The organism is Novosphingobium sp. 18050 (genome assembly GCF_902706195.1).
Classification (GTDB): Bacteria; Pseudomonadota; Alphaproteobacteria; order Sphingomonadales; family Sphingomonadaceae; genus Novosphingobium.
Genome location: NZ_CACSJO010000016.1, coordinates 1 through 56,666, shown reverse-complemented (window position 1 = coordinate 56,666; position 56,666 = coordinate 1). Strand labels below are relative to the sequence as shown.

Here is a 56,666-nt window from a genome sequence, read left to right as displayed (position 1 = left end):
ACCGCGACACATTGTTGTCGCGCAGCGGCATGAACTGCAAGCTTACCCGCATCCGCGAGCTGATCGAACAGGATCGCTGAGCGCGGGGCAGCACGGCATTCTAACCGGTAGACCCGGAATTCCTTGACTTTCGGGGCGTTTCCCGCAAAGGGCCCACTGTCGCGCTACAGGTGTCTTGGCGAGCGTTTGCTCATCCTGACCGCATGTCGCCCCATTGACCAAGTTTTTCCGGAAAAACCATACGCCTATGAGCTTTGCCGATCTCGGCCTGTCGAACGAATTGCTCCAAGCGGTCGAGACCGCGGGTTATACCGAGCCGACTCCGATCCAGGCGCAGACGATCCCGCCCGTGCTGATGATGAAGGACATCATCGGCATTGCGCAGACGGGAACCGGTAAGACCGCCGCTTTCGTGCTGCCGATGATCGACATCCTGGGTCATGGTCGCCGCCGCGCGCTGATGCCGCGCTCGCTGATTCTCGAACCGACGCGCGAACTCGCCGCGCAGGTGGCGGAGAACTTCGAGAAGTACGGCAAGAACCACGATCTCAAGATGGCACTGCTGATCGGTGGCGTGCAAATGGGTGATCAGCTGAAGGCGCTGTCCGCCGGTGTCGACGTGCTGATTGCCACGCCGGGCCGCCTGATGGACCTGTTCGAGCGCGGCAAGATCATGCTCACCGGCTGCGAACTGCTCGTCATCGACGAAGCCGACCGCATGCTCGACATGGGCTTCATCCCCGACATCGAGACGATCTGTTCGAAGCTGCCGGCCAATCGCCAGACGCTGCTGTTCTCGGCGACGATGCCGCCGGTCATCAAGAAACTGGCCGACCGTTTCCTGACGAACCCCAAGTACATCGAAGTCGCCCGTCCGGCGTCGAACAACACCAGCATCGTCCAGCACAAGGTGGCCGTGCCTTCGCGCAAGAAGCGTGAAGTCCTGCGTGAACTGCTGAAGACGGACAACGTCACCACCGCGATCATCTTCGCCAACCGTAAGACCACCGTACGCGAACTGGCCAAAAGCCTGAAGAGCTACGGTTTCTCGGCAGGCGAGATCCACGGCGACATGGACCAGGCTTCGCGCAATGCAGAGCTGGAACGGTTCAAGGCGGGTGAGATCAGCATCCTCTGCGCCTCCGACGTCGCCGCTCGCGGCCTCGACGTGAAGGGCGTGAGCCACGTCTTCAACTTCGACACGCCCTGGCACCCGGACGACTACGTCCACCGCATCGGCCGCACCGGACGCGGCGGAGCCACGGGCCGCGCTTTCACTTTCGTCGCTCCCGAGGACGCCGAGGCGATCGCCAATGTCGAAAAGCTGACCGGCGGTCCGATCCCGATCTATCAACTCGGCTCCAGCGAAGATGTCGATGTTCATGAGGACAAGGCTGTTCGCGAAGAAAAGCCGGCCCGCGAAGAGAAGCCTAAGCGTGCACCGCGCGGCAAGCGTCCGGCTCAGGCCGAAACCGAAGCGCCCGAGCCGCGCGCGGCCGCCGAAAAGCGCGAGGATCGTCCCGCCCGTGCGCCTCGCCGCGAGACCCGTAGCGAGGAACCCAAGCGCGAAGTGCGGGCGGAAACGCCGGCTCCCGCTCCCAGTGCTCCGGCCCGCGGCCCTGCTCGTGGCGGACGCCGCCGCGATGCCGAGCCCGTGACCCGCGACGACGGCAGCTGGAACGGCCCGGTGCCGAACTTCCTTCACGTCTCGGCGCTCTGATAGACTGTCGGCCGGGCGAAATGCCCGGCAACGGATGCGGGAAGGGCATGGGTTTGGAGAGGCCGGAGACGAACGCCAAGACGCCGAAACGGCGCCGGCGCTCGTCGGAGGAAGTGGCCGACCGCATTCTCGAAGCGGCGGCTGAGGAATTTGAGCTTTCCGGTTACGCCGGTGCTACCACGGCGGCTATCGCCCGGCGCGCGGATGTAACCGAGGCGCAGATATTCCGCTTCCATGCCTCCAAGCAGGACCTGTTCCACGCGGCGATCTTCACGCCGCTCAACCGTCATTTCGCGCAATTTCAGGCGCGCAGCGCCGCAGAACCGCCTTCGGTCCGCGACGGTAAGGATTTGGCGCGCAGCTATATCGCCGAATTGCAGGACTTCATGGCGAGCCATTCGCGCATGTTCCTCTCGCTCGTGGTCGCCAATGCCTATTCGCCGGAGGCCACCAAGGGTATCGATGCACTCGAAGGGCTACAGGCCTATTTCGAGCGCGGCGAGGCGATGATGGCCGCGCGGGTGGGCTCCGAAAGCCGCGTTGCGCCGGAACTCATGGTACGTGTGTCCTTCGCGGCGGTGCTGGCGAACCTGATGTTTCGCGACTGGCTATTCCCGGTCGGCATGGCGGATGAGGACGAGATCCGCCATGCCATCGCCGCCTTCGTGATCGAAGGTATCGAGGCGAATGGGCGCATCTAGCCGCCTCGGCAGCACCCCTTCCGCATTCGCTGCCACGATGGTCAAGCGCTTTGGCCGGGGAAGGGCTATCGCTGCCTTGAAGGCCTGCGCGCCTTCGCATAGCCCGGTTGCATGGCTTGGCCGGGTAAACGGCGGGCGCGTCTTCAGGGAGTTTACATAGCCATGGCATTCAAGACCCGTGTCACCGAGATGCTCGGCATCGAACATCCGATCGTCCAGGGCGGTATGCAGGGCGTGGGCTACGCCGAACTGGCGAGTGCGGTGTCGAACGCAGGCGGCCTCGGCACTCTGACCGCGCTAACCCAGCCAAGCCCCGAGGCCCTACGCGAGGAAATCGAACGCTGCCGCTCCATGACGGACAAGCCGTTCGCGGTGAACATCACCGTGTTTCCGACGATTTTGCCGCCCGACTACAAGGCTTATGCCCAGGCGGTAATCGACGGCGGCGTCAAGATCGTCGAGACGGCCGGCACCCAGCAGGTGCGCGAGATATGGGAGATGGTGAAGCCCCACGGAATCACCGTGCTGCACAAGTGCACCGCCGTGCGTCACGCGCTTTCGGCCGAGAAGCACGGCTGTGACATCATCTCCATCGACGGATTCGAATGTGCCGGCCATCCGGGCGAGGATGACATTCCCGGGCTGATCCTGATCCCCTCGGCGGCGGACAAGGTCAAGATCCCGATGCTCGCATCCGGCGGCATCGGCGACGGTCGCGGCCTTGTCGCGGCGCTGGCACTGGGGGCGGAAGGCATCAACATGGGCACGAGGTTCTGCGCGACCAGGGAAGCGCCGATCCACGACAACGTGAAGGCGAAATACGTCGAGAACGACGAGCGCGGCACCAACCTGATCTTCCGCAAGTTCAAGAACACCGCGCGCGTGGGCAAGAACTCCGTCTCTGACGAAGTGGTCGAGATTTCGGCGCGCCCGGATGCGCAGTTCGAGGACATCCGCCATCTGGTGGCCGGGGCCGTGGGACGCGAACTGCTTGCGAGCGGCGATCTCGACAAGGGCATCTTCTGGGCGGGAATGGTGCAGGGCTTGATCCATGACGTGCCCACCTGCAAGGAACTGATCGAAAGGATCGTTGGCGAAGCCGAGGAGATCGTGAAAACACGCTTCGGCAGAATGCTCGCCTGAACCCCGGCGATCACTGGAGAGGAGTTTCAATGACTTACGAGCACATCCTCTATTCCCTGGAGGACGGCGTCGCGCGCATTTCTCTGAATGACCCCAAGACCATGAACGGCGTGACCGAGGCGATGGGCCACGAAATGGTCCACGCGCTGGACGAAGCCGCGCGAGAGGCCCGCGCGGTGCTCCTGACGGGTGAGGGCAAGGCGTTTTGCTCGGGGGCCAATCTTTCGGCCGCGCAGGACATGCTTGCCGATCCGCTGCGCGACATCGGCGGCCAGCTCGACCGGGCGTTCAACCCCGTCATCATGGCGATCAAGACCATGGAGCAGCCGGTGGTGACCGCGATTCGCGGAGCGGCGGCGGGCTTCGGGGCGGGACTTGCCGCTGCGGGCGACGTGGTGCTGATGGCCGAGGGTTCGTACTTCTTCTGCGCGTTCTGCCATGTCGGCCTCGTGCCCGATGGCGGCGCCACGTATCTGCTCGCGCAGGCGGTTGGCCGGGTACGGGCGATGCAGATGATGCTGCTGGGCGAGAAGGTCGATGCGAAGACCGCGCTCGACTGGGGGCTGGCCACCAAGGTCGTGCCGGAAGCGGACCTCGACGGTGAGGCGATGAAGCTGGCGAAGGCTTTGGCGCGCGGGCCGCGTTCGCTGGGGCTTATCAAGCGGATGGCCTGGGACGCGCTCGATTCGAGCCTGGAGACGGCGCTTCAGGCGGAACGCCGAGGCCAGCGCGAGGCCGGGCGCACCGAGGATTTCCTTGAAGGCGTTAACTCGTTCCTCGAAAAGCGCAGACCGGTGTTCAAGGGGCAGTAACGCCCCTCCTGCATTACCCCCGTCCGTTCATCCTGAGCCTTTCGACGGATGAACGGACGGGGGCTTTATTTCAGCAGCACTTCCCTCCGCCAGCGCCGCTGAAGCGGGCGTTCTCGCGGTTCCGGAAGAATTCCACGCGGTTCAGCGGCGTAGCATCGGGGTGGTGCTTCGCCATGTGCGCGAGATACACCTCGTAAGGCGGCTGGCCGACCATGAGCCGGGCGGTTTCGCGCCCGATGGTGAGGATGCGGCGGACGAGGCTCATTCCGCCGGGACCATTTGCGCGGGCATCTCGTTCACCGTCGGCCGATCCTCACGCAAGGCGGCGAGGCAGGTTCGCACGGTGAAGCCCATCAGCGAGATCACCACGAACAGGAACAAGGCGCAAAGCCCCGCATCGACGCGGTCGTTGAAGACGATCGCCTCCATCTGCTCCATCGACTTGGCGGGGGCCAGCACCTGCCCCGCCGAAACCGCATCCGAAAACTTGCGGGCGTGGGCGAGGAAGCCGACCGTGGGGTCGCTGGACAGTAGTTTCAGGGTGCCTGCGCTCAGGGTGCAGATCAGCAGCCAGACCGTGGGCACTACCGTCACCCAGGCAAAACGCTGCTGCTTCATGCGGAACAGCACGACGGTGGAGAGCATCAGCGCCACGGCGGCCAGCATCTGGTTGGAAATGCCGAACACCGGCCAGAGCGTGTTCACCCCGCCCAGCGGATCGGTGACGCCCTGATAGAGGAAGAATCCCCAGCTCGCCACGCAAAGTCCGGTCGCCACGACGCCTGGCAGGAACGAGGTGCCCGCCCGGAACGAGGGCACGGCCAGCCCGATCAGGTCCTGCAGCATGAAGCGCCCGGCGCGGGTGCCGGCGTCGACAGCGGTGAGGATGAACAGCGCCTCGAACAGGATCGCGAAGTGATACCAGAAGGCTTTCATCGCCGAGCCGCCGGCGACGTGGCTGAAGATTTCGGCCATGGCGACCGCCAGCGTGGGCGCGCCGCCGGTGCGTGAGACGATGGTATGTTCGCCCACGTCGCGCGCGGTCTCGACCAGCAGGTCGGCGGAAACAGGGAAGCCCATCGCGGTCACAGCGTGGGCGGCGCTTACCGGGTCGGTGCCCAGTACGGCGGCGGGGCTGTTCATGGCGAAGTAGATGCCCGGATCGAGGATCGAGGCGCCCACCAGCGCCATGATCGCCACGAACGCCTCCATCAGCATCGCGCCGTAGCCGATGAAAGGCGCGTCGGTTTCGGTGGCGATCAGCTTGGGCGTGGTGCCGCTGGCGATTAGGGCGTGGAAGCCGGAGACCGCGCCGCAGGCGATGGTGATGAACAGGAACGGGAACAGCCCGCCCGACCACGCAGGCCCGCCGCCGCCGATGAACTGGGTGAGCGGCGGCATCCGCAGCGGCGGCGCCATGACGACGATGCCCACGGCCAGCGCGCTGATCGCGCCGATCTTGAGGAAGGTCGAAAGATAGTCACGCGGGGCCAGCAGCAGCCATACCGGCAGCAAAGAGGCGAGGGCGCCGTAGCCGATCAGGATCCAGCACAGCTGCTCGGGCGTGAAGGTGAACAGCGGTCCCCAGAATGGCGATGCGGCCACGGCCTGCCCGTAGACGATGGCCGCGATCAGTCCGACGAAGCCGAGGATCGACACTTCGCCCACCCGGCCCGGCCTGATCCAGCGCGTGTATGCGCCCATCATCAGCGCCAGCGGGATCGTGGCCGCCACCGTGAACATGCCCCAGGGGCTTTCCGCCAGTGCGCGCACGACGATCAGCGCCAGCACCGCCAGGATGATGACCATGATGAGGAAGGCGCCCGCCAGAGCGATGGTGCCGGCCACCGCGCCCATTTCCATGCGCACCAGTTCGCCCAGCGACTTGCCGTCGCGGCGCATCGAGATGAACAGGACCATGAAGTCCTGCACCGCGCCCGCCACAACGACGCCTGCGATGATCCAGAGCGTGCCCGGCAGATAGCCCATCTGTGCCGCCAGCACCGGGCCGACCAGCGGGCCAGCCCCGGCAATGGCGGCGAAGTGGTGGCCGAACAGGACGCGCCTGTCTGTGGGCACATAGTCCATGCCGTCTGCGCGGTAATGGGCCGGAGTGGCGCGCCTGCCGTCCAGTTTCATGACGTATCGGGCAATGAACAGGGCGTAATAGCGATAGGCGACAAGGAACGTGCTCACCGCCGCGACGACGATCCACAGCGCGTTGATCTGCTCGCCGCGCACCGTTGCCAGAACGGCAAGACACGCCGCGCCGATCAGGGCGAGGATGATCCACGGGATATGCTTCAAGTCACGCTCTCCTGTTAAGAGCCCTTGGGCCTAATGCGGGCCTTGGCACCTGCCTATGCCTTTAGAATCGGTTCTGCCCTGAGTGAACCGAAAAGGTCCGGTGTCTCACAGCAGCCACGCGATCGGCAGCCGTGAGGCGATGCCGATCAACACGCGGTCGAGCAGACCCATCCCGGGCTCGTCGGTCCGGGGTGCGGAGGCCGTGTCGTCGCTCCAGCGTAGTTCCCCGTCGGTGCCAAGAGTGACGGCATAAGAGGCTTGGGGGATGATGCTGTCGAAGGCGTCGGCGACGTGGGCCGCGAACAGCGGGCTGTGAATGACGAAGCCGAGTTCGGTGTTCAGCCGGTACGAGCGGGGGTCGAAGTTGAACGAGCCGATGAACAGCCGCGTCCGGTCGACGGTGATGGTCTTGGCGTGGACCGTCGATGCGCCTGAGCGCAAGGCCGCGAAGGAACCGCTGCCGGTGGCGCGCAGGCGGCTGCCGACGCCGAGCCGGTTGCCCTTGCGGCGTTCCTTCTTGGCGGCCTTTTTCGTGGGGGCGCTACGTGTCTGCCGCCCGGTTTCGAACAGCCGCACGCCTGCCTTGAGCAGTTGCTTGCGCCAGGGCGCATAGCCCGCGTGGACCAGAGCCACGTCGGTGGAGGCATAGCCGTTGGTCAGCACCGAAACCGCGATCCCCGATCTGGCGAGCGCGCTTAGTTGGTCGGTGGCCTGCTGGCCGGGGACGAAATACCCCGACACGATGGACAGTTCGTGCAGCGGCGCGCCGATCGTTTCGTCCAGTTTGCCGGCGAGCAGTTCCTTGTGATCGATGTCGCCCAGCGCCTTGGCGGGATCGTCGCTGATGACCTCTACCTTCGCCCATTCGAAATCGAGCTCGCCCTGGGCAAGCTCCCTGACCAGCGGCAGGCTGCGCAGGCGTTCGACATAGCGCCGCGCCGAGGCGTCGCTTTCCACGACCGATGCCCGCGATGCGAGCTTCGCGCGCTGGCGCTTGCCGACACGGGTCAGGATCTGCGCGGCGGGATAGGCTGATGGGCTGTTCCAGTAACGCTCGAAATCCTGTTCGACGTCGCGCACCACCGGCCCGATCGCCATGACGTCGAGGTCTGCGAACAGCGCGCCGTCGCCGGCGCCGAAATACTCGTCGCCCACGTTGCGCCCGCCAACGATTGTCACGGCGCCGTCGACCGTGAAGCTCTTGTTGTGCATCCGCCGGTTGAGGCGGCCGAATTCGGTGAGGAAACCGATGGTCTTGGGGAAGCGGATGCGGAACGGGTTGAACAGGCGGACCTCGATGTCCGGGTGATCGTTCAGCGCGGACAGCACATGGTCGAGTCCGGTGATGCCGTTGTCGTCCAGCAGCAGGCGCACCCGTACGCCGCGCCGCGCCGCTTCGTGTACGGCTTCGAGGAGAAGGGTGCCGGTGCGGTCGCCGTGCCAGATGTAATATTGCAGGTCGAGCGTGCGTTCAGACCTGCGGGCCAGCAGTAGCCGTGCCGCGAAAGCGTCGATGCCGTCGCTTAGCAAGTGGACGCCGGACAGGCCGGGATGCTCGGATGCCTGTGCCGCCACGGAACGGGATAGCGAACTGTCGCCGGGCAGGGGGAGCCGGGCGGGATCGGGCGCCGTTCTACGAGGCAGGCGGCTGGCGAGGCAAAGCGCCAGACCGGCGACGGCAATGCCGCCGAGACCCATCGCCCAGCTACGCCCGGTGCCGCGCCCAACGCCGCTCGGGGCCGTTTTTAACGGGCTCGCCCGTACCATTGCTACTCCTGGTGTTCGTTGCAGTCAGGCGTTCCTGAGACGGAATGCGAGCGGTGCAAGGCGTTGCCTGTGCCAGCGCTCGGAGATGTGTGGAACGGTTGAATAAGCCAACTTGATCCCCGTAAATTTCAAGCCATCTAAGGCACATGAACGATGCCCGTGCAATTGGGCAAAAACATGAAACCCGGCAGCAGCGCCAAATTGAAAGAGCGACGGGACGAGGCGCTGAACTTCCGGCGCTGCGAACTGACGCCGCAGGATTGATCGAGGGTGGTGCCCGCGTACGCATCGCTGCGCTTCAGGCGGGGGCGTCCTGCGGTTGAGGCACCCGGATGCGCACGATCAGCCCGCCTTCGGGCGAGGACGCGAAAGTAAGCTTGCCGTCGAAGCGCATCATCAGGCGGTGGGCAGTCGGAATGCCCAGCCCGAAACCCTTGGTGTCGCGCGCGCGGGCGGCATCGAGGCGGAAGAATGGGTCAAGGATCGCATCGAAGTAGCATGATGGGATGCCGGGGCCTGAATCCGCGATCTCGATGCACCAATGGCCATCGGCGCGGAGGATGGTGATGCGGGCTTCTCCGCCGAACTGGATCGCGTTTTCGATCAGGGCCTCAAGCGCCAGCGACAAAGGCTCGCGAAAGGTCTGGACGCTGGCAGTCCCCTCGACGGCGAACCGGGCCTTGCCACGATAGGGGAACAGCACAGCCCGCACCAGCTGGCCCAGTTCCACAGTCTCGGGCTCGGCATTGAGATGCTGCGCGCGCAGGAAGCGCTGGAGCGAAGCGAGCAGTGCTTCCATTTCGTCGACGCTGGTCAGGATCACGCCGCCAAGTTCGGCGTCGTCGATCAGTTCGGCGGCCACCTTCTGGCGCGAGAGAGGGGTGCGCAGGTCATGGCTGATCGCCTCGAACGACCTGGCCTGGTCCTGCAGGAGGCGTGCGATGCGTTCCTGCATGACGTTTATCGAATGGGCCAGCTTGCGCAGATCCGGCGATCCGGTTTCGCGCACGGTGACCTGACGGCCCTGGCCAATGGCATCGGCGGCGTCGCTCATGCGGCGCAGGGGGCGGGTCAGGACGTGCAGCGCGGCAAGGCCGATGGCGAGGCAGGCCAGCGTCGTCGCCAGCGTCAGCACGGTGGCGCGCAAGGCAACTGGCCACGCCGCGTTCATGTCGCGCGAGCGGAAGTTCAGCCAGTGCCCGTCGGTCAGCCGGATCGAACCGACAAGGTCGCGCTTGCCATGGCCGACATCGCGCACGGCAAGGCGCAGCGAACGACCGCTCAGCGAAGGTTCCCATTCGACGATGCGGGTGGCAATCGCCAGCAGCGCTTCAGTGTCCGCAGGCGCGGCAACGGTCGGCGCACCGGCCACGGCGGCGGCGAGATGGCGGGTGCTCATGGTGGGAGCAGTGAGCTGAGGGTCGAGCGCGTGGATGCGGTCGCTCACCACCAGCATCTCGGAGACGCGGCGAGCGTGATCCTCGCGCAGGGTCTGGCGGTCTATCGACTGGTAGAACACGAGGCTGGCCGCCAGCTGCATCACGCCCAGAAGCAGGAACACAAGCGCGACGTAGACCGCGAAGCGCGGGGCAAAGGATCGGGCCACCACTTATCCTCTCTCGCGTTGTATTTCCCACGTTCGGCGGCACGATACGGTGGGGATTTGATTTTGCGGTTCCACTCCGGCCCACCTGCGTCAACACAAGCGTCGCCTCCAGCAATCATTTGATACGTAATCAAGGGCTGGCGCAATGGTTCGCGAGCTTTCGCGCCCGTTTCGGCCGCTTGACAAGAAGACACCCCTTCTGGAAGCCCCGACCGGCAGTTTCGTGTAAAAGGCGGGGAGGGCCAAACGATGCCGATCATCGTCGACAAGCAGGAACGCCGCTCGCTGGTCCTGTCGGTCGCGTTCGACCTTGTCGCGGACCGCGGGATCGATGCGCTGACCTTCCGCGAGATCGCGGCGGCGACGGCGTGCAGCACCTCGATCGTGTCGCATTATTTCCGCAACAAGAACGAGCTGCTCTTCGGCGTCTACCAGCTTGCCAACGACCGCGCCCGCGAGCGGCTGGAGTCGGCCTTCGATGCGGGCCTGCCGCTGCTCGACTGTCTGGGCGAGATCATGCCGCTGAGCCCGGGCGCGCGGGCTAACTGGCGCGTCTGGATCGCGTTCTGGGGCAGGGCGCATCTTGAGCCGGAATACCTTGCGGAACGCCGCCGCGCTGCCGAGCAGAGCTTGGAACTCTACCGGATGATGCTGGTGCGGCGCAGTGCCCCCGCGGTCGGCGAGGGCGGCCTGCTGTTCGAGGCGCGGCGGCTGATCGCGTCCGTAGCGGGGATTTCGCTCGAAGCCTGCTTCGCACCCGATGACTGGACCGCCGAGCGCATGCAGGAGGTTCTGGCAGCGCAGCTGGCCGATATCGGATTTGCCCCTGACGCCTGAGGGCACCTGTTTAATCTGACAGGCACCAGATAAAAAATATCGGGTTAGTCTTCCTCCATAATCGGCGCTGAAAACGCAGGCGCTCGCTTGGGAGAGAACGATGATCCGCCACGTGGTGATGCTCAAGTTCAAGAAAGATGCCGATCCGGCCAAGATCGACCTCTTCATCGAGGAAGTGAAAAAGTTGTCCCACCTCAACCGCGAGGTGCGCGATTACAGCCACGGCAAGGTGGTTCACACCCGCTTCCATTCCGGCGATTTCGACTTCGCCAACTGCTGCGACATCGACACCTACGAGGCAATGGAGCGCTACATGTCGCACTGGTCGCACTTGCGCATGACGCCGTTCCTCCCCGATATTCTGGAGAACATGATGTCGTTCGACTGGGAGATCGACTACCACGGCCCCGCCTTCGACGAGGGCCTCGCCGCCGAGGAAGCCGAGCGCGAGAAAGCCCGCGTGCTCAGGCTCCACGAGGACCCCGCCAAGGCCTATGTCCCCGAAGTGCGCGGCCAGACCCGCGAGCGTGCGCTGGAAATGTGCGCGGCAGCCGGCGTCGAACTCGCTGCCGACGAGGAGGAGATCATCGGCTCGGTCTGGGCGCCGAACCGGATCATGTTCGTCACCCCCGATGCCGGGACCGAAGTGGCGAGGGGGTCTGAGATCAGGATCGGCATCACCGGCGACTGGCTGACCGGCCCGGCCGTGCCCGGAGGCGATGCGCCCGCCTGGTGAGCGAGCAGTGTGCCAGGCATGACCTGTCACAACGGACAGTGCCCGCGCGCCGTTCACGCGCCGATGAAACGGCGGGACAAGATAAAGAGGATTGCCACACCATGATCGTGCTCGCCGGACACCTGAAGACCGCGCCCGAACTCGTCGAAGAACTTGCCGATGCCTTGCGTTCGCTGGTCGCGGCGACGCTGAAGGAGGATGGCTGCCTGGGCTATCACTTCGCCGTCGACAGCCGTGAGCAAGGCACCGTGCTAGCCTATGAGCGCTGGCGCGACGAAGACGCGTTGGCGGTACATCTGGGCCAGCCTGCGGTGCAGGCCCTGCTGGGCGGCTGGGCCGACCGGATCGACACGGCCGGCGTTCGCAAGTTCGACGCCCTCAACGAACGCAGCTTTGCAGACTGAACCGTCGCGTAGTGCTGGGTTCGCGTCCCGCTGGCGTGCCTTCACCCGATAATTTCCGCATCGAGGAAGCCCGGCTGGCCGAGATGCGAGAGGGGCAGGTCCTGCCATTGGCTGGGAACGCATTCGGTGATCTCGCCCGGCAGCGTCGGGTTCGAGAACGTGCAGGTGGCCGATTACCTGCCGCTGACCGCCTACATGGGCGCCTGCGGCTGGTCGGGCATCGGGGCGGCCCGATGAACCTTTGGCGATGGCCTGTCCCCGGCGCATCCGCTGGTTGCCGGGCGGTAGCATTACCGCGGGCCGAAGAGAGGAAAAAAGCCGAGCGGGAACGGAGGAGTTTTCCGTTCCCGCTCACCCTGAGCCTGTCGAAAGGCTTTCGGCCGGCGCTATCCCCGCGTATCCCCCGGCCATGTCTTCTGCGCGGCCCATTCTTCGACTTCCAACTTGCGCAGTTGCTCCTCGACTGTGCGCATGATGGCGGAGCCTTCGGGGTCGCGGCAGCCCATGTCGTAATTCAACGCCGTGCGGGTGCCGTCGGCGGCGATCCATTCCAGTGTCACGCGCGACATGTCGCTGACGGCGACCTTGCACGCAAACTCCGTTTCGCTGCCGGTTTCGGGCCGTAGCGGCGCCAGTGCACGGCGCACCTCCTTATAAGTCCTGCGACCCACCGAATGGGCGCGCTGGCCCAGGACGGCGGTGTGCCGTTCGCCATTGAAATCGACCCGCCCGGCCGGGGTCACCGCCAGAGTATAGACCGGGCAGAAGCCGAAGCATGGCCCGCGAGAGATGCGGATTTCCTCCCCTCCCTGGGCCGCGACGGGAGGTGTGGGGGCACCGGACTGCACGCGGGGGGTGCAGCATATCAGCAGTCCGGTGCCCAGGACGATGGCGACGAAGAATATCGCGCGCATCGCCCTTTACCAGCCGACCGAGACCGACGCTCGCAGGGCCATATCGACCCGCCCGTGACGGTCTTCGGCGGAAACTTCCCCGCCCATCGTGAAGCCGGCTGACCCGCCGATCGCACGCAGACGCGCGAACCAGCCGCTGGTCGCATCGTCGCCGGTGACGGTGAAGTCCTTGCCGCCATCGAAGTGTGCTGTTGTCGAACCAAGGCCGCCCTTGACGATTTCGCGCCAGCCACCCTCGGTTTCCATGCGGAACCAGTTCTCGTCCCTGGCGCGCATGCCCAGGAAATCGACGCCCACGGTCATGCTGGGATTAACCGCCAGTTCGTCGCTGGTGCGGGCATCGACGATGAGGTTCAGCTTTTCGCCACCCTTTTCGGTATAGCCGCCTTCCTTCAGGCGCAGGTAGTCGACGGTGACGCCGGGCCGGAAGAAGAAGAACTGCCCGCCGCCCTCATAGGCGGCGCCGCCGGTGGCAGTGACGAAGTTGCCGTTCCAGCTGGCGTCCATCGTGCGGCGCACCGTTTCGGTGCCGATCACGCCGGTAAAGTTGCGCTCCCCATCGAAGTTTGCCTTGCCATATGAGCCGCGCGCGAAGGCGCTCAGGGGGCCGAACTTGCCGCGCCAGTGCGCTGCCAGTTCGAACGCAGTGGAGTCGACCTCGGAGACGTCGCCGTTCTTGTGGTTGTTCCACAGGTAGGCGAAGGTAGCGCCGAAGCGGCCCATCTTCGTTTCGTATTCGCCGGTGGCTGACCAGGCGTAGCCGCTCAGCTTGTAGGCCGCGCTCTGGCCGGTCTTCCGGTCGCTGCCCCATACCGTCATGTTGAGCGAGGTGGTGAAGCTGCCGCTGCGCGAGATGGGCCCTTGCGGGTCTTGCATCTGGCGGGCGAGGGCGCGGGTGCCCAGGCTCAGCCCCTCAAAGGCGCCGCCCGCGTGATCGGGCAGAAGCTGGCCCACGGCGGCGCGGAACTGGTCGCCATCGGTGATACCCAGGAACACGTCGCCGACCTTCTCGTCCTTGCCGAGTATGTCGAACACCGCGTCGTACGCCGCCGCGCCCGAGCGGTTGAGGCCCAGTTCGCTGACCGTGCGGCGGGATACGTCGACGACGATAGTATTGGCGGCGGCTTCCTTGTCCAGTTCGGCCTTGAATAGGAAGGGCACCAGATCGGTGTTGGTGGCCAGCTTGTCGCGCCCGGTCAGGTTGCCTGCGGTGAGGACCTGATAGCTGCCCTCTGCCGTTGCCACATCGGCAAGACGGATGGCCAGCCTGGAGCCTTCCGCGAAGCTGGCATTGCCCGAAACGGTGTAGGCCGAGCCTGCTCCGGCGGTCTTGTCGAGCGTCACCAGCACCACTCCGGCCGCCCCGACATCGAGCGAGGCGATCGAGGCGGGCTTGTTGATGTCGAGTGTACCACCCGCAACCTTGACCGCGAGGTTGGCTGAATTGGCGATCGAGCCACCGAAGTAGGCGGTCCCCGAAAGGTTGAGCGCATCGGCCCCGCCGCCAAAGTCCACCGCGCCGTTGTAGGCGCTGGTCCCAGCGAGCGAGATCGTGTCGCTTCCGGAGCCGAAACTTACCGCGCCGGTCTGCACCGCATCGCCCGAAAGGCTGAGCGCATTGTTGCCGCCGCCGAAGCTGACATCGCCGGTCAGCGTGCCGTCGGCCAGATCGACCACGTCGTTGCCGCCGCCAAGCCTTACGTCGCCGACGATGGCGGGAGCGGCGATGCCCGAGGCGACTTGCGTCTGCCTGATCGTGACACTGCCGGTGGCGGCGGTCAGGTCGATGGCGATGTTGCGCGCGCCCGGCACTTCGGTGCTGGCCTTGGCGCCGGTGGCGGAGATGGTCCCGGCGTTCTCAATCAGGTTCACGGTGCCGCTGGCGTCGGAAATAGCGGTGGCCGACCCCTTTTCGCCGGCGACCGCCTTGATCGTGCCGCTGTTGCGGATCGTCGGCAGGTTGCCGCCTGCATCGACGCGCACGGCGGTGGCAAGGGCGCCTAACGCATTGCCGCCGCTGGCCGAGATCGTGCCGGTGTTCTGGAGCTGCGGCGTCGTCGCGCCCGCCGCGATGCGAAGGGCCGTGGCGCTGGCGCCGTTCGAGGTAGCGCTTACCGTCCCCGAAACGCCGATGCCGTTGGCTATGCTAACCGCGCCGCCGCGTCCGCCGATGACCAGGCCGTTGGCGTTCACGCCTGCGTAAAGCCCCTGGCCGTCCACGGCGCCGTCGATGATGAGGCCGAACTGGCTGGCGGTTCCGGCGACCGGGCCGATGGTGACCGCGTGGTCGGTCGCGCCGATCTGCATGGCGGCGGCGGAGCCGTAGGAGACGACCTTGGCGTTTCCTTCCTTGGCGTCCTCGATGCCGTCGGCGTCCGAATCCGGCTTGGCGGCATCGGCCTTGGGCGCGACGGCGAGGATGATGCCGCCGCTGACGTTCCCCTCGACGATCAGCGCCGAGCCGCCCTGCAGCAGGTCGTCGGCGTCGAGCTTGGACGGGTCGGCAGGCGGGGTGGTGTAGCGGTAGCCGGTCGCGGCGATGGTGCCCTGAACCACCATGGCGCCGTTCACGTCGCCGGCGAAGCGCGCGCCGATGGCGTCCTTGCCCTGCGCCGAAACCGAGCCGGCGAGGCGCACGTTGCCGTCAATGGCCTGCGCCGAAACGCCCACGGTGCGGTCGCCCAGCACGGTGGTAGTGCCGTCATGGGTGAAGGCGCCGGTCAGCTTGCCGGCTAGCGCGATGCCGGCGGAATCGTTGCCCTTGATGGTGATCGTGCCGCTCTGGGTGATCTTGCCGGTGTGGTCGCCCTGGGTGCGGATACCATAGCGGTTGGAGCCGAGCGCGAAGGGACCGTCGAGGTCGCCGTCCTTGTCGGTGTCGGTGGGGACATAGGGTTCGTCGACGGTGATGGTGCCGGTGTTGACGATGTAGCCGTTGATACCCGCCAGCGAATCGATGCCTACCGCGCCGTTGGAGTTGCTGATCGCAAGCGCGCCTGCATTGGTGACGGCGTGGCCCGTGTCCTGCGTGATCGCGGTGCCGCTCGTGAGCGTGACGCCGCCGTCCTTGGTGACGTTGATCGCGTCGGCGGCGCCGGCCTTGATGGTCGAGGTCTTGAGCGGGGAGGTTCCCTTATTCTTCACGTCTTCGGCGTGCGCGGTGGCGGAAATCGCCAGCAGCGCGGTCGTGGCGAGAAGCGTCTTGGCAGACAGGTAGCGAGGCATCGTCGTCCCTTCAGGTCGGTAATGACCCTTGAGACGGAGGCAGGTGCGGGGAGCCTTGAAAAAATGTTCGAGGAATTGGCAGCATCCCTCGATAAGCTCAGGTTGAACGGAAGTCGCTCGATGCTTTCAACACCGCTCAGGCTGAGCTTGTCGAAGCCCCCGCCCCCTAAAATCGCGCGTCCAACCCCAGCCTGATCGTGCGAGGCCTGAGCGGCGTCACCTGATCGCGCCCGGTCCCGAAAGGGGTGCCCAGCGAAAAGCGGTTGCCGCGCGAATTGGTGAGGTTGTTCACCGTCAATGTCACGCCGTAACGCTCTGTGCCAACGCGGATATCCGCCCCGCTGTCGAGGTAGTCGCCCTGAGGCCGCCCCAGTTCCGGCCCAATACCCAGCCGCGATTCGCCCACGTAGCTGGCCCAGCTATTCGCGGTGAGGCGCAGGCGTTCGCCCAGTTCTCGGTTCCACCCGATGCCGATGCGGCCTGAAAACTGCGCGATATTCGGCACCTGCATCGAGCGCGCGAGCGTCGCATCGACAAGGCTCATGCCTGCAACGTCGTATGCCGGCGCCGTCCGCGCGACCAGCGCAAGGAGTTCGGTGGGCGGCGTATCGACCTTGCTCCGGTTCCACGTAGCCCCGGCCTCGACGCGGAGGCCGGTCATGAGCTGAACCCCGCCGCTTACGCTGGCCGACCAGACACGCCCGTCACCGATATTGGCGGTGGACGGCAGGCCGGAATTGTCGATGAAATCCGCTTGGATATCGCGCCAACGGGTGAAGGATATGCTGGCGGCAATATCGAAAGCACCCGCGCCGGGGCGTCCGTGGCGCAGGCCGAATTCCCATGTCCCGGTGCGGTCGCCTTTGAAGCGGCGGACGAAATCGCTCTCGATCGCGAAGCCGCCGGGGCGAAAGCCCTCCTGATAGCGCATGTAGAGCGCGGTTTCGTCAAACAGCTCTGCGTTCAGCGCGACCGAGGGCAGGACGGTGGTGGCCGAACGGTCGGCCGTCATTTCCTTGCGGGCCATGGCGATGAACGCGGCCGCGGCGGGCATCACGTCCTCGCCCGCGCCGCTCAGCTGCGAATGGGTAATGCGCCCGCCGGCCGTGGCGGTGAGACCGGGGCGGATGCGCAGGCTGGCCTCGGCGTAGAGCGTGGCCTCGTCGATGGTGTTGCGCACGCCGGTCGCGGCGGTGGTAGAAACTTCGGTCTCGAAACCGCGCCGCAGGACGGTGCGGTTATGGGTATAGCTGGCACCGACGATCCAGCTGAAGCCGCCGCGCTCGGGCTGCCACAGGCGGGTCTCGTGGGCGATCATGCGGGTGCGGTTTTCCTGCGCGAACACGCGCGGCGCATCGGCGGAGAGGCTGGCGTCGTACCGCTCCTCCAGATGCTGGCGCACAGCCCCGGTGGTGGAGCGCACGCGAATGTCGCCGATCCGCCCCGAAATCACGAACTGCCCCATCGCATAGTCCGCGTCGGAGCCTTCGCGCACCCGCGCATCGCTGGTCAGCGGCGGCTCGGCATAGCGAGTGGCGTACTGGCTGTCGCGGGCATGTGTGGACTGGCCCAGACCGATCAGATCGATTGTCCAGTCCGGCGCAAGTCGCGCGCGCAGGCTGGCCCGCCCGCCGAGGATGCGGGTGCGGTTGACGTCCTTGCGGCCCAGCAGCGGCTTGTCGATATAGCCGCCCAGCGTCGCCGCATCGAAGTTGGCGCGAAACGCGACATTCTCGCTCACCGGCAGATTGACGGTCGCGGCGCCGTCGCCGCCGGGCGAACCGTGCTGGGTCAGCGAACCGCCGATTGCCGCCGATCCGCTGGTCTCTCCCATGACCGGGGCATTGGGAACAAGGCGGATGATCCCGCCCAGCGACCCCGCGCCGTAAAGCGTGCCCTGCGGCCCCTCCAGCACCTCGACGCGGGCCATGTCGGACAGGCGCAGGTCCGGGTCGGGGGCATTGTAGGTAAGGCGCAGGTCGCCGAGGTACTGGCCCACGGTGGCCTGCGTCGGCCCGGTGAAGCTGGAATCGGCGATGCCCCTGATGAACAGCTTGTTGCGCCCGCTGCCCAGGTGCGTGGACGTGACCGTGGCGAGGCGCTGGGTGATCTTCTCGGTGCCCCCGATGCCGCCCACTTCCAGTGAAGTACCGTCGAGGATCGAGACCTGTCCCGGAATCTGCCCGATCGGAAGGTCGCGCTTGGATGCGATCACGACGATGGGTTTGGCCGCCGCTTCATCCGTTGGCGAGGGGCCGCGCGCTTGCGACGGTGCGGGCCGGGCCGGGCCGGGCCGGGCAGAGGGGACAGCTTCGATCCGCCAGGCTCCGGGGCCGACCGCGATAGCGCGCGCTCCTGCCGAACGGGCGAGACGGCGCACGGCTTCGGCAGGGGCCATCCTTCCGCGGAGGGCGGTTACCGTGCGCCGCGCGATCTGCGGATCGGCGACGACGATGCTCGATCCGGTCTGCCGGGCCAGTTCAATGGCGACATCGGCCGCCGTCCCGGCACGCGTGGAGACCGCCACTTCCTGCGCGGAGGCTGCTGTCGGAACAGCCAGCGGCGCGGCCAGTACGGCCGCCAGGGTCAGGGGCGCCCGCCGCATCGTTCAGTTCGCGCCGATCACCCAACGATTGCCCTGCGTCTTCACAGACAGCCCGAGCAGCGCGCCGATGGCGGCGGGGTCCTTGCGCAGCGGCGCGACGAGGATCGAGCCGGAGATGGTGCCGCTGCCGCCCGGCGCGGCGGCATAGTCGATGCCGGTTGCACGCTTGAGCTGAGCGGCGACTTCGCTTGGCGATGCTGCTTCGAAAGTCAGCCGGCCTTCGCGCCATTCGCCGACTTGTGCGGGCGCGATCTTCGATAGCGTGTATGCGGCTGCGTTGCTGCGCAGGATTTCGCCCGGCGAGACGCGCACGTCCGCTCCGGACGGATCGAACTGCACCGCGCCTTCGGACACGGCTACGCTGAGGCCCCCGTCATCATGGCGCACGTCGAAGACGGTGCCGATATCTACCAGTCGCTTGTCGCCTACCGTGACCGCGAAGGGGTGGGCTTCATCGTGGCGCACGGTGAACAGCGCCTGGCCCTTGTCCAACTGCGCGAAACGGTGGTCGCGGCGGTCGAAAACGACAGTAGTGCCGCCGGCCAGCTCGATGCGTGTACCGGCGTCCAGCGTCACCGCGCGAGTTTCGCCCAGCGCCGTCTCGACCGTGTAGAGATCGCGCCCTTCGCCCTGGAACACCCAGACCGCACCCACCAGCGCAAGGCAGGCCGCGACCGTGCCGCCCAGCCACATGTGCTTTGGCCGCGCGGCTGGTGGAGTGTATTCTTCGACCATATCGTCGTTGGCGGGGCCGTATGCGGCGATGAGGCCGGCAGCATCCGTCACCGCAGCGGTTACTTCGCCATAGGCGCGTGCGTGGGCCGGATCGGCCTCCAGCCAGAGGGTGAACGCTTCCCAGTCGGCGAACGCGGGGTCGCCCGAGCGGACTGCCCAGTCAAGCGCCTGTTCCTGTATCGTGCCGTCACTCGCCATTACGCGCTCCTTCTGCGGCGAAGACGGAGACGATCGGCTGCGGCCTTGATATCCATTCGGCCAGCGGCTTCATGGGGCGCGTTCCTTCCATTCGGCCAGCGCCCGGTAGGCGACGCGAAGGTCGCTTTCCACCGTACTCAGGCTCAGGTTCATTTCCGCCGCGATGGTCCTTTGCGGCGCTCCGTCGATGCGGTGGCGGCGGAAGATCGCGGCGATGCGGGGACCCAATCCGTCGAGGAGTGCCAGTACGCTCGCCGCCTCCTGTGCGGCGGCGATATGCCGCTCGGCCGAGGGTTCGGCAGAAACGCCCGGAGGGTCACCGGCATTGAGGTCGGTCCAGTCGCGGTCGCGCACGCCGGCCTGCCTTTGCGAGCGGAAGCGGTCGATCATCAAAAGGTTGGCGGTGCGGAACAGGTAGGACAGCGGCGAGGCGACCGGGCCGGGGCTGCTTGCGGCGATCTTGAGCCAGACTTCCTGCACCAGATCCTCCGCCGCCTCGCCCGCGCCGCGAGCGCGCAGGAATCGGACCAGCTTCTCCCGGTTTTCGAGAAAAGCCGCTTCAAGCCCGGCGCTGGAGGGTTCTGCTGTCACTGGCTGCTTGGATTGCTGTAGTCGCCAGCGCAGATAGACGTTCGCAGCCTTGCGGGGAAGTACTCGATCACCAAGCGCGCGATTGCGGTGACGGCAGTGGGTTGGTGGGGCTTCGCTAGGCTCAGGTGGAGCCGGTTGGAGCCCCGCCCAGGACTCTGGCCAATCCCGCCAGATCCTGAGCAAACCTTGCATGTTCGCGCTCCCGAGCTTCGCCGTCGAGGCGCAGGAGGTAGCTGGGGTGGGCGGTCAGCCAGATTACCGTGCCGTCACCCTGTACGAGTGCCTGCCCGCGTTCGCGGCCGATGGAAGGCGTGCGGCCAATCAGCCCGCGCGCGGCGCTGGCGCCCAGTGCGAGGATAACTTTCGGCTTCACTAGCGCGCGCTCGCCGTCGAGCCACCAGCGGCAGATGTCGATTTCGCCGGCAGTGGGGTTCTGGTGCAGGCGGATTTTGCCGCGCGGCGCGAACTTGAAGTGCTTGACCGCATTCGTGACGTAAGCGGCCGAGCGGTCGATGCCTGCCTCGCCCAATGCACGGTCTAGGAGCTGTCCGGCCGGACCCACGAAGGGTCGGTTTTCGAGTTCCTCGTTATCACCGGGCTGTTCGCCCACGATCATGAGCCGCGCATTGCCCGCGCCTTCGCCCATCACTGCGCGGGTGCCGTTGCAGCCGATAGCGCAGCGGCGGCACTGCGCGATGCCTTCGGCAATCGCCTCCAGGCTGGCGGGCGCGGCATCCTCGAACAGACTGGCGCCGGTAGCGATCATCGCCGCTTCGCGCTTGTGGGCGCCGGCGATGAGATCGGCAATCTCGCGCGCTTCGGGCAGGTTCTTCCAGTATCGGCGCGGCATTTCCTTGACCATCATGCCCACCTTCAGCCGCGCCGGGTTGAAGATCGAGCGGTAGTAGCCGACCCACAATTCCTCGACGGCATCCTCGCCGGGAGCGTCTTCGCGCGAGCCGGGCGGACCTTCCAGCAGCACCATGCCGTCCCAGTGTAGCGAGAGGCGCGGGGTCAGGATCGACCAGCGCTGGCTGGCAAAGCGGTTGACGAAGAAGTCTGCGGTGGCGCGCTCGATATGGTGGTCGGGTTCGAACCAGGCCACGTAACATTCGACGCCGTCCTCGTCCGCCACCGAACGGAAGCGAACGAAGGCGTGCATCTTGTGAATGTCGCGCCGTACCTGCATCGCCATGCGCCGCAGCGCGCCCACGTCAGGGTCAGCGGCATCGTCAAGCAGGCGGGGGCGGTCCTGCATGCGCCAGAGCACGCGGTAGAGCAGATCGAGCCGCTCGGGCGCAGAGTGCAGGACTGCGCTTTGGGCAAGGTCCATGAACGCGCGGCTGGCGCGTACTTCGCGCGGCGTGGCGGGAGCGGCTGGCGGCGGAGCGGGAAGCGCGAAAAGATCGGCTGTTCCGCCGCCATCGCTCCATGCGACCGTTTCGGGCGGTGTCCCGCTGGCGATCAACTGCCGGGCCTGGGTGCGCCACGCCTCGAAGTCGTCGGGTTCCGCAAGGTCCGCCGCGATCATCCGAACAGTTCCATCTGTTCCGCCTTTGGCGCTAGCTGCGCGCGCAGGTCGGCGCGGTCGGTGAGCAGGGTGGGGCGCCAGTCGGCAGTGACGATGAAGGGCCGCAGCTTCTTCACCGAGACGGTCAGGCGCGCCACGTCCTCCAGCCGGATCGTGCGGTGGCGGCGCGCGGCGAGGAGGGCGTCTATCGCCTTGGTCCCCAGCCCGGGAACGCGCAGCAGCGCTTCGCGCGGAGCCCGGTTGATGTCGACCGGGAAGCTCTCACGGAATTTCAGCGCCCATGCCAGCTTGGGATCGATATCGAGAGGTAACATCCCGTCTGCATCCGCCGCCGCCTGCACTTCCTGTGGGGCGAAACCGTAGAAGCGCATCAACCAGTCGGATTGGTAGAGGCGGTGTTCGCGCATCAACGGCGGGCGCTTGAGCGGCAGCACGGCGCTTGCCTCGGGGATCGGGCTGAAGGCGGAGTAGTAAACGCGGCGCAGGGCAAACCTGTCGTAGAGCGTGCTGGCCTTGCCGACGATCTGCGCATCGCTTGCACCGTCGGCGCCGACGATCATCTGCGTGGACTGGCCCGCAGGCGCAAAGCGGGGCGCCTTGGTGAAACGCTTTTGCGAATCGCGGGCTTCATCGATCGCAGTGGACAGGTTGGCCATCGCGCCTTCGATTGTGGTGCTGCTCTTGTCGGGAGCGAGGCGGGCGAGGCCTGCGTCGGTGGGCAGTTCGACATTGATCGAGACGCGGTCAGCCCACAGCCCTGCCTGCACGACCAGTTCGGGGTCGGCCTCGGGTATGGTCTTGAGATGGATGTAGCCGCGAAAATCGTGTTCTTCCCGCAGGATACGGGCGACTTCTATGAGCTGTTCCATCGTATGGCTGGACGATTTGATGATGCCCGAAGACAGGAACAACCCTTCGATATAATTGCGCCGGTAGAACGAGAGGGTGAGGTCCACCACTTCCTGCGGCGTAAAACGAGCGCGGCGCACGTTCGAGCTTTTGCGGTTGATGCAATAATGGCAGTCGAACACGCAGTGATTGGTCAGCAGCAGCTTGAGCAGCGAGATGCAGCGGCCGTCCGGGGCATAGGCATGGCAGATGCCCATGCCTTCGGTCGTCGAACCCAGTCCCTTGCCGTCGCGGCTGTCGCGCTTCGTAGTGCCGGACGAGGCGCATGAAGCGTCGTACTTGGCGGCATCTGCGAGAATCGCGAGCCGCTCCATGACAGATGGGCGGGACATTTGTTCATCATATGTTCTTATGAAGGGCGGCGCAAGCCTTTAACATCCAGGTCCTCTCCAGCGCTGCGCGAGGGCGAAGAGGGCAATGTGCCCTGAACCAACCGAAACGCCCGGCGGTCTGAGAACAGACCGCCGGGATGGGCTCTCCGGGGGACGGGAGCCGAGTCGGCACGCCGCGTTTCGGCATGCCGGTGTCGGCGTCGTTCTGCGCTTAGCGCAGCAGCGACAGGACGTTCTGCTGGCTCTGGTTGGCCTGGGCGAGCATTGCGGTCGATGCCTGGCTCAGGATCTGGGCCTTGGCCATCGCGGTCGTTTCGGCCGAGTAGTCGGCGTCTTCGATGCGGCTCTTGGCGTCGGACAGGTTGGTGACGGTGTTGGTGAGGTTGTTGATCGCCGATTCCAGGCGGTTCTGGCCGGCACCCAGCGAAGCGCGGGTCGAGTTCACGTCCTTGAGCGCATTGTCCACGTTCGTCAGCGTGGCGGCCGCCTTGGTGGCATCGGTCACGTCCAGAGCCGAAGCGACGAGGTTGGTGCCGTCGATGGCCTTGGCGGTCAGCGTGACCTTCTCGCCCGAGTTCGAGCCGGTCTGGATGTCGAAGGTCAGGTCGGTGCCAAAGGTCGTCGAGATCAGCGTGTTGCCGTTGAACTTCACCTGCGTGAACGAGTCGCTGATCTGCGAGGTCAGTGCCGTGACTTCCTGCTGCATCGCCGCGCGGTCGGACGACTGGTAGGTGCCCGAGGCTGACTGGATCGCCAGTTCACGCACGCGCTGGAGCATGTTGCTGACTTCCGACAGCGTGCCTTCGGCGGTCTGCGCCAGCGAGATGCCGTCGTTGGCATTGCGGATGCCCTGGCTCATGCCGCGGATCTGCGAGGTCATCGAAGTCGAGATAGCGAGGCCGGCGGCGTCGTCCTTGGCCGAGTTGATGCGCTTGCCGGTCGACAGGCGTTCCATCGCGGTGCCGAGCATCTTGTTGGCGGAGTTCGAAGCGTTGGACGCGCGGATGGCGCTGATGTTCGTATTGATGACAGACATGATGTTTCCCCGGTAAAGCCTTATAAATGAAGACTCCGATCCTGGCGCCTTCTTCGTATGTGAAGGAGAACGGCGGGTGCAGGGACGATTTAAGGCTTTCGGAGCTTTTGCTTGATCGCCGGAACTTTCCCCCGCAATGCTCGCTCCGACTTAGCACCTGCAACCAAAGGATTTTAGATGCCATCCGGCCTTGTCGCACTTCTCGACGACATTTCGGTCATCGCCAAAGCTGCCGCCGCCTCGCTCGACGATGTCGGGGCAGGGGTGGCCAAGGCGGGCACCAAGGCAGCGGGCGTGGTGATCGACGACGCGGCGGTGACGCCTGGCTACGTCACCGGCTTCACGCCGGACCGCGAACTGCCGATCATCTGGAAGATCACCAAGGGTTCGCTGTTCAACAAGTTGGTGATCCTCCTGCCAATCGCGCTGCTGCTTAGTGCCTTCCTGCCGCAGGCGATTACGCCGATCCTGATGATGGGAGGTCTCTACCTCGCTTTCGAAGGCGCGGAGAAAGTGATCGAGAAGCTGGGCGGCGAGAAGCACGGCGAGACGCTGGATGATCCGATCGGTGACGTGGCGACTTTCGAGAAGACCCGCATTTCAGGCGCAGTGCGTACCGACCTGATCCTGTCGGCCGAAATCATGGCGATTGCACTGAACGAAGTCGCCGACGAGACGATTTTTGCTCGTGCGGTGACGCTGGCGCTGGTGGGCGTGGTCATCACTGTCGCGGTTTACGGCGCGGTGGCGCTGATCGTGAAGATGGACGACGTTGGCCTGCACCTGACGAAGAAGGCTTCCTCCACCGCTCAGGCGATCGGGCGGTTCCTGCTGCGGGCAATGCCGGTGGTGCTCAAGGTGCTTGGCAGCGTGGGTACGCTGGCGATGCTCTGGGTGGGCGGCGGCATCATCCTGCATGGCCTCGAGGAACTGGGCGTTCCTGCGCCTGCGCACTTTGCCCATGGTATCCAGCATACGCTGGCCGAAGCGACCGGGCCGCTTGGTCCGGTGGCGGGCTGGCTAGGCTATGCGGTGGCTTCGGCGATCGTGGGCCTGGTGCTGGGCGCGGTAGTGGCGGTGGTGGTCCACCTCGTCGCCAAAGCACGGGGCAAAGCGCACTGAATACTATCCGTCGTCCCGGATCACGTTCGGGACGACGCTTGTACGCTCATCCCAGCGCGGCGAGCAGATCCTGAGCGAAAACCGTCAGCGTATCGTCGCGGGCCCCCATGATGACCACGCGGTCTCCGGGGCGAGCGATCTGCGCGATCCTTGTCCCGCAATCGGCACGAGCGGGGATGTATTCGGCCTTGCCGCCATGTTCCCCGATCAGGCGCACGATCCTCTCGCTGCCCTCGCTGCGGTCGACGGTGCCGCCAAAGTAGACCGGATCGCACAGCACGGTGAGATCGTCGGCGTCCAGCTTACCGGCGAAAACTTCGGCCAATTCCGCGCCCATCTGGCGCAAGGGGCCGTAGCCGTGCGGCTGGAAGAAGGCGATGACGCGGCCGGGATGCGCCTTCAGGGTGGCGAGCGTTGCCGAGACCTTGTCGGGGTTATGGCCGAAGTCGTCGATTACGGTCACGCCGCCGGGCGAAGTACCGACTACGTCGAACCTCCGCGCGAGGCCCACGAACGAGGCGAGCGCCGTGACGGCATCGGCGACCGAAACCCCGGCGGCATTGGCGGCGGCGATGGCGGCAAGCGCATTGTAGAGGTTGTGACGCCCCGGCACTTTCAGCGCGAGGGCATGTGAAGTGCCGTCCCGCCGGTCAAGTACGGTGGCAGTAAGAGTGATGGGACCTTCGACGATATCGACGGCGCCGATCTGCGCTTCAGGCGAGGTGACGCCGAAGGTTACCAGCGCTTTGGCACGCGGCGCCAGTGCAGCGGTTTCCGCATCGTCGAGGTTGATTGCGGCGACTTCGGCGTGGGCAAGGAAATCGCCGAAGAGTTCGCGCAGTTCCTCAAGGCTTTTGTGGTCGAGGCTGACATTGCCCAGCACCGCCACCTTCGGGCGATAGAGTGCGATCGACCCGTCGCTCTCATCCACTTCCGAGACGAAGGCATCGCCCTGTCCAACGCGTGCGCTGGCGAAAGGCGCATCCGGCGAAGCGAAGTTCTTCATCACCGCGCCGTTCATGATAGTGGGGTCGGTGCCTGCATCGGTCATGATCCAGCCGGTCATCCCGGTGACGGTCGACTTGCCGCTGGTGCCGCCAATGGCGACGCCAAAGGGGGCGGCGTTGAACAGCGTGGCCAGTAGCTGCGCACGGCTCATGCGCGGGCAGCCGAGTGCGGCCGCGCGCACGACTTCGGGCACGGTGTCCTCGACGGCGGCTGAGGCCACCAGCGTCTGCTCGGCGGAAGTGATGCCGCTACCGTCCTGCGGGTGCAGGGCGAAGCCCAGCGATTCGAGCCAGCCGAACTTTTCCGGGCTGCGACCCTGGTCACGGCTGCGATCCGAACCGGCGATCTGCGCACCGTGTCCCTTGAGGATCAGCGCAAGCGGCAACATGCCCGAGCCGCCGATTCCGCAGAAGAACCAGGGATGGGCGGTAAGAGCAGTAGCGTCGGTCATGGGGGCTTGAGTATTTCGCGTGAAGCCCAAACACAACCGTCATCCCCGCAAAGGCAGTGCCCCCGTTTCACTGCGCCGGTGGAAAAAGCGTGATGCCCGCCTTCGCGGCGATGACGGGGAGGGGTAGCATGGCGGAATGACCCGTATCGCCGTCTGTGCTCCGTCCACTCCTATCACCCTTGAGGATGCCCGCGCCGTCCAGGCGCTGGCGGCCGCCGAGTTTCCCGACCTCGAACTGGTGATCCATGAACAGTGCTTTGCGGTGGACGGCCATTTTGCCGGCTCCGACGATGTGCGCAAGGCAGCCTTCGTGGAATGCGCGAACGACCCGTCTTTCGACGCGGTGTGGTTGGCCCGCGGGGGCTATGGCGCCTGCCGGATTGCGGAAGACGTGCTGGCGAGCCTCAACCATGCGGCGGAAGACAAGGCCTATCTCGGCTATTCGGACGGGGGCTATCTGCTGGGCGGCCTCTACCGCGCGAAAATCGGCAGGCCCGTTCACGCGCCGATGCTGGCCGACATCCGCCGTCCGGGCGGCGAGGATGCGGTGCGCCGCGCGCTTGGCTTCCTCAGCGGTGCGCGTGATGGTCTCGAACCTTCGCTGGCGAATGAACGCCATCCCGTCGTCGCCTTCAACCTGATGACGCTGGCGATGATGAGCGGCACCCGCCTGATGCCTGGCCTCGCGGGGCATGTCATCATGGTCGAGGAAGTGTCCGAATACCTTTACGCGATAGACCGCCTGTTCTTCCACGCCACCGCGCATCTCGGCGGCATCGCGGGCCTGCGCCTCGGCCGCATCAGCGACGTGCCCGAGAACGACCGCCCCTTCGGCACCGATGCGCAAGGCATCGCCCGCCACTGGTGCGAGCGGCACTCTATCGCGTTCCTTGGCGAGGCTGATATCGGTCACGACGCAGCCAATAGGATAGTTCCTTTCGGCTGATCGCCACGCCACTCTCCCGGCGATAACGACAAGAGGAGAGAGCCATGGCGCCATTGCCGATCCGCCAGATCGCCTATTTCGTGCCTGACGTGCGCGCTGCCGCACAGGCCCATTCGGCCACCTTCGGGTCTGGCCCCTATTACGTCGCAGAACATATCGCCCTGACCCGCGCGCTTCATCGCGGCACCCCGCGTGAACTCGACCATTCGAGCGCCTACGGCCAGTGGGGCGAGGTGATGATCGAGTTCTGCCAGCAGAACAATCCGGGGCCTTCCGCCTTCCATGACCTCTACCCCGAAGGTTCCGGCGGGCAGGGGCTGCACCACGTCGCGCTTTTCGTCGACGATCTCGACGAAGCAGTCGCCGGGTTCGCGGCGCAGGGACACCAGGTCGCGCTCGATGCCGAGATGACCGACGGGTTTCGCTATGTCTTCGTGGATGCGCGCGCCGCTTATGGCCATATGCTGGAACTCTACCAGCCCACCCCGGCGCTGACCGGTTTTTACGAAACGGTGCGCAAATGCGCGGGAGATTTCTCTAAAGGCGTCACTATCGACATCTCTTTCTAAGGCGCCTTCTACGACTGCATTTCCGCGTTAGGGGTTGCCGTAGGCCCGCAAGGTCAATAACCCGCCGCGCCACAATCGATTCGCAAGCGGCCAGTGACCAAACGCCCGCTTCAACAGAAGGAACGGTCGCAGATGCGTGCATTCGTTTTCCCCGGACAGGGTAGCCAGAAGGTCGGCATGGGCTTGGAACTGGCTGGCGCCAGCGCCGCCGCGCGGGAGGTGTTCCAGGAGGTCGACGACGCTCTTGGCCAGAATTTGTTCAAGATCATGACCGAGGGCCCCGAGGATCAACTGCTTCTCACCGCCAACGCCCAGCCTGCGATCATGGCCCACGCCATCGCCGTGCTGCGCGTGCTGGAGAAGGAAGGCGGCATCAGCCTCGCCGACAAGGCGGACTTCGTTGCCGGGCACTCACTGGGTGAATATACTGCGCTTTGCGCTGCGGGCGCCTTCAGCCTTGCCGATACCGCACGCCTTCTCAAGTTGCGCGGCGAATCGATGCAGGCTGCGGTGCCCGTGGGCGTAGGCGCCATGGCCGCTCTGCTGGGCGCCGACATCGAAAAGGCCACTGCGCTAGCCGAGGCTGCGGCTGAAGGTCAGGTCTGCACCGTCGCCAACGACAACGATCCGGGCCAGGTCGTGCTTTCGGGCCACCTCGAAGCGATCGAGCGCGCCATCGCCCTCGTCAAGGAACACGGCATCAAGCGCGGCATCGCGCTGCCGGTCTCGGCGCCGTTCCACTGCCCGCTGATGCAGCCTGCCGCCGACGCCATGGCCGAAGCGCTGGCTGCAACGCCGCCGGGCGCGCTTCGCATTGCCCTGTTCGCCAACGTCACCGCTGCCGTCGTCACCGATCCGGCCGAAGTCCAGCGCCTGCTGGTTGAGCAGGTCACCGGCCGCGTGCGCTGGCGTGAAAGCGCAATCGCCATGCATGCAGCGGGCGTGGAGCGCTTCGTCGAACTGGGCGGCAAGGTCGTCGGCCCGATGATCAAGCGCTCGGCCGGCGAGGTGGAAGTCGCCTCCGCCTCGACGATGGCCGAGATCGAGGAACTCGCAAAGAGCCTGTGACGGCGGTGCGCCGGGCTTGACCCGGCGCCGCTGGCGGCTTTGAAGTAGGTCCGCGCATCGGACCAAACGACTATCTAGGAGTTTCACATGTTCGACCTTCACGGAATGACTGCCCTGGTGACCGGCGCGAGCGGCGGTATCGGTTCGTCGGTGGCCCGCGCGCTCGCATCGCAGGGTGCGCGCCTCGCCATTTCCGGCTCCAACCCCGACAAGCTGCGCGCCTTCCGCGACGAGCTGGACGAGCACAGCCCGCAGGCACCGCAGGAAGTCGACCACGTCGCCATCGCCTGCAACCTCTCGGATCCCGAGCAGGTCGAGAAGCTGGTGCCCGCCGCGCTCGAGTCGCTGGGCAAGATCGACATTCTCATCAACAACGCCGGCATCACCCGCGATAACCTGGCGATGCGCATGAAGGACGAGGAATGGGACGCGGTGATCCGCGTGAACCTCGAATCGACCTTCCGCCTGATGCGCGCCGTCACCAAGCCGATGATGAAGGCGCGCTTCGGCCGGATCATCAACGTGACCTCGGTGGTCGGCACCACCGGCAACCCCGGCCAGATGAACTACTGCGCGGCCAAGGGCGGCATCACCGCCATGTCCAAGAGCCTTGCGCAGGAACTGGCCAGCCGCGGCGTGACGGTCAACTGCATCGCGCCCGGCTTCATCCGCACGGCGATGACCGACGTGCTGCCGGATGCCCAGAAGGACGCGCTCAACGGCCGCATCCCGATGGGCCGCATGGGCGAGGGCGAGGACATCGCCGCCGCCGCCGTATACCTTGCCAGCAAGCAGGCAGGTTACGTCACCGGACAGACCATCCACGTTAACGGCGGCATGGTGATGATCTGAGGTCAGGCAGGGGGAGAGGGGCCTCTCTCTCCTCCACCTGACCTGAACCCCCAAGTTTATCCCCAGATTCGCGGGTTTGCGGCCACATCGCGCTTGCCGCCGCACGGGCGGGCGTTAGAGATAGTCGTCCGATTTTCGGGTTTTCTCGAACCCTAACCCGACCAAGGGGGACTTTAGGCTGTCATGAAGGCCACCATTGAACGTTCCGCGCTCCTGCGCTGCCTTTCGCACGTGCAGTCCGTCGTCGAACGCCGCAATACCATTCCGATTCTTTCGAACGTCCTGATCGAAGCGTCTGCGGGCGGTTCGCTGCGTGTGATGGCGACCGACCTCGATCTGCAGGTCGTCGAATCGCTCGGCGCCGTCTCTGTCGAGGCTGCCGGTGCGATCACGGTTTCGGCGCACCTGCTGTTCGACATCGCGCGCAAGTTGCCCGAAGGCAGCCAGGTCAGCCTCGATGCGGCGGATAATCGCATGGTCGTGAAGGCCGGGCGCAGCCGCTTCCAGTTGCCGACCCTGCCGCGTGACGATTTCCCGATGATCGCGGAAGGCGAACTGCCGACCAGCTTCGAGATTTCGGCCGCCACGCTGGCGCAGCTTATCGACGCGACCCGTTTCGCGATCTCGACCGAGGAAACGCGGTACTATCTCAACGGCATCTTCTTCCACGTCAGCGACGAGGAACTGAAGGCCGCCGCCACCGATGGTCACCGCCTTGCGCGCTTTACCATCGCCCGTCCCGACGGAGCGGAGGGCATGCCCGACGTGATCGTGCCGCGTAAGTGCGTGGGCGAACTGCGCAAGCTGCTCGAAGAATCGCTCGACACCAACGTCCTCGTCGACCTTTCCGCGAGCAAGGTACGCTTCACCTTGGGCGGCGAGAACGGCGTAGTGCTGACCAGCAAGCTGATCGACGGCACTTTCCCGGACTACACGCGCGTCATCCCGACCGGCAACGACAAGCTTCTCAAGGTTGATCCCAAGAGCTTCTTCCAGGGCGTGGACCGCGTGGCGACCATCGCCACCGAAAAGACCCGCGCTGTGAAGATGGCGCTCGATACCGACCGCGTGACGCTTTCGGTCACCTCGCCGGACAACGGTACGGCGGCTGAGGAAGTGCCTGCGGATTACAGTTCGGAAGGTTTCGAGATCGGCTTCAACGCCAACTACCTCAAGGACATCCTGGGCCAGATCGAAGGCGACACGGTGGAACTCCACCTCGCCGATGCGGCTGCTCCCACGCTGATCCGCCAGGACGAGAAGAGCCCCGCGCTTTATGTTCTGATGCCGATGCGCGTCTGAACGGCCGCAAGACCTGTCTGAATAAGGAAAAAGGCCGGGGTGAAAGCCCCGGCCTTTTTGCTGTTCGCTTTCGGCGCGCGGCGGGATCAGGGGTTCTTCGCGCCGCCCTGCATCTTGCCGGCCGCAAGCTGTATGCGCTGCATCAAGGCGGGATCGGTGTTGGATGCGGTGGCGATCTCGTTGAACTTCTCGGGCGGCAGGCCCGATTGCTGAACGGCACCGGCCATCTTTGCCTGCTTGTCGGCGGCGGGGACGGCGGCGTCCTTCTGGATTGACTGAAGGGCCATCACTGCTTTGGTAAACTGATTGACCTCGGTATCGCTGTACTTTGCGGAACTGCTGCCGGGAGCGCTTGGCGCTGCACCGGAGGACGGCTGCTGGGCGATGGCGGGACCGGAGATCGTCGCCATCCCGAAAAGGGCAGCGCCAAGGGCGATCGCTTTGCTGGATTTCATATCGGTTTCTCCTGGAGTTGGCTTCCGCCGCAAAGCTCTCCAGCAGGCGCTGCCGGGTCAACCGGAGCCTTGCCGCACGGTGACTTAACCGGGGTGAACCGAAGTTCCGGGCCGCCATTTAAGCGCATAGTGCGATCCGCGAACGGCGCCGAATAACCCGGGAGGGCGAGGGCGATGGCCCTCGCATCCCCTTCCTTTCCTGCGCCTCAACCCCGGTGCGAAGCCTCGATCATCGTCTCGACAGCGACGAACTTTTCCCTGGGCGCGCCGCTTCGGGCATTGGCGACTTCGGCTTCGTCGATCTTCTGCCAGTCGGTGAACTTGACCACCTCGATCCCGCGTTCCTGAGCCAAGGCGTCGAAACCGGGGCGGCCGGGTTTGCCGCTATCGCCTGCCATGTCGGCGGCGATCTTTTCGACGATGGCGAAGCCGTCGGGGCGGTTGGTGCCGATGGTGCCGGTAGGGCCCCGGCGCGCCCAGCCCACGCAGTAGAGGCCGGGGCTGATCCGGCCTTCGACGTTGGCGAAGCGGCCGCCTTCCTCGTCGAATGGCACATCGGGGATCGGCGAGGTCTGGTAGCCGATGCAGGCGACGACCAGCCCGGCCGGGATGCGATAGGTCTCGCCGGTGCCGACCGCCTTGCCGCCTTCGAGCCGGGTGCGTTCTACTTCGACGCCCTCGACCCGGGCGTCGCCCAAAATTGCGCGAGGCGCGGCGAAGAAATCGAATTCGACGGTGACGGCGTCCTTGCCCGGCGCGGACTGGCCCGAGGCGAAACTACGCAGCAGGGCGACGGCCTTGCGTTGCCCGGTGTCGAGGTGGGCGTCTTCGGCCACGTCCGGCAGGTCGACGGGATCGACTTCGGGGTGCGCGCGCGACAGTTTGGCGAGTTCGCCCAGTTCCTTGGGCGTCATCGCCACCTGATGCGGCCCGCGCCGACCCAGGATGACGATCCGCCGCACGGCAGAACCTTTCAGCGCAGTGAGGGCATGGGCGACTATGTCCGAATCGGCAAATTCCTCCTCGGACTTGGCGAGGATGCGCGCCACGTCGAGCGCGACATTGCCATTGCCCACCACGACGGCAGTATCGTGGCCAAGTGCGGGATCGAGCCCGGTGAACTGCGGATGCCCGTTGTACCAACCCACGAAAGCGGCCGAGCCGAAAACATTGGCAAGATCTTCGCCGGGCAGGCCCAGCTTACGGTCGTGCGGCGCGCCGGTGGCAAGGATCACAGCGTCGTAAAGTTCTTGTAGTTCCGCCACCGAAAGGTCGCGGCCGAGCATGACATTGCCGACGAATCGCACGTTCTCGCTCAGCGCCGTCGCTTCGTAGCGGCGCGACACGCTCTTGATCGACTGATGGTCCGGAGCGACTCCGCTGCGGATCAGGCCGAAGGGAACGGGGAGGGCATCGAATATATCGACCCGCACGCCGCTTCCCCACTGCTTGAGCGCGGCTTCGGCGGTGTAATAGCCTGCAGGACCCGATCCGACGATGGCGATGTGGCGCACGGTCATATCTCCCATGGGCCGGCTTGATGGTCTGCCGGTCTGAGGGCAAGCAAGCATGGCGGCGGGGCGGGGGCAAGTGAAATGGTTACGCTTTTCGGTCGGAAGGTAGCGGCAACCGGACCGGGCACATTTAACCGTTTCGAAATGGGCGCGCGGCCATGGTGCGATCATGACGATTACGGGCTTGCGTGGAAAACGACGGGCGGCGCTCCCGGGTGCCGATAGCGGGGCTGTGCCCGAAGGCCGCGAAGGGAAGCAGGCGCCTGCTCCGGTCGCCGAACCTTCCTCTCCGCCAGCCGCAGCCCCGGCTGCATTTGGCGGATTTGCGCGTTTTCGTGCAGGTCCCGATGCCAGCGACGTCCTGCATTACTTCACATCGCCCCGCTGGGCGTTGATGGGGCCGACGATGCTGGTCTGCGCGCTGCTGATGGGAATCGTCTCGAAAGTGATGCCGGACCTGATCTCGGCACTGAGCATTGCGGCAGCAACGGTACTGTGCGTACCGGCCTCGCTTTATGCCAGGCTGGAGCGGCGAATCCTGCATGACGGCTGGCAACGCTATCCGTTGATGGCGCTGGCCGTCGTGCTGCCGATGGGCCTGTTCGGTTTTGGCGCAGCGCGCTGGACCGACCTTCATTCCGGTCTCGACTGGGATGTGACGGTCAATGTCTATGTCATCGCCGTGCTGATGGCGACGGCGCTGCTGGAAACCCGCCTTACCTCGATCATCGGCGCTACCGTCGGCCTGTGGGGCGGCGGTTCGATCTATGCAGGATCGCCGGCCTCGTTCGGCCTGCTGGCGGTAGGCGGGGCGACCGGCCTGATCCTCGCGATCAATCAGGCTCGCAGCGCGGTCTCGCAGTCGCAGGTCCACTCCGAGCGCGAGCGCGAGCAGCGCCGGGCCGAGCAATTGCTCCACGAATACGAGCAGACCGGGCAGGGCTGGTTCTGGGAAACTGACCGTCTGGGCAAGGTTACGTATGTATCTGAGCGAATCGCCGCGCTGCTGGGCAAGGGGGTGGGCGACCTCGAAGGACGGCCGTTCACCGGCCTGTTCATGCTGGAGGCGCAAGGCCAACAGAGCGAACGCACGCTTGTCTTCCATCTCAACACCCGCTCCTCGTTCCAGGATCTGGACGTGCGCGCGGCAAGCGCGGAGCAGGATGAGCGATGGTGGTCGATTTCCGGCCGGCCGGTGCTCGACCAGTTCAACAATTTCATGGGTTTTCGCGGGTCGGGCACGGACCTTACCGAAAAGCGCCGGTCGCAGCAGCATGTGACGCAGCTGGCGCGATTCGATTCGCTCACCAAGCTGGCGAACCGCTTCCAGATGGCGGAGTGGCTGGAGAAGATCCTCACCAGCCCGCGCATCGAGACGCGCGCCTGTGCGGTATTCCTGCTTGATCTCGACCGCTTCAAGCAGGTCAACGACACGATGGGCCATCCGGCTGGCGACGCCCTGCTCAAGCAGGTGGCGGAGCGCCTTGGCGGCACCGTGGGCGACCGCGGGCGTGTGGGCCGTCTGGGCGGCGATGAATTTCAGGTCGTCCTCCACGGCGCCCAGCAGCGCGAGGGCCTTGCGCATCTCGCGCGCCGGATCATCGAAAACCTTTCGCAGCCTTACTCGATCGACGGTGCGCGGGTGACCATCGGCGCCTCGGTCGGCATCGCGCTGTGCCCGGACGACGGCACCACTTCCGAAGCGCTGATCCGCAACGCCGACCTCGCGCTCTATGCCGCGAAGGGCAACGGGCGCGGGCGGCATCATTTTTACGACGAGGACCTGCACTCCAACGCGCGCGAGCGCCAGCAGCTCGAAGAAGACCTGCGCGATGCGATCGCCAATGGCTCGCTGGAGCTGCACTATCAGCCACAGGTGCGCACCACGACCGAGCGGATCACCGGCTTCGAGGCGCTGCTGCGCTGGAAGCACCCGATTCACGGCTACCTCTCGCCTGCCAAGTTCATACCGGTGGCGGAGGAGACCGGCCTCGTTGCGCAGATCGGCGAATGGGCGCTTCGTACCGCCTGCCGCGACCTTGCCGGGTGGCCCGAGGACGTGCGCGTGGCGGTCAACGTCTCGCCCTTGCAGTTCGCCAATCCGGCGCTCCCGGCAATCGTCACCAGCGCCATCGCCGCTGCCGGGATCAGCCCTGCGCGGCTGGAACTGGAGATCACCGAAAGCGTCTTCCTGGGTGAGGACAAGTCGACCGAATCGATGTTCACCGCGCTCAAGAGCATCGGCGTGCGGCTGGCGCTCGACGATTTCGGGACGGGGTATTCCTCGCTCGGCTATCTGAAGAAGGCGCCGTTCGACAAGATCAAGATCGACCAGAGCTTCGTGCGCGGCGCCACCGTGCCGGGCAGCCGCAACGGCGCGATCATTTCCTCGATCGTCAGCCTGGCCGAAGCCCTGGGTATGGAAACCACCGCCGAGGGCGTCGAGACGCTGGATGAGCTGGACCTGGTGCGGGTGCTGGGCTGCAGCCACGTCCAGGGCTTCATCTATGCCCGCCCGATTACCTGCGAGGCGGCTACGGCGAAACTGTCGGAAAGCCTTGTCGCGGTGGCGCAGGGGCCGCGATCGGCCCGCGCACCGCGTCAGACGATGCTGCGCAAGGTCGTGCTCGAGCATGGATCGCACACTTATCATGGCACGATTCGCAACATCTCGCTGTCCGGCGCGATGATCGAGGGGCTGTGGAATGTGCCCGAAGGGACCGTTTTCGGCGTCCATCTCGCGGAAGGATATGTGATGATGGCCAAGGCCCGCTGGTGCAAGGAAGACCGCATCGGCGTGGAGTTTGCGCAGGCGCTCGACGTAGACGGGAACGGCGCGGTGCTGTTCACACCAGCCGGCCAGCGGCGCGAGCGCAGCGAACAGTCGCAGCTTCGCCGTACCGCCTGATGGGGGCGGTGTGAAAATCACTGAAACGGGCAGGCTGACATAACCTCAAAGCACTGCTAACGGCGCATCATGACCGAACTCGCGCAAATCCGAAATTTCAGCATCATTGCCCACATCGACCATGGTAAGTCGACGCTCGCCGACCGCCTGATCCAGAGCACCGGCGGCCTGACCGAGCGCGAGATGAGCGCCCAGGTGCTCGACAACATGGATATCGAGAAAGAGCGCGGTATCACCATCAAGGCGCAGACCGTGCGCCTGAACTATACCGCCGCAGATGGGCTCACTTATGAGCTGAATCTGATGGACACGCCGGGCCACGTCGACTTCGCCTATGAAGTCAGCCGCAGCCTGGCCGCTTGCGAGGGCGCGCTGCTGGTGGTGGACGCGGCGCAGGGCGTGGAAGCGCAGACGCTCGCCAACGTTTATCAGTCGATCGAGCACGACCACGAGATCGTGCCCGTCATCAACAAGATCGATCTTCCTGCCGCTGAACCCGAAAAGGTCCGCGCCGAGATCGAGGAAGTGATCGGCATCGATGCGAGCGAGGCCGTGATGGCCAGCGCCAAGTCGGGTATCGGCATTGCCGAGGTGCTGGAAGCGATCGTCAAGAAGATCCCGCCGCCCAAGGGGGAGCGCGACAAGCCGCTGAAAGCGATGCTGGTCGATTCGTGGTACGATCCGTATCTCGGCGTCGTCATCCTGGTGCGCGTCATCGACGGCGTCATCAAGCGCGGCGTGAACGTAAAGTTCATGCAGGGCGGCACCGATCACCTGGTCGACCGCGTCGGCTGCTTCACGCCCAAGCGCGTGGACCTGCCCGAACTGGGCCCGGGCGAGATCGGATTCATCACCGCGCAGATCAAGGAAGTCGAGCAGGCCAAGGTCGGTGATACCATCACCACCCTGAAGGGCGGCGCAACGCAGGCCCTGCCGGGCTACAAGGAAGTCCAGCCGGTGGTCTTCTGCGGGCTGTTCCCGGTCGACGCCAACGACTTTGAGAAGCTCCGCGAATCGATCGGCAAGCTGCGTCTCAACGATGCCTCGTTCAGTTTCGAGATGGAATCGAGCGCGGCGCTGGGCTTCGGCTTCCGCTGCGGGTTCCTCGGCCTGCTGCACCTGGAAATCATTCAGGAGCGCCTGAGCCGTGAGTATGACCTCGACCTCATCACGACGGCGCCGTCGGTGGTCTATCGCCTGACGATGACCGATGGCAGCGTCAAGGAACTGCACAATCCTGCCGACATGCCCGATCCCGTGAAGATCGACTTCATGGAAGAGCCGTGGATCAAGGCGGTGATCTATACGCCCGACGAATACCTCGGCTCGATCCTCAAGCTTTGCCAGGATCGCCGCGGTATCCAGAAGGACCTGACTTACATCGGCGGCCGTGCGCAGGTGACTTACGAGCTGCCGCTGAACGAAGTGGTCTTCGATTTCTACGATCGCCTGAAGTCGATCAGCCGCGGCTATGCCAGCTTCGACTACGAGCAGACGGGCCTGCGCGAGGGTGACCTCGTGATGATGAACATTCTCGTCAACAACGAGCCGGTCGACGCGCTTTCAATGATCGTCCATCGAAATCAGGCCGAACCGCGCGGCCGCGGGCTGGTGGAGCGGCTCAAGGAGCTGATCCCGCGCCATATGTTCAAGGTGCCGATCCAGGCCGCCATTGGCGCCAAGGTGATCGCGCGCGAGACGATCAGCGCGATGCGCAAGGACGTTACCGCCAAGTGCTATGGCGGTGACATCAGCCGCAAGAAGAAGCTCCTCGACAAGCAGAAAGAGGGCAAGAAGCGCATGCGGGAATATGGCAACGTCCAGATTCCGCAGGAAGCCTTCATCGCTGCGCTGCGGATGGGCGAGGAATAGGCCCGCCAACGCGGCGCTTCACCTTTGCTTGCGTCATGCGGCGAGGGTGAAGCCTCGTACCGAACCTGATCTTCATCCCCGAAGCGAGCAAGCATTCTCGCTTCGGTGCAACTGCGCGTTTTTGTCGCGGGTGTGGAGACCATCGCCGGCCGCACGAGCGGTTTTTCTAATGGCTGTAATAATTTATTGGCTAATCGACCTAATTGTTGCACGAACCGCGTAGTGATGTTTAAATTCAGCACAGGCGCGAGTGGGCCTCTGACGGCATATGGCAGATTTAAGGCAACCTGATCAGTACGGAAATCGCGAGCAGGTCTCGCCGCTTTCGCTCGTCTTTCCTGTGTTAACTCCCAAGCAGCATGAAGTGCTTCGCTTCGTGGCCGAAAATCGCACTAGTAAGGAAATCGCCTGGGAGCTTGGGATTTCCGAAAGTGCGGTCAACCAGCGTATCGAGGGCGTGCGGACACGTGCCGGATCGCTCCCTCGTGCAGAGCTTGCTCGGGCTTACAGGCATTACCTGCAGGAACTGGAAGCAGCCTGTAATTCGATACCAGATAAGAATCCTCAGGTTTCTGATAGGGTAGCGGATATGGCAAACAGGGCGCGGGACGAGAATGCCGAACAGTTTGCTCTGGCAGATGCCACGACTTACACCGTGACGGCACCATGGCAGAGCAGCGCCACGTTCGACAGTATCGTCCCGGAGGTATTAGATGGGGCGAATGCTGGTCTTACGCGGACCGCTGCCATGGTCGCCATCGCCGGAGGAATGTTGCTCGTGGCGATGGTGGGTCTTGGAGTGGCGCGTGCGCTCAGTGACCTGATCTGAACGGGCTGAATTTGTTATATTGTACAGAATTGATTGCTTATGGTGCGCTGGCTGAGCCAGCGTTCCGCCAGGGGAATTTGCATGTCCATGACGATTGCCGTCGCTACCGCTCGTATCTCGCGGCAGCTACCCGAAGCCGAAGTGTCGCTCGATTCTGCTTTGCTTGCTTCGGCGCAGCTCATGGAAACGATACTGCTCACACCGCAGGAAGAGGGGCAGGAGCCTTATGTCCGTCAGGCCGCGCTGATGCGGCTTGCCCGGGCACAGCGCCTGCTGATCGAAAGCCAGAACGAAATGCTGCGCGTCCACGAGGAAGTGCTGGGCATCGGCAGGGAGATCGAGGCTGTTGGCGACGACGATGGCAATTGCCCGGAGCAGACGGGCCTGCTGGCCATGATGCCGCTGCGCCGGATCGCCTGAGATCGATACATTCGCGGCCAATGTGGCAAGGGTATCCACATGCCTGAACTGCCGTGGTCTTTTATCTTGTGGTCTATCAAGGACGAGGCACAGTTTGCAGCTTATCTCGTGCTTTTCCTCTATTCGATGGTTCGGGGCGCGGCGCCCGAGCGGCTGCTTTCCGGCGTGCTGTTCGCAATGCTCGCGTTCGACAAGATCCACCACGCCCTTCTCGGCGGGTCGATCATGTGGCGCCATGCCAACATGGGGCACTTCGTCATCGACCTGCTGGTCATGGCCTGCACGTTCGTTATCGCGCTCCATGCCAACCGGATCTATCCGCTATGGGTAGCCGGAGTAGAGATCATCTCGGTGTTCGGCCACATCTACCGGCTGGGGCTGGAGGAGATCAACCGGTTCGCCTACGACATGATGGTGGTAATGCCGTCCTACGTCCAACTGGTGGCGATGACCCTGGGCATCGCGTTTCACACGTCGCGGCGCAAGAGGCTGGGCAGCTATCCGTCCTGGCGGCGCTCCTTGCGCCCTATGCCGCCGGCCGGGGCGAGGATTTCGCCTACCAGCTGATTCGCCGCTTTGGTTCCCTGCGCACGATCTATTCCGCCTCGTTCGAGGCTCTGACCGAAGCCCTCGCCGATGCGGGGGAGCGCCGGGCCGATATCGCCGCCGCCATCGTGGGCGCCCGCCGCTTGGCCGAAGCCGCCTCCCGGGAGTCGCTGCTGGGCGTCCCCATTGAATCGTCCGCGCCCGCCTTTCGCCGCTACCTCGTCAACCGGCTCGGAAGCCGCCGTGAGGAATGCGTGATGGTCCTCTTCTTCACCGATGAAGGGCTCTACATCGCCGAGGACCTCTATGGCGGCGGGCAGCGCTCGGAAATACGGATACCGCTGCGCCGCACCGTGCGCCGGGCCTTCGATCTTGACGCGCGGCGACTGGTCATCGCGCACAACCATCCATCAGGTGTGCCGCAGGCCAGCGCTGCCGACATCGCCGCGACCAGGCGCTTTCGCGAGGTCGTCGAGGCGCTGGAAATCCGCCTCGACGACCACTGCATCGTCGCCGGCAACTCCGTCGCCAGCATGCATGCGATGGGTCTGCTCTAGTTCTTCAGGCGCAGGCTGACGAACAGCGTGCGGCCGCCCTCGGGATAGCCGTCGACGGTGGCGTAATTCTCGTCGAACAGGTTGCGCCCGCCGACGCCCAGCGTCGCCCAGTCGGTGACATCGAAGTCGACGCGCAGGTTCGCCAGCGCGTAGCTGCCGATCTTGTAATAGCGCGTGCCGGCGGTGTTGACCGTCCAGCGCTTCGAGGCGACGTCGAAGCTGGGCAGGATGCGCAGCGCCTCGATCGGCGACCACTCGGCCCAAACGAAGCCGGAATGCTCAGGTACGCCGGTAGCGTGGAATGCGGGAAGCGAGGGATCGTCCAGCTTGCGGTGTACCCAGCCATAATTCGCCCCGGCGCGCAGGCTCTCGGCAATCTGCGCGGTCGCCGAGAACTCGGCGCCGTAGTAGTCGCCCGAGCCGACGTTGCGGCTCTGCGCCGTGGCCTGCCCCTGGAAGATGAAGGGGAACGTGACGATCGCGTCATCAATCTTGGCGTACCAGCCCGATGCCTCGATCCGCAGCGGGCCGAACTGGCGGGCGCCGCCCAGTTCGATCTGGGTCGCGCGTTCGGCGTCGAGGTCCGGGTTCGAGGTGGCGCCGCCGAAGCGGGTGCTGAAGCGCTCGAAGATGGTCGGGAAGCGCGCGCGCGACGAGACTGCGAGGTGCAGGTTGGTCGCATCGTCAGGCGTCCACTGCAACTGGCCCTGGGCGTTCCAGGCATCGCCATTGCGCAAGTTGTAATAGACGAAGGCGCCGTTGGTGTAGTCTTCGGCCCGGCGCAGGTCGCGCCAGTCGTAGCTGGCACCCACCACCAGTTCGAGCTGGGGGGTCAGCTTGTAGCCGTTCTCGATCGCGGCGCTGTAGGTTTCCTCGATGGTGGTCTGCCACGGCTCGAACACGCCGCTGGGGAAGCTCTGCTGGATTTCGCGGTGGCGATCGTTGCGGTAGTGGAACGAGACGCTCAGACGTTCCGCATCGCTCGGCCGCAGATCCAGTTGGGCCGAGCCGCCATAGGCGCGGTCGCTATAGGCGCTGTTGAAAGAACTGCCGCGCGTCTGGGTAGTCAGCGTCTTGTCGTCGAAACTGTCGAGGCTGTTCTTGAAGGTGTTGTAATAGGCGCGCGTGCGCAGCGTGGCGATCTCGCCCAGCTGCGTGGTCGAGAGAAAGTAGACGTTCTGCAGGTTCCAGTACGGCCAGGTCCAGTAGCGCAGGCCGGTGCTGTCGGAGACGTGAGTTGGCGCCAGTTTCTCGCCTTCCTGGCGGGTATAGCTGATCGCATATTCGTCGGTCGCGTTGGGGGTGAAGCCGATCTTGGCGTTGACCCGCCAATCCTCGGTGCGCGACAGGTCGCGTGCGCCGCCGTCTTCGTTGCGGGTGGGCTTGAAGTCCTTCGACAGGTTCCAGTGATCGGTGAAATTGCGCGCGTAGCTGGCCTGTGCGTACCACATGTCATGTTTTGTGCCGAGCGAGGCGAAGCCGGTGTAGCCCGCATAGTCGGTGTCGTTGTCGAGGTTGAGGCTGAAGCGCGCCTCGGCATCGTATTCCTTCTGCGGCTTGCGGGTGACGAGGTTCACCGCGCCGCCCATCGCGCCGGGGCCGTTGAGCACCGAGACATAGCCCTTGGCGACCTGGATCTCGGCGACGTCGGGGGTCAGGAAACGGCCATAGTCGAGGCGACCGTCGGCAGGCAGATAGACGCGGATGCCATCGATCGAAAGCGGGACCTGGAAACGGTCGAAGCCGCGCACGAAGATCAGGCGCTCGTTACGCGAATTGCCCGAGATGCCGGAAGTAACGCCGGGGATCAGTTTTACGGCTTCGTCCAGCGTATCGCGCGAGAAGTCGTAGATGGCTTCGGCATTGACCGAGGAACTGCTGATGCCGCTTTCCTCGCTGCGGGGCGCGGTAACGACGATCTGGCCAAGACCGAAAGTGTTGCCGCCGTCGTCTGTGTCCGCCGCGAAGGCCGGTGCGCCGATGGCGCTGGCCAGCGATACGGCAAGTGCCGCCGTTACCCGATATTTCATGAAAACCCCCTTGAACCGTTGTATCATCCGCGCTTTGAGCGAACCTATATTCTGTCGTATATAAATGATGCATGGAGCCGCAAGCATGATACGAAAGTCCCGGGCGCTTTTTCTCGCTGGTGCAGCAATAATGACGCCCACAGTTCCGGCGCTTGCTGCTGAAGCAATGGGGGGGCACGAGCACGCGGCCTGCACGGCGCCTGCTCCCGTTCCCGCCGATCTTGCTGGCTGGAGCGCGCCGCATCGCCCGCTTAAGGCAGCGGTGAAACCAGCCGCTTCAGGCAAGGCGCTGCTTGTGATGGGCGCCGCTTTCGATGCTACGCTCGCACCCACACCCAAGGTCGATTACGTTCTCGAGCCGGGCAAGCCGGGCGGATCGGTCAGCTTCGGGGGCCTTTTCGCATTCGATGTGGCCAAGGCGGGCCGCTACCGCATTGCCCAGAACGGGCGTTCGTGGGTCGATGTGATCGTCGACGGCAAGGCCGTAGCCTCGGCTGCCCACGGACATGGGCCGGAGTGTTCGGGTATCACCAAGATGGTCGAGTACGATCTGCCTTCCGGCCGCCATCTTTTGCAAATCGCGGCGAACGGCGAAGCGGCGCTCACGGTGATGGTCGCTCCGGTTCGATGAACGGCATCCGATGAGCCGGGCAGGGTGCTGGGCGCTTCTGTTCGGAGGCCTCGTGCTTGCCGCCGGGGCGGGCATGGCGAAAGACAGCGGCGGTTCGGCCGAGGCGCAGGTCGCGCTGGGGCGGCGGCTCTTCCATGACGGGGATCTGTCGATCAACGGCACGCTTTCGTGCGCCACCTGTCACGATCCGCGCCACAGCTTTGCCGACGGCACCCGCGCCCATCCCGGAGCGCACGGAGAACCGGGACTGCGCAACGTGCCGTCGCTGGTGAACGTCGGCGCGTTCTCCCCGCTTACCTGGGGCAACGATGCGCTGACCACGCTGGAACTGCAGGCGCTTGTGCCCATCGCGGGCGAAGACCCGGTCGAGATGGGCATGAAGGGGCAGGAGGCCGAACTCGCACGGCGTCTGTCCGCTAACGGGTGTTACCGCAAGCTTTTCAAGGCCGCCTTTCCCAAGGCACGCGGACGGATCGACTTTGCCACCGTTTCCACGGCGCTCGCAGCGTTTCAGCGCACGATCGTCAGCCATGAAACGGCGTGGGACCGGGCGACCTCGGGCGGGGCGCCGCTCCCCGAAGCGGCGGTGCGGGGTGAGGCTGTGTTCCGGGGCGGGGCAGGGTGCGCCTCGTGCCATTCGGGCCGAGAATTCACCGACCTTGGGTTCCACCGACTGGCGGGGGAGCCTGCATCTGCTCCGAATGGCGACTTCGGGCTCGCCCGCGTCAGCGGCCGCAGCGAAGATCGCGGCCGTTTCCGGACGCCCTCGCTGCGTAACGTCGCCTTGACCGGGCCTTACCTCCACGATGGCAGTGCCGAGACCATGGCCGATGCCATCGTCCGGCACGGCATCGCCCTGTCCCCCGGTGACGCCGCCGATGTCGAGGCGTTTCTCGATGCTTTGACTGACACGGCCGTCACCACCGACACCCGCTATGCGCGCCCGGGCAAGACTTGCGAGATTTCATAGCGTTCACAGTGGTATCGTGACCCGGCGACGCATTTCCAGAGCCATAAGGTGGCAAAATCGCGACGGGTGCAACCTTGGCGGCTGTGCAGCATTGGCAAAAGCAACCATTTGACAACGCGCGCGTCGACACGAAAGTGTCGTCTTGTGCGCACATGCCGTCTACGGCCCCAGATCGTGATACTATTGGAGATGCTCGCTTGACCCAGATCGTCACTGTTCCGACCACGCCCTTCGACGGGCAGGCGCCCGGCACCTCGGGCCTGCGCAAGAAGGTGAAGGTCTTCCAGCAGCCGGGCTATGCCGAGAATTTCATCCAGTCGGTGTTCGACGTGGTGGAGCGTGCGCCGGGCGCGGTGCTGGTGATCGGCGGCGACGGGCGCTATCACAACCGAACTGTGATCCAGCAGGCGATCCGCATGGCGGCGGCCAACTGCTACGGCCGGGTGCTGGTGGGGCGGGGCGGTATACTTTCCACCCCGGCGGCAAGCCATGTGATCCGCAAGTACAACGCCAGCGGCGGCCTGATCCTTTCCGCAAGCCACAATCCCGCCGGGCCGGACGAGGATTTCGGCATCAAGTACAACATCGCCAACGGCGGCCCCGCGCCCGAAAGCGTCACCGGCGCCATGCTGGAGCGTACCAGGGTGATCGACCGCTGGCTGACGGTCGAAGCGTCCGACGTCGATCTCGACACGCTGGGCGAAACCCTGGTTGGCGGCGTGACGGTGGAGGTCCTCGATCCCGTGACCGACTATGCCGACCTGATGGAGGAACTGTTCGACTTCGACGCGATCCGCAAGGTCGTCGCCTCGGGCTTCACCATGCGCATGGATTCGATGAGCGCGGTGACCGGGCCATACGCTGTCGAGATCCTCGAACGCCGCCTGGGCTTCGCTCCGGGCACGGTGGTCAATGGCGTACCGCTGGAGGACTTTGGCGGGCATCACCCCGACCCGAACCTGATCCACGCCAAGGAACTCTACGACCTGATGATGTCGGAAGATGCGCCCGATCTCGGCGCGGCATCGGACGGCGACGGCGACCGCAACCTCATCATCGGGCGCGGGCGCTTCATCACGCCTTCGGATTCGCTGGCGATGCTGGCCGCGAACATCGAGATCGCCCCGGCCTATCGCGGCCGACTTGCCGGCATTGCCCGCTCGATGCCGACCAGCGCCGCCGCCGACCGCGTGGCCGAAGCGCTGGGCGTGCCGTGCTTCGAGACGCCGACCGGGTGGAAGTTCTTTGGCAACCTGCTCGACGCCGGCAAGGTCACCATCTGCGGCGAGGAAAGCGCCGGTACCGGATCGGACCACGTGCGTGAGAAGGACGGCCTCTGGGCAGTGCTGCTCTGGCTCAACGTGCTTGCCGTGCGCGGCATCAGCGTGGATGATCTTGCCCGTGAACACTGGGCGCGTTTCGGCCGCAATTACTACGCCCGCCACGACTTCGAGGGCATCGCTACCGAAGGCGCCAATGCACTGATGGATGGCCTCAGGGCGCAATTGGCCGACCTGCCCGGCAAGACCTTCGGCCCGCTGACCGTGCAGGTTGCCGACAGCTTTTCCTATACCGACCCCGTCGACGGTTCGGTCAGCGCCAACCAGGGCATCCGCGTGTTGTTCGAGGACGGCAGCCGCATCGTGTTCCGCCTTTCGGGCACCGGCACGCAGGGCGCGACCCTGCGCCTCTACCTCGAGCGCTACGAGGCCAGCTTCGGGGATCTGGACGCCGAGACCGGCGTGATGCTGGAAGCGCAGATAGCTGCGGCGGAAGCCATCGCCGGGATCATGCGTCATACCGGCCGAACCGCGCCCGACGTCATCACCTGATCCTTGTTCCGGCACGTCGCCTCGGACCGGGGCTGACGGATGCAGCCCCGCTCTGGCGATGAATTGGATATGGTGATTTACGAAAACCGCCGATTATGGCGGTTTAAACGGTTCCGTCTAACCATAGTGTATACATCATGATCTGAAACCGCTTGCCTCTCGCACCGACGCATTCCATCCGTCGGTTCGAGAGGAAGGTGCGCAAACGCCATGAGCAAGCATATCCACCTGGTCAGTTTCCTGATCAATTCGCCGATCAACCACACGGTTCTCAGCTGGGCGCAGCCGGGCGACAACCGGCTGGACGCCCTGCATGACCTCAAGGCATGGCAGGACCTGGCGCGCACGCTGGAGCGTGGCCGTTTCGACGCCATCTTCTTCGCCGACACGCCCGGCGTTTTCGACCGCTACCGTGGCACCCATGAAGACGCGGTGAAGTACGGCGTCTGCTGGCCTTGCCTCGACCCTGTCGTGCTGCTCTCGGCGCTCGCTGCCGCGACTACTCACCTGGGCCTCGCGGCAACGATGTCGACCAGTTCGTACCAGCCCTGGTCCATCGTGCGCCAGCTTGGCACTATCGACTATCTTTCCGGCGGGCGCGTGGGCTGGAACATCGTCACCGGCCACTTGCGGGGTGAACACCGTGCGCTGGGTCTCCACCAACTCGACCACGACCGCCGTTACGACCGCGCGGATGAGTATATGGAGGTCTGCTACAAGCTGTGGAATTCGGTGAAGCCGGGCGCCATCCTCGCCGACCGCGAGGCGGGTGTATACGCCGACCCGGCGAAGGTGGAATTCATCGACCATCAGGGAGAGTTCTTCTCCTGCCAGACGGTCTCGCCGGTGCCGCCTTCGCCGCAGGGACACCCGGTGCTGTTCCAGGCGGGCAGTTCCGGGCGCGGCCAGCAGTTCGCGGTGAGCCATGCCGACGTGGTCTTCTCCATCCAGCCCAACCTTGCTGGCATGAAGCGGTTCATGACGAACCTTGCGGATGCGGCGCGCGATGCGGACAAGACGGTGCCGGGCGTCAGCTTCGGCATCCAGCCCATCGTCGGCGGGACCGAGGAAGAGGCGAAGCGCAAGCTGGCGGACCTTGTCGAGAAGCTGCCGATCGATGCCTGCCTGGCGCGGCTTTCCGGTACCATGGGCGTGGATTTTGCAGGCATGGAACTAGATCAGCCGCTCGCTGATATCGAGACGCAGGCCTCGCAGGGGCTGATGAAGGCCTTCGCCAACATCGAGGGCGACAAGCCGCTGACCTTGCGCGAAGTCGCAATCCGCTGGGGCCTTGCGGTGGGCAAGCCGCAGATCGTCGGCACGCCCGAGCAGGTGGCTGCGGAAATGGAGCGTATCTGGCGTGAGACCGGCTGCTACGGCTATAATGTGACGCCCACCGTCATGGCCAGTTCGGTTACCGATTTTGTAGATCAGGTGGTGCCGATCCTTCAGGAAAAGGGCGTCTACCGCACCGAATACGAAGGCACGACCCTGCGCGAGAATCTGGGCCTGTCGTGATGCGCGATATAGCGAAGAAGACGCACAATATCGTGCAAGTGCGGGAACTTGCCCGTCGCCGCCTGCCGCGCGCGATCTGGGAATTCATCGAGCGCGGCACCGAGGACGACCTGCTGGTGAACCGTAACGTGGCAGCGCTGCAAGGAGTCCAGCTACTGCCGCGCACCTTGCGCGACGTTGCGCAGCGCTCGGCCGGGATCGAGCTGTTCGGCCGCCGCCAGCCCCTGCCGCTGGTGATCGCCCCTACCGGGGTGTCCGACCTGCTGTGGCACCGGGGCGAGCGGGCCATCGCCAGCGCAGCAGCCTCTGCGGGCATTCCCTTCACCCAGACCACTAGTTCCACCACGGCCTTCGCCGACATCGCCAAATGCGCGACCTCCGGCCACTGGATGCAGATGTATCTTTGGGAGCGGCGCGACCTTTCGTGGAAGGTCGTCGACGCGGCCTGCGAGAACGGCGCCGATGTCATCGTCCTCACCGTGGACACGCCGATGTGGCCGCTGCGCGAATTCAACAGGCGGGCCGGAATGTCCAACCCGATTCGCCCCAACCGGGCGCTGGTCTCGGACTTCCTCAAGCGGCCCTCGTGGTTCGCATCGGTGATCTGCCGGTACTACCTGCAGGGCGGGTTGCCGCAGTTTGCCAACTACCCGCCCGAGGTGGGCGGCAAGCTGACTGGCACTGTCAGCCGTGTGGCCAATTCGGCCTCGGTCAACTGGGCGGACGTGGACGAACTGCGCCGCCGCTGGCCGGGCAAGCTGGTCATCAAGGGCGTACTATCGGCCGAGGACGCAAGGATCGCACTGGACCACGGCGTCGACGGCATCGCGGTATCCAACCACGGCGGGCGCAATTTCGACAGCTCGCCGCCGGCCATCGACGTTCTGGCTGGCATCGTCGACGCGGTGGGGAGCCGCACCACCGTCCTGTTCGACAGCGGTGTGCGGCGCGGCGCGGACGTGGTGAAGGCCTTGGCGATCGGCGCGCATGCGGTCCTCATCGGCCGCGCCACACTCTACGGCTGCGCGGCGGGGGGAGAAGGGGGCGCCCGGCACGCAATCGATCTGCTGGCGAACGAGATCGACGTGGCTATGGCCATGGTGGGCGTGACGCGGCTGGAGGAACTCGACCGCAGTTATCTCATGCCGGGGACTTTTCGGGGGTAAGGCGCGAGGTCCATCGCCCCCCCCGCACTCCCGGGAATGCCCCGCTCCCGGGAATGTCGACGTATGGCGCCGGTCTGCGTCCTGCCGGATCACGCCGGTTTTTCCGAAGATCCGCTAACCCTTGCGGGCTTCGTCCAAGGCATGCACGCGCGCGGCGGTATCCGGTTCGGCCAGCAGGGCTGACAGGGGGGCATCCAGACGTCGGCGCCAGTTGGGATGTTCCGTGATCGTGCCGGGCAGGTTGGGCTGCTCGCGCTCCGCCAGAAGGTCTTCGAGCGGGGCTATGGCAAGGCCGCAAGGCGCGGCCCCGATGCGGCGCAGGGCTGCTTCGACTACCGGAGCCGGGTCGTTCGGCGCAGGGCGGGAGGAGGCGTCATGGGTCAGGCTGGCCCAGAGCAGGCCCCGGTCCCAGTCGCGCCGGTCGTCCGCCTCTACGCGGCTGGTGTGCTCGGGGAGGCGGCCCAGCTTCTCCGCCCAGTCGAGATCGCGCCCGGTCCACCAGCCGGCGACGGTGGCGGTATCGTGGGTGCCGGTCATGGCCACAGCCTGCGCGTCGTAGTCCTGAGTGCCGATGAAACCATCGTCGTCGGCGCGTTCGAACCACAGCACGCGCATGCCCAGCATTCCGCGCCGTGCGATCGCGGGGCCGAAGCCGTATGGCATCGTGCCAAGGTCCTCGGCCACGATCAGCGCCCCGGCAAGGTGTGCCTCCAGTGCAACAAGGCGGATGAGGTCGTCGAACGGATAGGTCAGGTATGCCCCCGCGCTCGAAGGCTGGCCTTCCGGGACTACCCAGAGGCGGGCAAGGCCGAAGGCATGGTCGATGCGCAGCGCGCCCGATGTCGCCAGAGCAGCGCGGATCGTAGCGATCCAAGGGGCGTAGCCGCTTCGCGCCAGGCCCCTTGGCGAGAACCCGGTGAGGTTCCAGTTCTGTCCGTGTGGGCCCAATGGATCGGGCGGAGCGCCGATGGTCAGGCCCTGCAACAAGGTGCCGCGCATCGCCCAGGCATCCGAACCGCCGGTGTGTACCCCCACGGCCAGATCGGCGAGCAGGCCCACCGCCATGCCCGATACCCGCGCCCGTTGCTGGACGCAGACAAGGCTTTCGCGCGCCAGCCATTGGGTAAAGAGGTGGAACTCGACCTCTTCGGCATTGTCGCGGGCGAACGCGGCCACAGCGTCACCTTCGGGGGCGTGGAAGGGGGCGGGCCAAGTCTGCCAGCCATGTAGGCCCTGCGCGCGAAAATGCACATCCAGCGCGTCGTATAGCGCCTGTCGTACCAGCCCCTCGCCGTGCGGCGCATTGCTGCGTGCGACGCGTTCGCGCGTGGCGGCGTCGAGGCGGGCGAACAGGCCGCGCATCTGAGCGAGGCGCTGGGGCAAGGCGGTTTCCCAGTCGATGAGGGCGGCTTCCTCCACCACCTCGTCCCCCTCCAGCGGCGGCAGGCCGAGCAGTACGGGATCGCCCATGGCGGCATTGAGATAGAGCCGGCTGGAGGGCGAATAGGGGCTGAAATCATGTCCGTATCCGGCGAAAAGCGCATGGACGGGGTTGATCGCCACCGCATCCGCGCCGCACGCGGCGAACGTGTCGATGGCTTCGGCAAGCTCGGCGAAAGTGCCGAAGGATTTTGGCGCCGCGCCGCGTAGAGCGGGGATCTGCACTGCCGGTCCCCAGATACGTCCTTTGCCTAGTGCTTCCACCGAAGGACATTGGCGCGGCGCGACCGCCAGCGTGAGCGCATGGCCGTTTATGGTGAGCGCGTGGTAGCCCGCCTCGTCCACGGGCGGCAGCATCCAATTCGATACGTCAAGCTCCCGCGCCGTGCCGTCATCTGCCGTGATCCGGGCATGGGCTAGGGCGGCTGGCAGCGGCGTGGGTCGGCCGACATCGGCCACGATCATCGCCGGAGGCTGGGCGCGCTCGCTGTCGACTTGGGCGAGGCTGGCCGCGATCTCCACTTCGGTTGCCGCAGGATAGCCGAGCGCGGCAGCGATCGTGGCCAGCGATGCGTCGCTGACGGTTTGCGGCGCGCCGTCCACGTCCCACCAGGTGCGGACCAGGCCGATCGCCTCGGCGAGGGCGTGCAACTGCTGCATCTGTGGCATCGCTCCGTGGGGCCGGTAGGAGCGCCGCCCATGCGCTGTGGCGGGAGGCTAGCGTGCCTGCATCGCGGGAGCAATCGCGCTTGCTCGCCGCCAACCGCGCGGGCGATCGTTCCCATGCGGGACTTGCGCGGACCGCAGGCGCGCTCGACGATGCGGCAAGCTGCGGGGCGGGCAAAGCCAAGCGCCGGCAAAAACAAAACGGAGAGTGATATGGCGAGGGTCGATGTCGGCGGGATCGGTATTGCGTTCGAACTGCTGGGCAGGGAAGGTGATCCAGCGATTGCGCTGACGCCGGGCGGGCGTTTCACGATGGATGTGCCGGGCCTGCGAGAGATGGCGCAGGAGCTTGTGCATGCCGGGCGCCGCGTGCTGATCTACGACCGGCCGAACTGCGGGCTCTCCGATGCCTCCCTGCTGGGCGACAGCGAATCCGAGATGCAGGCCGAGGCGCTTTCGGGCCTGATCCGGAAGCTGGACCTTGGCCCTACGGTGATCGCGGGGGGATCGGGTGGCAGCCGCGTCTCTATGCTGGCGGCGGCGCGCGATCCTGAGATTTGCTCGCATCTGGCGCTGTGGTGGATATCGGGCGATCCGATCGGCCTCATGCAATTGGCAACCTACTACTGCGGAGAGGCCGGCACGCTGGCCAGCGTCGGCGGCATGGAAGCCGTACTGCGCGCGACCAGTTGGGCCGAAAACTTCGCCAAGAACGAGCAGGCGCGCGATTTTATCCTGGCGCAGGACCCGGACAAGTTCATCGCAGTGATGCAGAAATGGGCCGCCGCTTATGCGCCTTCGCCCATTACCCCGGTGCCGGGCATGTCGCCGCGCGACTTCGCGCGACTGACGATGCCCACGCTAGTGTTCCGCAGCGGCAGGAGCGACCTTTCGCACACGCGGGCGACCTCGGAATGGGTGCACCGGCTGGTACCGCATTCGCAGATGGTCGATCCGCCGTGGAATGACGATGAGTGGAACTATCGCTCGGGCCAGACGATGGCGGGGACGGATGGCCATACTCTGTTCCGGTCATGGCCGAAACTGGTGCCGCAGCTGCTCGATTTTATCGGCGGCTGAGGGTACTTTTACCCAAGCTGTCCACCGCCTCTCCACCGCCTCTCCACCGGCTATGCCCGATCTGTCCACAGGCTTGCCCACCGTGCAGTCGCGCGCCTAGGAGGGCGGCATGGACCTCGACCGTTATCTTGCCCGCATCGGCCTTGCCGCACGTCCCGTTGCCGAACCCGAAGCCGTCGCGGCGCTGCAATCGGCGCACAGGCTCGGGATCGGGTTCGAGAACCTCGACATCATGCTTGGCCGGCCGATCCGCATCGATGCGCGAAGTGTGTTCGACAAGATCGTAGTGGACGGGCGAGGGGGCTATTGTTTCGAGCAGAACCGCCTCTTCGGCGATGTGCTGACGGCGCTTGGCGTGGCAAACCGGCCACTGCTGGCGCGCGTCAGGCTGGGCCTTGCCGAGGACGTCATTCCCCCGCGCACGCATGTCTGCCTGCTGGCCACCATCGCGGGCGAAGAGTGGCTGGTCGACGCAGGCTTCGGGGGCAGCGACCTTGCGCCCCTGCCACTTGTGGACGGGGCCGAGGCGCATACGGCGGACGGCGCCCGTCACCGTCTGCGCCGCACCGGGATGCGGGGCAGCCTGGAGGGGGAGTGGCTGCTGGAGCGCGCCGGGCCGGTTTCCGCCACCGACGGTCGCGCTACCGCGCATGGCGACTGGCAGGCGCAATACACTTTCGACCTTGCGCAAGCCGTGTCGGGCGATCTCGAGCAGGCAAATCACTGGACCTCCACCCGGCCCGATACTCGCTTCACCAGCCTGCACGTCGCGAGCATTCCGCTTGCCGGGGGCTTCGCTTCGATGGTGGAACGGGGCCTCACGGTGCATGGCCCGAACGGCACCGAACGGCGCATGATCGCCGATGCGGCTGACTATGCCCGCACCCTGCGCGAGGTATTCAGGATCGCGGTGAGCGAGCAGGAAACCGCGCGGTTGCCATTGTTTCTCTGACGGCGCTGGTTTCCGCGTGCTCCGTTGCGGAAGCGCGAACTTACACCTCCAGCAGGCGCGGCATTAGTTCAACGAAATTGCAGGGGCGATTGCGGCTGTCGAGTTGTTCGGCGAGGATGCCGTCCCAGCCGTCCTTCACCGCGCCGTTCGAACCGGGCAATGCGAAGATGTAAGTGCCCCGTGCGACCACGGCCATGGCGCGGCTCTGTACCGTGGAAGTGCCGATGGTCTGGTAGGACAGCCAGCGGAACAGCTCTCCGAAGCCGGGGATTTCCCGTGCGCCCGTCACCATTCCTAGTGCCTCGGGGGTGACGTCGCGGCCGGTCAGGCCGGTGCCGCCGGTGGAGACCACCGCATCCACCTCGGCATCGTCGATCCAGTTTTCGAGCAACGCCGCGATGGCAGCTGCGTCGTCGCGCTCTATCACGCGGCGCGCGAGCGTATGGCCCGCGTCCGTGATGCGCTGCGCGAGGATATCGCCCGAGGTATCGTTTTGCGCAGTGCGGGTGTCGGAAACCGTTAGCAGGGCGATGTTGATGGGCTTGAAAGTGCGGCTCGGGTCAACGGCCACGCACGATCGCTCCATTCGCGTTCATGCGCACGCCCTGCGATCCCGACAGGCCGGGGAAGGTCGGCCATTCGCCCTGCGCCAGTTCCATGCGGCTTTCCGATGCACCGCCAGCCTGGCGTTCGTACATCCAGTAGTTGCGCATGACGATGTTCACGTAGCCGCGCGTCTCCCAATAGGGCAGCGATTCGATCCACAGCAGCGGGTCGCCCTGGCTGTTCACGTCGGTGTTCCAGCGGCCCACCGGCAGGAGGCCCGCGTTATAGGCAGCCATGACCTTGGGCAGCAGGCCCTGCGTGGCGGAATTGTTCTGCAGCATTTGCAGATGGCGCTGGCCGAACGCCAGGTTGACTTCGGGCTTGTTGAGATCGGACGCATTGCCCGAGACGCCCAGCGACGAGGCATGGTCCTGCGCGGCGGCGGGCATGATCTGCATCAGTCCGCGCGCCCCCGCAGGGCTGACGACGCCGGCGCGGAAAACCGATTCCTGCAGCGCATGGGCAAAGACAAGTGCGGGGTCGACCTTCCAGCCGCCCACCGGGGTCCACTTTGGGGTGGGGAAGCGCGTCGCCGGTTCGGGCTTGCCGCCGTAAGGGGCGTTATAGGCCATCCAAAGCTGGGTGCCGGGCAGGCCGAGATCGCGCGCCAGGCGGGTCAGCGGCGCATATTGCGAGGCATCGCCGATGCGCGCCTGATGGCGCAGCACTTCGTCGGCGAGGCCGTCCTTCCCGATTTCCGCCAGTTCCACGGCGGCGCGCACGTTCGGATTGGCGCGCAGCTGCTGCCAGTCGGCCTGGGTGAAGTCGGCGGCGGAATGCTGCTCGGGCAGCTTCAGGCCAAGCTGTTCGGACGCAAGCATCCCGTAGAGCGTTTCGTCACGTGCGGCAGCGAGGCGCAGCGTGGCAGCGGCCAGTTCGGGCTTGCGGCAGCGCACGAGCGAGCGGCTTTTCCAGTAATGGGAGGCGCTGGTCAGTTCGGCGTTCTCGGAGGACTGGGCGGCCTTGCCGAACGCGTCGGCGGCCCCTTCGCAGTCTCCAAGGCGCCACGCCGCGAGCCCGGCGGTCCACCAGGCTTCACCCACCCACGGCCCCGTTCCGAGCGCGGCAAGCTGGGCCATTTGGTAGGCGTTGGCGTCCTGATTCTCTATGTAGAAGCTCCAGGCCACCTTCTGGCGCCATTCGGCCCGCGTCGAAGGGCTGAGGCTGGCGTCGATCCCGTCGAGCAGCACGCGCGCGCCCATCGGGTCGTCGTTCTTGATACGGTCGAGGATGCTGTTCGAGATCGAGCCGGGCATCGTGCCGTCTTCGATCGACGCTGGGCGAACCCGCTTCGACATCGAAGGCAGGCGCGCGAACGTCTGTTCGCTCGGCAGGCTGGGGACGGTTTCGGCACCCCGCTTCAGCGCAAGGCGGCTGATCTGGTCGGCGCCGGGCAGTTCCGCGCCTTGCGAGAGCCAGCCCTGAAGTTCGGCCAGTTCGATCTTGGGCGAACCGGCAGCCAGGTAATATTCGGCGCGGGCCTGCTGGTGCAGCGGGCCGTCGGTCCGCGAGGCGAGCATCCGCTGGACCGTCGACCAGTCCTTGGCATCGATCGCGTCGAAGACCTGCTTGTAATAGGTGCGGTCGTCCTGGCTGAGCAGCGAGGGGACGGCGGTACGGTCTGCGCGGGTGCGGAAGTAGTCGACCGCAGCGCTGTTAGCGAAGGCCGGAACCGCCGAAATACAGGAGGCGAGGGTAAATCCCGCCAACAGTCCGGCCCTGGTAATTCGTTTCAAGTGTTTATTCCCCGCGATCCTGTACGACGCCCCGGTTGCTTGGCCCATCTGTCTTTCGGGGACCGCTCAGGCGGCGGTCCACTCCAGCCAGGCCTTCCACAGGACCGGCTTTGCGCGCGGTTGTCCGAGCAGCGCAGGCAGGGCCCATGAGGCAAGCAGAGGTATCGATCCCCCTTCATGGTTGAAATTTCGTAAAACGGCAGGACGTTGCGGCGATTCGTGGCCGATTAGCGATAGGACGTTGCCGCCGAGTACGACGAGCCGTTTTGGCGCCACCAGAGTCACGTGATGCGCCAGTACCTGACCAAGACCGCGCTCCTGCAATGCGGCCCAATCGGGCGCCGGCGTATGACGAGGTAGCGCGCTGGCAAGATAGGCATCTTCGCGCCGTGTTCCGAAGGCTGACAGGATTGCGTCGAGCAGCTTTCCCTGAGGGCCGGAGAGCAGAGCCTCGCGGTCCTCCGCCTCCGGTTCCTCGACCACGATCATCAGGTCCGCGCCTGCGTGCCCCTGCGGCGCGATGCGGGTGGAAAGCTCACCGCCGCACAGCAGCGGTTCGGTCAGCCACCAGGCCGCGAAAGCGGCAAGGTCGGCGGGAAGGTTGGCCGGATCGAGGCGGGCAGGGAGCGGGGCTGCGTCCACGTCGGCGGCCGGCGCGCGCATGGGGCGGCGCTCCGCAGCGGGATTCGCACCGCCTTCCGGTTCGGGTGGAGCGAGCCAAGAGACGGGCTCGTCTACGAAGTCGAGATCCACGCCTGCGTCCCGCCACCAGTCGAGCGCACCTGTGATATCGTCTAGAAATGCAGGATTTGGAGGTTGATCCATCGCGGGGGTCTTGACCTGCCGCGCGGGAGCAATCAAGGCTCAAGACGATTTAATCGCTCGGCTAAGTCGCAAAAAAGGCGATTGAGCTAAAAAAGCGATGGGCAAAAAACGAATTTGGACGGGGCTTCCATGATTGAACGCGAAGAGATGCCTTATGACGTCGTCGTCGTCGGCGGTGGACCTGCCGGCCTGGCCACGGCGATCCGGCTCAAGCAGATCGATCCCGAATTGCAGGTCTGCGTATTGGAAAAAGGCTCCGAAATCGGCGCCCACATCCTCTCCGGCGCGACCATCGACCCCAAGGCGCTCGACGAACTTCTGCCGACCTGGCGTGAGGATGGCTGCCCGCTCGCCGAAACCCCGGTGACCGACAACTGGCACTGGCACATGACGAAGAAGGGCAAGTTCTCCCTTCCGCATGCGATCCAGCCGCCTTTCATGTCGAACAAGGGCAACTACACCGGATCGCTGGGCAACCTGTGCCGCTGGCTGGCGGAACAGGCCGAAGCGCTGGAGATCGAGATCTTCCCCGGCTTCCCCGCCGCCGAAATCCTCTACGGCGACAATGGCGCCGTGCTGGGCGTGCAGACCGGCGACATGGGCGTCGACCGCGAAGGCAACGAGAAGGGCGATTTCCAGCCGGGCATGAACCTGCTCGGCAAGTACACCGTCTTCTGCGAAGGCGC

Annotated in this window: 49 protein-coding genes (1 of these 49 running past the window's edge); 29 read left to right on the top strand and 20 right to left on the bottom strand. The window is 65.3% G+C overall.

What is annotated here, in order from left to right; all coding sequences use genetic code 11:
- The 5 genes from GVL61_RS15770 to GVL61_RS15750 form a co-directional block, all read left to right on the top strand.
- Nucleotides 1–80: the 3' end of a hypothetical protein gene (locus tag GVL61_RS15770; protein ID WP_159981616.1), read on the top strand. 532 nt of this gene lie to the left of the window's left edge; 80 of the gene's 612 nt are visible here — the last part of the coding sequence; its start codon lies off the left edge, out of view; its stop codon occupies nucleotides 78–80.
- Between the two features lie 167 nt (nucleotides 81–247).
- Nucleotides 248–1,720, top strand: a complete 1,473-nt coding sequence (locus tag GVL61_RS15765) for a DEAD/DEAH box helicase (RefSeq protein ID WP_159981615.1) — start codon at nucleotides 248–250, stop codon at nucleotides 1,718–1,720.
- A 47-nt stretch (nucleotides 1,721–1,767) separates the two neighbouring features.
- The gene (locus GVL61_RS15760) at nucleotides 1,768–2,421 is read left to right on the top strand and encodes a TetR/AcrR family transcriptional regulator (protein ID WP_159981614.1); all 654 of its coding nucleotides are present in this window, start codon (nucleotides 1,768–1,770) and stop codon (nucleotides 2,419–2,421) included.
- Nucleotides 2,422–2,583: 162 nt separating this feature from the next.
- Nucleotides 2,584–3,564, top strand: a complete 981-nt coding sequence (locus GVL61_RS15755; RefSeq protein ID WP_159981613.1) for a nitronate monooxygenase family protein — start codon at nucleotides 2,584–2,586, stop codon at nucleotides 3,562–3,564.
- Nucleotides 3,565–3,593: 29 nt separating this feature from the next.
- Nucleotides 3,594–4,376 carry an enoyl-CoA hydratase-related protein gene (locus GVL61_RS15750; RefSeq protein WP_159981612.1) on the top strand — a complete coding sequence of 261 codons (783 nt, stop codon included), beginning with the start codon at nucleotides 3,594–3,596 and terminating at the stop codon, nucleotides 4,374–4,376.
- 70 nt (nucleotides 4,377–4,446) lie between these two features.
- Here the strand turns inward: GVL61_RS15750 and GVL61_RS15745 are convergent, their stop codons facing one another.
- The 4 genes from GVL61_RS15745 to GVL61_RS15730 all read right to left on the bottom strand — a co-directional run bounded on the left by GVL61_RS15745 (nucleotide 4,447) and on the right by GVL61_RS15730 (nucleotide 10,056).
- Nucleotides 4,447–4,641, bottom strand: coding sequence for a YbdD/YjiX family protein (locus GVL61_RS15745; RefSeq protein WP_159981611.1), 195 nt, complete (start codon nucleotides 4,639–4,641; stop codon nucleotides 4,447–4,449).
- Nucleotides 4,638–6,683 (bottom strand): carbon starvation CstA family protein, encoded by a 2,046-nt coding sequence (locus tag GVL61_RS15740; RefSeq protein ID WP_159981610.1) that lies wholly within the window; start codon nucleotides 6,681–6,683, stop codon nucleotides 4,638–4,640. Before GVL61_RS15740 ends, GVL61_RS15745 begins: the two co-directional genes overlap by 4 nt.
- Nucleotides 6,684–6,788: 105 nt before the next feature.
- A complete protein-coding gene (locus GVL61_RS15735; RefSeq protein WP_200844817.1) occupies nucleotides 6,789–8,450 on the bottom strand; it encodes a phospholipase D family protein in 1,662 nt (553 codons plus the stop codon).
- Nucleotides 8,451–8,748: 298 nt separating this feature from the next.
- The gene (locus GVL61_RS15730; protein ID WP_159981609.1) at nucleotides 8,749–10,056 is read right to left on the bottom strand and encodes a HAMP domain-containing sensor histidine kinase; all 1,308 of its coding nucleotides are present in this window, start codon (nucleotides 10,054–10,056) and stop codon (nucleotides 8,749–8,751) included.
- A 249-nt stretch (nucleotides 10,057–10,305) separates the two neighbouring features.
- On the opposite strand from GVL61_RS15730, the gene GVL61_RS15725 reads away from it, so the two are divergent.
- The 3 genes from GVL61_RS15725 (at nucleotide 10,306) to GVL61_RS15715 (ending at nucleotide 12,033) form a co-directional block, all read left to right on the top strand.
- Nucleotides 10,306–10,893, top strand: coding sequence for a TetR/AcrR family transcriptional regulator (locus GVL61_RS15725; RefSeq protein WP_159981608.1), 588 nt, complete (start codon nucleotides 10,306–10,308; stop codon nucleotides 10,891–10,893).
- 100 nt (nucleotides 10,894–10,993) lie between these two features.
- Nucleotides 10,994–11,629: a Dabb family protein gene (locus GVL61_RS15720; protein WP_159981607.1), complete on the top strand. Its 636-nt coding sequence runs from the start codon at nucleotides 10,994–10,996 to the stop codon at nucleotides 11,627–11,629.
- Between the two features lie 101 nt (nucleotides 11,630–11,730).
- Entirely contained in the window at nucleotides 11,731–12,033 is a 303-nt protein-coding gene (locus tag GVL61_RS15715) for a putative quinol monooxygenase (protein ID WP_159981606.1), read from the top strand.
- A gap of 386 nt (nucleotides 12,034–12,419) precedes the next feature.
- Here GVL61_RS15715 and GVL61_RS15705 read toward each other — a convergent pair whose 3' ends face one another.
- The 8 genes from GVL61_RS15705 to GVL61_RS15670 all read right to left on the bottom strand — a co-directional run bounded on the left by GVL61_RS15705 (nucleotide 12,420) and on the right by GVL61_RS15670 (nucleotide 24,109).
- On the bottom strand, nucleotides 12,420–12,947 hold the full coding sequence (locus tag GVL61_RS15705; protein WP_235037730.1) for a DUF6438 domain-containing protein: 528 nt from the start codon (nucleotides 12,945–12,947) through the stop codon (nucleotides 12,420–12,422).
- A gap of 6 nt (nucleotides 12,948–12,953) precedes the next feature.
- Nucleotides 12,954–16,172 (bottom strand): autotransporter domain-containing protein, encoded by a 3,219-nt coding sequence (locus tag GVL61_RS15700; RefSeq protein ID WP_159981605.1) that lies wholly within the window; start codon nucleotides 16,170–16,172, stop codon nucleotides 12,954–12,956.
- Nucleotides 16,173–16,338: 166 nt separating this feature from the next.
- Nucleotides 16,339–18,777 (bottom strand): TonB-dependent receptor, encoded by a 2,439-nt coding sequence (locus tag GVL61_RS15695; protein WP_159981604.1) that lies wholly within the window; start codon nucleotides 18,775–18,777, stop codon nucleotides 16,339–16,341.
- Nucleotides 18,778–18,780: 3 nt separating this feature from the next.
- On the bottom strand, nucleotides 18,781–19,710 hold the full coding sequence (locus GVL61_RS15690; protein ID WP_159981603.1) for a FecR domain-containing protein: 930 nt from the start codon (nucleotides 19,708–19,710) through the stop codon (nucleotides 18,781–18,783).
- Nucleotides 19,711–19,779: 69 nt separating this feature from the next.
- Nucleotides 19,780–20,301 carry an RNA polymerase sigma factor gene (locus GVL61_RS15685; protein ID WP_159981602.1) on the bottom strand — a complete coding sequence of 174 codons (522 nt, stop codon included), beginning with the start codon at nucleotides 20,299–20,301 and terminating at the stop codon, nucleotides 19,780–19,782.
- A 121-nt stretch (nucleotides 20,302–20,422) separates the two neighbouring features.
- Nucleotides 20,423–21,832, bottom strand: a complete 1,410-nt coding sequence (locus GVL61_RS15680) for a UdgX family uracil-DNA binding protein (protein ID WP_159981601.1) — start codon at nucleotides 21,830–21,832, stop codon at nucleotides 20,423–20,425.
- Nucleotides 21,829–23,073, bottom strand: coding sequence for a putative DNA modification/repair radical SAM protein (locus GVL61_RS15675; protein ID WP_159981600.1), 1,245 nt, complete (start codon nucleotides 23,071–23,073; stop codon nucleotides 21,829–21,831). The genes GVL61_RS15680 and GVL61_RS15675 overlap by 4 nt, the downstream gene beginning before the upstream one ends.
- Nucleotides 23,074–23,284: 211 nt before the next feature.
- On the bottom strand, nucleotides 23,285–24,109 hold the full coding sequence (locus tag GVL61_RS15670) for a flagellin (RefSeq protein WP_159981599.1): 825 nt from the start codon (nucleotides 24,107–24,109) through the stop codon (nucleotides 23,285–23,287).
- Nucleotides 24,110–24,286: 177 nt separating this feature from the next.
- On the opposite strand from GVL61_RS15670, the gene GVL61_RS15665 reads away from it, so the two are divergent.
- On the top strand, nucleotides 24,287–25,231 hold the full coding sequence (locus tag GVL61_RS15665; protein WP_159981598.1) for a DUF808 domain-containing protein: 945 nt from the start codon (nucleotides 24,287–24,289) through the stop codon (nucleotides 25,229–25,231).
- A 46-nt stretch (nucleotides 25,232–25,277) separates the two neighbouring features.
- On the opposite strand, the gene GVL61_RS15660 is transcribed toward GVL61_RS15665, so the two are convergent.
- Nucleotides 25,278–26,690, bottom strand: coding sequence for a Mur ligase family protein (locus GVL61_RS15660; RefSeq protein WP_159981597.1), 1,413 nt, complete (start codon nucleotides 26,688–26,690; stop codon nucleotides 25,278–25,280).
- Between the two features lie 136 nt (nucleotides 26,691–26,826).
- Between GVL61_RS15660 and GVL61_RS15655 the strand changes: the two genes are divergently transcribed.
- The 5 genes from GVL61_RS15655 (at nucleotide 26,827) to dnaN (ending at nucleotide 31,427) form a co-directional block, all read left to right on the top strand.
- A complete protein-coding gene (locus GVL61_RS15655) occupies nucleotides 26,827–27,636 on the top strand; it encodes an LD-carboxypeptidase (protein WP_159981596.1) in 810 nt (269 codons plus the stop codon).
- A gap of 44 nt (nucleotides 27,637–27,680) precedes the next feature.
- Entirely contained in the window at nucleotides 27,681–28,205 is a 525-nt protein-coding gene (locus tag GVL61_RS15650) for a VOC family protein (RefSeq protein WP_159981595.1), read from the top strand.
- Nucleotides 28,206–28,337: 132 nt separating this feature from the next.
- Entirely contained in the window at nucleotides 28,338–29,273 is a 936-nt protein-coding gene (gene fabD / locus GVL61_RS15645) for an ACP S-malonyltransferase (RefSeq protein ID WP_159981594.1), read from the top strand.
- Nucleotides 29,274–29,360: 87 nt separating this feature from the next.
- Nucleotides 29,361–30,125 carry a 3-oxoacyl-[acyl-carrier-protein] reductase gene (fabG, locus tag GVL61_RS15640; protein WP_159981593.1) on the top strand — a complete coding sequence of 255 codons (765 nt, stop codon included), beginning with the start codon at nucleotides 29,361–29,363 and terminating at the stop codon, nucleotides 30,123–30,125.
- Between the two features lie 183 nt (nucleotides 30,126–30,308).
- A complete protein-coding gene (gene dnaN / locus GVL61_RS15635; protein ID WP_159981592.1) occupies nucleotides 30,309–31,427 on the top strand; it encodes a DNA polymerase III subunit beta in 1,119 nt (372 codons plus the stop codon).
- A gap of 86 nt (nucleotides 31,428–31,513) precedes the next feature.
- Here the strand turns inward: dnaN and GVL61_RS15630 are convergent, their stop codons facing one another.
- Nucleotides 31,514–31,882 (bottom strand): DUF4168 domain-containing protein, encoded by a 369-nt coding sequence (locus tag GVL61_RS15630; protein WP_159981591.1) that lies wholly within the window; start codon nucleotides 31,880–31,882, stop codon nucleotides 31,514–31,516.
- 206 nt (nucleotides 31,883–32,088) lie between these two features.
- Nucleotides 32,089–33,396 carry an FAD-dependent oxidoreductase gene (locus GVL61_RS15625; protein WP_159981677.1) on the bottom strand — a complete coding sequence of 436 codons (1,308 nt, stop codon included), beginning with the start codon at nucleotides 33,394–33,396 and terminating at the stop codon, nucleotides 32,089–32,091.
- Between the two features lie 169 nt (nucleotides 33,397–33,565).
- Between GVL61_RS15625 and GVL61_RS15620 the strand changes: the two genes are divergently transcribed.
- The 6 genes from GVL61_RS15620 (at nucleotide 33,566) to GVL61_RS25020 (ending at nucleotide 40,528) form a co-directional block, all read left to right on the top strand.
- Nucleotides 33,566–36,304 carry an EAL domain-containing protein gene (locus GVL61_RS15620; protein ID WP_159981590.1) on the top strand — a complete coding sequence of 913 codons (2,739 nt, stop codon included), beginning with the start codon at nucleotides 33,566–33,568 and terminating at the stop codon, nucleotides 36,302–36,304.
- 69 nt (nucleotides 36,305–36,373) lie between these two features.
- Complete coding sequence (gene lepA, locus GVL61_RS15615) at nucleotides 36,374–38,176, top strand: translation elongation factor 4 (protein WP_159981589.1); 1,803 nt, start codon at nucleotides 36,374–36,376, stop codon at nucleotides 38,174–38,176.
- Between the two features lie 268 nt (nucleotides 38,177–38,444).
- Nucleotides 38,445–39,005 (top strand): LuxR C-terminal-related transcriptional regulator, encoded by a 561-nt coding sequence (locus GVL61_RS15610; RefSeq protein WP_159981588.1) that lies wholly within the window; start codon nucleotides 38,445–38,447, stop codon nucleotides 39,003–39,005.
- An 81-nt stretch (nucleotides 39,006–39,086) separates the two neighbouring features.
- Complete coding sequence (locus tag GVL61_RS15605) at nucleotides 39,087–39,425, top strand: hypothetical protein (RefSeq protein ID WP_159981587.1); 339 nt, start codon at nucleotides 39,087–39,089, stop codon at nucleotides 39,423–39,425.
- Nucleotides 39,426–39,464: 39 nt separating this feature from the next.
- Nucleotides 39,465–39,992 carry a hypothetical protein gene (locus GVL61_RS25025; protein ID WP_235037729.1) on the top strand — a complete coding sequence of 176 codons (528 nt, stop codon included), beginning with the start codon at nucleotides 39,465–39,467 and terminating at the stop codon, nucleotides 39,990–39,992.
- Nucleotides 39,993–40,114: 122 nt separating this feature from the next.
- On the top strand, nucleotides 40,115–40,528 hold the full coding sequence (locus GVL61_RS25020) for a JAB domain-containing protein (protein WP_235037728.1): 414 nt from the start codon (nucleotides 40,115–40,117) through the stop codon (nucleotides 40,526–40,528).
- On the opposite strand, the gene GVL61_RS15595 is transcribed toward GVL61_RS25020, so the two are convergent.
- Entirely contained in the window at nucleotides 40,525–42,558 is a 2,034-nt protein-coding gene (locus GVL61_RS15595) for a TonB-dependent siderophore receptor (protein ID WP_159981585.1), read from the bottom strand. The two genes, GVL61_RS25020 and GVL61_RS15595, sit on opposite strands and share 4 nt — an antisense overlap.
- A 130-nt stretch (nucleotides 42,559–42,688) precedes the next feature.
- Between GVL61_RS15595 and GVL61_RS15590 the strand changes: the two genes are divergently transcribed.
- The 5 genes from GVL61_RS15590 (at nucleotide 42,689) to GVL61_RS15570 (ending at nucleotide 48,675) form a co-directional block, all read left to right on the top strand.
- Nucleotides 42,689–43,189: a homogentisate 1,2-dioxygenase gene (locus tag GVL61_RS15590; RefSeq protein WP_235037727.1), complete on the top strand. Its 501-nt coding sequence runs from the start codon at nucleotides 42,689–42,691 to the stop codon at nucleotides 43,187–43,189.
- Between the two features lie 10 nt (nucleotides 43,190–43,199).
- Nucleotides 43,200–44,159, top strand: coding sequence for a cytochrome-c peroxidase (locus tag GVL61_RS15585; protein WP_159981584.1), 960 nt, complete (start codon nucleotides 43,200–43,202; stop codon nucleotides 44,157–44,159).
- A 197-nt stretch (nucleotides 44,160–44,356) separates the two neighbouring features.
- Nucleotides 44,357–45,991 (top strand): alpha-D-glucose phosphate-specific phosphoglucomutase, encoded by a 1,635-nt coding sequence (locus tag GVL61_RS15580; protein WP_159981583.1) that lies wholly within the window; start codon nucleotides 44,357–44,359, stop codon nucleotides 45,989–45,991.
- Nucleotides 45,992–46,201: 210 nt separating this feature from the next.
- Complete coding sequence (locus tag GVL61_RS15575) at nucleotides 46,202–47,509, top strand: NtaA/DmoA family FMN-dependent monooxygenase (RefSeq protein ID WP_159981582.1); 1,308 nt, start codon at nucleotides 46,202–46,204, stop codon at nucleotides 47,507–47,509.
- Nucleotides 47,509–48,675: an alpha-hydroxy acid oxidase gene (locus GVL61_RS15570; protein WP_159981581.1), complete on the top strand. Its 1,167-nt coding sequence runs from the start codon at nucleotides 47,509–47,511 to the stop codon at nucleotides 48,673–48,675. The genes GVL61_RS15575 and GVL61_RS15570 overlap by 1 nt, the downstream gene beginning before the upstream one ends.
- Nucleotides 48,676–48,789: 114 nt before the next feature.
- Here the strand turns inward: GVL61_RS15570 and malQ are convergent, their stop codons facing one another.
- On the bottom strand, nucleotides 48,790–50,775 hold the full coding sequence (gene malQ, locus GVL61_RS15565) for a 4-alpha-glucanotransferase (protein WP_159981580.1): 1,986 nt from the start codon (nucleotides 50,773–50,775) through the stop codon (nucleotides 48,790–48,792).
- 89 nt (nucleotides 50,776–50,864) lie between these two features.
- On the opposite strand from malQ, the gene GVL61_RS25275 reads away from it, so the two are divergent.
- From GVL61_RS25275 to GVL61_RS15555, 3 genes are all read left to right on the top strand, one after another.
- Nucleotides 50,865–50,993 carry a hypothetical protein gene (locus GVL61_RS25275; protein WP_255456545.1) on the top strand — a complete coding sequence of 43 codons (129 nt, stop codon included), beginning with the start codon at nucleotides 50,865–50,867 and terminating at the stop codon, nucleotides 50,991–50,993.
- Nucleotide 50,994: 1 nt separating this feature from the next.
- A complete protein-coding gene (locus GVL61_RS15560; RefSeq protein WP_159981579.1) occupies nucleotides 50,995–51,861 on the top strand; it encodes an alpha/beta fold hydrolase in 867 nt (288 codons plus the stop codon).
- A 109-nt stretch (nucleotides 51,862–51,970) separates the two neighbouring features.
- Complete coding sequence (locus GVL61_RS15555) at nucleotides 51,971–52,813, top strand: arylamine N-acetyltransferase (RefSeq protein ID WP_159981578.1); 843 nt, start codon at nucleotides 51,971–51,973, stop codon at nucleotides 52,811–52,813.
- Between the two features lie 40 nt (nucleotides 52,814–52,853).
- Here the strand turns inward: GVL61_RS15555 and moaB are convergent, their stop codons facing one another.
- Genes moaB through GVL61_RS15540 form a run of 3 tightly spaced genes read right to left on the bottom strand, consistent with a single transcriptional unit; the run spans nucleotide 52,854 to nucleotide 55,980 of the window.
- The gene (gene moaB, locus GVL61_RS15550) at nucleotides 52,854–53,384 is read right to left on the bottom strand and encodes a molybdenum cofactor biosynthesis protein B (RefSeq protein ID WP_159981577.1); all 531 of its coding nucleotides are present in this window, start codon (nucleotides 53,382–53,384) and stop codon (nucleotides 52,854–52,856) included.
- Nucleotides 53,374–55,203 carry a lytic transglycosylase domain-containing protein gene (locus GVL61_RS15545; RefSeq protein ID WP_159981576.1) on the bottom strand — a complete coding sequence of 610 codons (1,830 nt, stop codon included), beginning with the start codon at nucleotides 55,201–55,203 and terminating at the stop codon, nucleotides 53,374–53,376. The genes moaB and GVL61_RS15545 overlap by 11 nt, the downstream gene beginning before the upstream one ends.
- A gap of 18 nt (nucleotides 55,204–55,221) precedes the next feature.
- Nucleotides 55,222–55,980, bottom strand: a complete 759-nt coding sequence (locus tag GVL61_RS15540) for a uracil-DNA glycosylase family protein (protein WP_200844949.1) — start codon at nucleotides 55,978–55,980, stop codon at nucleotides 55,222–55,224.
- 129 nt (nucleotides 55,981–56,109) lie between these two features.
- On the opposite strand from GVL61_RS15540, the gene GVL61_RS15535 reads away from it, so the two are divergent.
- Nucleotides 56,110–56,666, top strand: a 557-nt coding sequence (locus tag GVL61_RS15535) for an NAD(P)/FAD-dependent oxidoreductase (RefSeq protein ID WP_159981574.1), incomplete at its 3' end; no start/stop codon positions are given.

What these genes read in the sequence shown, in the direction of transcription:
- GVL61_RS15765 (WP_159981615.1), top strand. Translation starts at nt 248, where the DNA reads ATGAGCTTTGCCGATCTCGGCCTGTCGAACGAATTGCTCCAAGCGGTC.
- GVL61_RS15760 (WP_159981614.1), top strand. Translation starts at nt 1,768, where the DNA reads ATGGGTTTGGAGAGGCCGGAGACGAACGCCAAGACGCCGAAACGGCGC.
- GVL61_RS15755 (WP_159981613.1), top strand. Translation starts at nt 2,584, where the DNA reads ATGGCATTCAAGACCCGTGTCACCGAGATGCTCGGCATCGAACATCCG.
- GVL61_RS15750 (WP_159981612.1), top strand. Translation starts at nt 3,594, where the DNA reads ATGACTTACGAGCACATCCTCTATTCCCTGGAGGACGGCGTCGCGCGC.
- GVL61_RS15745 (WP_159981611.1), bottom strand. Translation starts at nt 4,641, where the DNA reads ATGAGCCTCGTCCGCCGCATCCTCACCATCGGGCGCGAAACCGCCCGG.
- GVL61_RS15735 (WP_200844817.1), bottom strand. Translation starts at nt 8,450, where the DNA reads ATGGTACGGGCGAGCCCGTTAAAAACGGCCCCGAGCGGCGTTGGGCGC.
- GVL61_RS15725 (WP_159981608.1), top strand. Translation starts at nt 10,306, where the DNA reads ATGCCGATCATCGTCGACAAGCAGGAACGCCGCTCGCTGGTCCTGTCG.
- GVL61_RS15720 (WP_159981607.1), top strand. Translation starts at nt 10,994, where the DNA reads ATGATCCGCCACGTGGTGATGCTCAAGTTCAAGAAAGATGCCGATCCG.
- GVL61_RS15715 (WP_159981606.1), top strand. Translation starts at nt 11,731, where the DNA reads ATGATCGTGCTCGCCGGACACCTGAAGACCGCGCCCGAACTCGTCGAA.
- GVL61_RS15705 (WP_235037730.1), bottom strand. Translation starts at nt 12,947, where the DNA reads ATGCGCGCGATATTCTTCGTCGCCATCGTCCTGGGCACCGGACTGCTG.
- GVL61_RS15700 (WP_159981605.1), bottom strand. Translation starts at nt 16,172, where the DNA reads ATGCCTCGCTACCTGTCTGCCAAGACGCTTCTCGCCACGACCGCGCTG.
- GVL61_RS15695 (WP_159981604.1), bottom strand. Translation starts at nt 18,777, where the DNA reads ATGCGGCGGGCGCCCCTGACCCTGGCGGCCGTACTGGCCGCGCCGCTG.
- GVL61_RS15690 (WP_159981603.1), bottom strand. Translation starts at nt 19,710, where the DNA reads ATGGCGAGTGACGGCACGATACAGGAACAGGCGCTTGACTGGGCAGTC.
- GVL61_RS15680 (WP_159981601.1), bottom strand. Translation starts at nt 21,832, where the DNA reads ATGATCGCGGCGGACCTTGCGGAACCCGACGACTTCGAGGCGTGGCGC.
- GVL61_RS15675 (WP_159981600.1), bottom strand. Translation starts at nt 23,073, where the DNA reads ATGTCCCGCCCATCTGTCATGGAGCGGCTCGCGATTCTCGCAGATGCC.
- GVL61_RS15670 (WP_159981599.1), bottom strand. Translation starts at nt 24,109, where the DNA reads ATGTCTGTCATCAATACGAACATCAGCGCCATCCGCGCGTCCAACGCT.
- GVL61_RS15665 (WP_159981598.1), top strand. Translation starts at nt 24,287, where the DNA reads ATGCCATCCGGCCTTGTCGCACTTCTCGACGACATTTCGGTCATCGCC.
- GVL61_RS15660 (WP_159981597.1), bottom strand. Translation starts at nt 26,690, where the DNA reads ATGACCGACGCTACTGCTCTTACCGCCCATCCCTGGTTCTTCTGCGGA.
- GVL61_RS15655 (WP_159981596.1), top strand. Translation starts at nt 26,827, where the DNA reads ATGACCCGTATCGCCGTCTGTGCTCCGTCCACTCCTATCACCCTTGAG.
- GVL61_RS15650 (WP_159981595.1), top strand. Translation starts at nt 27,681, where the DNA reads ATGGCGCCATTGCCGATCCGCCAGATCGCCTATTTCGTGCCTGACGTG.
- fabD (WP_159981594.1), top strand. Translation starts at nt 28,338, where the DNA reads ATGCGTGCATTCGTTTTCCCCGGACAGGGTAGCCAGAAGGTCGGCATG.
- fabG (WP_159981593.1), top strand. Translation starts at nt 29,361, where the DNA reads ATGTTCGACCTTCACGGAATGACTGCCCTGGTGACCGGCGCGAGCGGC.
- dnaN (WP_159981592.1), top strand. Translation starts at nt 30,309, where the DNA reads ATGAAGGCCACCATTGAACGTTCCGCGCTCCTGCGCTGCCTTTCGCAC.
- GVL61_RS15630 (WP_159981591.1), bottom strand. Translation starts at nt 31,882, where the DNA reads ATGAAATCCAGCAAAGCGATCGCCCTTGGCGCTGCCCTTTTCGGGATG.
- GVL61_RS15620 (WP_159981590.1), top strand. Translation starts at nt 33,566, where the DNA reads ATGACGATTACGGGCTTGCGTGGAAAACGACGGGCGGCGCTCCCGGGT.
- lepA (WP_159981589.1), top strand. Translation starts at nt 36,374, where the DNA reads ATGACCGAACTCGCGCAAATCCGAAATTTCAGCATCATTGCCCACATC.
- GVL61_RS15610 (WP_159981588.1), top strand. Translation starts at nt 38,445, where the DNA reads ATGGCAGATTTAAGGCAACCTGATCAGTACGGAAATCGCGAGCAGGTC.
- GVL61_RS15605 (WP_159981587.1), top strand. Translation starts at nt 39,087, where the DNA reads ATGTCCATGACGATTGCCGTCGCTACCGCTCGTATCTCGCGGCAGCTA.
- GVL61_RS25025 (WP_235037729.1), top strand. Translation starts at nt 39,465, where the DNA reads ATGCCTGAACTGCCGTGGTCTTTTATCTTGTGGTCTATCAAGGACGAG.
- GVL61_RS15595 (WP_159981585.1), bottom strand. Translation starts at nt 42,558, where the DNA reads ATGAAATATCGGGTAACGGCGGCACTTGCCGTATCGCTGGCCAGCGCC.
- GVL61_RS15590 (WP_235037727.1), top strand. Translation starts at nt 42,689, where the DNA reads ATGACGCCCACAGTTCCGGCGCTTGCTGCTGAAGCAATGGGGGGGCAC.
- GVL61_RS15585 (WP_159981584.1), top strand. Translation starts at nt 43,200, where the DNA reads ATGAGCCGGGCAGGGTGCTGGGCGCTTCTGTTCGGAGGCCTCGTGCTT.
- GVL61_RS15575 (WP_159981582.1), top strand. Translation starts at nt 46,202, where the DNA reads ATGAGCAAGCATATCCACCTGGTCAGTTTCCTGATCAATTCGCCGATC.
- GVL61_RS15570 (WP_159981581.1), top strand. Translation starts at nt 47,509, where the DNA reads ATGCGCGATATAGCGAAGAAGACGCACAATATCGTGCAAGTGCGGGAA.
- malQ (WP_159981580.1), bottom strand. Translation starts at nt 50,775, where the DNA reads ATGCAGCAGTTGCACGCCCTCGCCGAGGCGATCGGCCTGGTCCGCACC.
- GVL61_RS15560 (WP_159981579.1), top strand. Translation starts at nt 50,995, where the DNA reads ATGGCGAGGGTCGATGTCGGCGGGATCGGTATTGCGTTCGAACTGCTG.
- GVL61_RS15555 (WP_159981578.1), top strand. Translation starts at nt 51,971, where the DNA reads ATGGACCTCGACCGTTATCTTGCCCGCATCGGCCTTGCCGCACGTCCC.
- GVL61_RS15545 (WP_159981576.1), bottom strand. Translation starts at nt 55,203, where the DNA reads ATGGGCCAAGCAACCGGGGCGTCGTACAGGATCGCGGGGAATAAACAC.
- GVL61_RS15540 (WP_200844949.1), bottom strand. Translation starts at nt 55,980, where the DNA reads ATGGATCAACCTCCAAATCCTGCATTTCTAGACGATATCACAGGTGCG.